Consider the following 56,227-nt stretch of genomic DNA (forward strand, 5'->3'; position numbering starts at 1 on the left):
ACGATGTCAAACACAACCCGGTCAGAGAAGAAGAATATCGCAACCATCGCATACCAGTCTACCGAAGCTCTCGGTTATGCCTACGCAACAATCAGGAGATGATCACATGAACCAGAAGAACACAACAAAGAGAACCAACGGGCCAAAGAAAGCCATATCGACCGACGCGATTGCAAACCGCTATTTCACGAGGTAGAATAGTGATGAGCGAGAAGATTACTAGCTCAAGTCGTACTAGGTCGGAACAAACCTCCGATAGGGAAAACAGACTAACTATCGAAGAAGTGCTCGCGTTAGAACCAACGTGAGCCCTTCTCTTTTCTTTTGTCTTATTGTTTATCCAGTATCGTGCATGACGCGCTTTTTTGCCAGAAACTCAGAGTCTTTTCGAGCAAATCCTTCAGCATAGAGGTAGTCAAGGATTTCCTGATGCATATCTTGAATCCAGAATACAACCCTGTCAGTTTGTACTTCACACATGGCGCTTTTTATCACATCTCTACCATAACCCTCTTTGTAGCTGAATGATACCGTTGTAGTATCATTCGAGGCTTGATTGGGTATGAGTTGCATGAAACCAACCACCATATTGCTTTCTGGCTCAGTCAGAGCATAACAGCGCCCTCCACGAATGGTATACTCCCATGTCTTTCGATTCCTATATCCCCAATAGGTATCTGGCTCCAGGTGGATGAAGAGTGGAATGTGCTCCAACCGTGCTATGCCCACCTCGAGATCGAATTCTACTGCAGTAGTATCAGCAGGTCCTTCCAGCTGGAGAATGAGCGATTGTATGCCATATCCAAGCCCCTCTACAAACGAGATAGCCTTCGTTCGATGTGTCTTAGGGGCAATCGCGAAGTGAGTAATAGCTGGGTTAAGGTCCAGAAAGGTTCTCTCCGATTCCTTGACAATCTGAGTCCCAATACCTTTGTTTCTCATCTCGGGGTCTACAGCAAGCTCCCATATCGCTCCCCAGCCAAGGCTTCGCAACATGAGATTGATTGCAACTCCTACAATCTCGTCATCTACAACCGCCACTTTCCACAACTTCTCAAGATCGCCGCTAATCTTGCAGCGGTCCCACGATCGAGAAAAACCTTCGAAGCTCATTTCAAAATCGGGAAAACCTGTTTCATATACACTATAGGCCGCAGCTTTCTCTCCGCTTCTCGGTGGACGAATTGTGACTTCGGACATCAATGGCACCTGTTTTCATCATCTGTCTTGCGTCTAAAGGCTGTGGGTGAAGGTGATTTCAGACAGTAATTATCAGAGATATTCCCGCAAAATAAGCCTGATTCTTTGGCAACAGGTTCAATGTTTGAGATTCGTCGGAGAATCATCTGTCAGGATTAGCAACAATAAAGAGATAGATGGTGCCGAGGAAGGGATTTGAACCCCTGTACTGCTACCAGAACGGATGTCTCATCCGTAGCACGCCAACAGATCTTGAGTCCGTCGCCGTTGGCCGGGCTTGGCTACCTCGGCATACGATTGTCGTTAGGTGGAGCTTTGTTTATAGCAGTTTTCCTTGTACGAAACCCTTCCCCAACTACTGAGATGGTCCAGAACTTCATTCTACTGAGACATCCAAGAGTAAGGGCCTGATTTCCTCGTAGAAATCTATCAGAGCTTTGCTTTTTGGATCCTCACTTTGGAGAATGAACAGGCGGATTTGTTTTCCAACTTTGATTTCCTTTACCAGACCCATATCAACAAGTGGTTGAATGACACGATGGATAGTAGAATGAGCCAAATCCGTTTCCTTTGCTATTCGGCTCAGGTTGAAGAATTCTTTGGGTCTATCTAGAAAATGCTGAACAACTCTCGTTTGTGCCCGAGATGCAAATAATTTCTCAAGTAGTTCTCGCAATTATCATCAGACTCCGTTTCATTTGTCTTTCTTGTATACCACAGAGCTACCGATTTTCTCTCCCCTCAGAATTCGTACTAGGTTCTCAACCTCTCTGCCATCAAAGAATATTGTCCTAATTTTCGAGCGGCGTACAATTCGTATTGCCACAGGATCAAATAATTGGTATTCTCCTGCACGTGTACCACCTTTGGAAAGTATCTCGTTGAGCTCATCTATTGAGAGCTCATCCAATAAAACCGCGTTTTCCTCTCTTGGGTCACGGTCATAGACACCCTCAACATTTGTCGCATTCAACAGAATATCTGCATCAGTTATCTCTGCGGCTAGCGCTGCTACGGCGTTTGTGGATTGGCCCGGAGTTAATCCTCCCATGAAGACGACACGCCCAGATTGCTTTGCCACTTCCAGTTGACCAAGGCTTTCAACCACCTCAGAATATGCTTGGTCCCCAAGAGCTATGGTAAACAGTTCTGCGTTCTTTCGGGTCAACTCAATCCCTAGGATATCACAATTTGCCTCACTCCCACCAAGAGCTCGGGCGGCGGCAATAAACTCACGAGCCGAAGCACCTCCGCCTACGACGACCACAAAATCATGTCCAGCTTCTATAGCTTTGCGTAGCTGTTTAGCGTACGCTTCTATCATCTCAACCTGGATGCGGTTGTCTTGATACAGGAGTGATCCTCCAATTTTGAGAACGACGCGCATAGTCCGGCCTCTGGTGATATTCCTCAGTATCCCGCTTGTTGATACAAACCTAAAGAAGCTTTCCTGAATAGACACGCTTTACGATAAATCGATACCTTCTGATTAACCATCGCGCCAATCTGACACGTCGTTAAGAGCACGTGTTTCTTCTCTAGACAACTCAATATCCAACGCGCCGAGATTGTCATGCAAGTGGTCAAGCGAACTTGTGCCTATGATTGGGGCTGTAATGCTGTCTTTGGTTAGTATCCATGCTAGGGCAATTTGGGGTATGGATACCCCTCTATTATCAGCTATTCTTCCAAGTTCTTCTACGATTCGGTAATTCTCTTCTGTTGCATACCGTTTTTCGATACTTTCTGCTCTCTTCGAATCAGGTGTCTTATGCTTACTGTATTTTCCCGTCAGAAAACCGCCACCAAGGGGGCTATATGGTGTTACTCCCAAGTCGTACTTCCTTACAACTGGGCGAAGATATTTTTCATACTCTTCCCTCCTTGCCAAACTATATGGTGGTTGAATCGCGTCATAGCTTGCCAAATTTCGCGAATCACTTATCCATAGAGATTCTACAATTTGAGCTGCTGTATGATTTGAAGCACCAATATGATGTATACTGCCCTCATCAATCAGCTTGTCAAAAGCCCGAAGTGTAACCTCTTGATCTACCTCCTCATCTGGCCAATGAGACCAGTACAAATCTATCCAGTCTGTTTGAAGACGATCCAAACTGGCTCGTGCCCCTTCAGTGATGTGTTTTCGTGAAAGTCCTTTGTCATTTGGCCTATCACTCATTTTTCCCCGCACCTTTGTAGCCAAGATGATTTCTTCTCTTACACCCCGTTCTTTCATCCACCTTCCGATTATTTCTTCTGATTTTCCAGGATATGATTCATCAGTCCATCGGGAGTAGATATCAGCTGTATCAATCGTGTTGATTCCAGCTTCAAGAGCTACATCCAGCAATTCGAAGCTCTCCTTCTCATTAAGAAGCCAACCAAGCTGCATGCTTCCAAGAATGAAACGGGAGACGCGTAGACCGGTATTTCCTAATGTGACGTAGTTCATGAATAAACAATAGTTAATGATATATGTTAAATCTTCTGAAACGCATGAAACACTACACTGGAAAACCTGAAGTTGTGAGAGGTATGAGATTCAAAAGATGCCGAATTATGGGGATATTTGTAGTAACTGCATTGTTCACGTTTTTGCCTGTATCTACAGTTGCAGCTGGAGATATCACTGGTAATACTTATTTTTTCTCTGCAACGTGGAGTGATCAAAGCTATATCGTTGACGATGGCCCTCTACACAAGTCATCGCTGACAGGGGATTTTCAACTGACCGTCCTAAACATAACCGCCAGTGACGCGTACGAATACCGGTACTTGGGAGCGAATTATCACTCACGCGCCTACGATCCATACTTCGAAAATCGGACAGATAGTGTTTACTTCCAAGATAACAAGGTCAGTTTCGATTTGTCTACTGAAGATGAAGATAGCGACAATAAATCCGAATCGTTTTCCTTTGAAATGACACCACATTTCGAACATCACCATCCAGGACACCTGTTTTTTGTGAACCCTGTTTGGTCGACTCATACCACAGAGTGGAACAGTGCAGTCCAAGAGGCAGAAAACAATCCCACAGTATCAGAAGTTAGTGATTCTATTGGTGATGGCACGTTTTCATTGCAGATTGTTGTAAATACTGAATCTTCCCATGAGCTGTATGGTGCCATGAACGGTACAGCCAAAATCGCCTTTGATGCTTCTTATGATGATAATGGCATCCTTTCCGAATGGCAGGTCTCACAAACCCAAGAGAGCCAGAATGAGAATCATACACTCAGAATGACATTTACACAACATTTTGCGCGATTTTCTGGAGGCGATGTCGTGCTGGATTCGGGTGTTACGACGCTCCTCGGTGTTGGTGGAGCTGCTGCCGTAGGTGGCTTGATTATTGGAGCTTTGGCAATGAAGAAGTACTACTCTTAATCAAAGTGGACAATTTGTGTTGTCCATAAGCCTTTTAGGAGTATTGAGTTGTCCGACTCAAAGGCGGACTTAGGTCCACACCTTGCTGACATCAAGGAGAGTCAACGATTTTGCCAAAAAAATTCAGCCCCAAAATCCAATCCAAGCGATGGAAACCGGAATCCGAAGAGGCAATACTGGATCTCTGGGAAGACGAAGATACCTACGAGTTCAATTCTGAGTCAGATAAAACAATCTACTCTGTTGATACTCCCCCACCATATCTTTCTGGGCCCATGCATATTGGGCAGATGCTGCATTACTGCCAGATAGATCAGATTGCCCGGTACAGAAGAATGCAGAGTCTAGAGGTCAATTTTCCTCTTGGCATAGACCGGAATGGCTTGCCTGTCGAATTGCGAGTAGAGAAAGAGTTCGGCATGGATATGCACAGCACTCCCCGCGCGGAGTTTGTTGCGAAATGCCGGGAGCAACTGGACAAGTACGAAGATGAAGTACTCGATGGTTTCAAGCGCCTCGGAATTGGATTCAATACCTATGAAGATGAGGGCTCATACCGAACGGATAGCCCTCGATATCGTGCGCTTACTCAAGCTACATTCATAGACCTGTGGAGGAATGGCTTGGTCTACAGTGACTATCGACCAAACAATTGGTGCTTCGAGTGTGGCACTACAATTGCTGATGCTGAAGTAGAATACACAGAGCGTCCTACAACTCTGAGCTACATTCGATTCGATGTGGAAGGGAAAGAACCGCTGACCATAGCTACTACTCGACCTGAGCTATTGTGTGCATGCGGAGCCGTTTTCATTCATCCCGACGATGACCGTTACGAAGGCTACGAGGGGGAAACTGTGGATATACCTCTATATGACAAAAAGGTACCAATCATTGCGAGTCCTACTGCAGATAAGGAATTCGGGACCGGTGCCCTCATGGTGTGTAGCTATGGTGACCAAGCTGACGTCATGGCTTTCAGAGATTACGCCTTGGAACCTGTTGCCGCCATATCCCCCGAAGGTGAAATGACCGAGGCTGCAGGTAAGTACGAGGGGATGACGATTGAGGAGGCCAAAGAGGCCATAATCCACGACTTGGACGAAGAGGGCTTCCTTCTGAAACAGGAGGAGACTATACAGCGAGCTCCACTCTGTTGGCGGAGCAAAACCCCCATAGAGTTCATTGCTATGGACGAATACTATGTGAAACAGACCCAATTCATTGATGACTTGAAGGAAATCGTGGAAGAGATTGATTTCTACCCCTCGCATCACAAACAAATTCTGATTAACTGGCTCAACAGAGTATCTGTAGATTGGCCGGTAAGTCGCAGGCGATACTACGGAACGGAGATTCCGATTTGGTATTGTAACAGTTGCGGGGAACCGGTTCTGCCCGATAACGAAGAGCTAGAATACTATCAACCGTGGAAAGAGGACCCACCCTTTGCAAAATGTCCGAAATGCGGTGCCAGTGAGGGTTTTCGGGGCGAAGAGCGCACATTTGATACGTGGATGGATTCGTCGATTTCATGCTTGCAGATTGTCGACTACATGCGCGATGAAGACTTGTTTGAGAAGGCATTTGGAAATGTGATGAGACCTCAAGGGAAAGATATTGTCCGAACTTGGCTGTACTACACTCTTCTCAGGACTTATCAGCTACTCGAAGAACCAGCTTTCAAAGAAGTATGGATTTCTGGCCATGTTGTGGACAAACATGGAGAGAAGATGAGCAAATCTCGAGGCAATTCTCCCCCTCCAAGACCATTCATTGAGGAGTATGGGGCCGACGCTATTCGTATGTTCGGTGTTCTGGAAGCGGGACTGGGTAGCGATATACGATTTTCGGAAAACCGATTGGCCGGAGTCTCCAAATTCATGACCAAGCTGTGGAACATAGCCAGATTCATCTCGATGTTTCCTATACCTGATGATCTCGAATTCAGTGATTTGACACCGGTGGACCAATGGATACTTGCAGAAACAAACCATCTCATTGAAGTAATCACTCCTGATTGTGAACAACTCGATTTTCACAAACCAGCTATAGAAATTCGTAGCTTTGCATGGAATTTCTTTGCAGATCATGTATTGGAATTGCTCAAGGGCCGTTGTTTCAACAATGGAGATCTATTTGGTGAAACGGAACAGAAATCTGCTTGGTTTGTACTACATCAGACCCTTCAGACTATTCTGAGGGCCTTGGCCCCCATAACCCCTTTCATCACGGATAGGATTTATCGTGAACTCTACAATGACGATGGTATTCATAGCCAAAGATATCCTACAAGCAATGACAAATGGAAGTCTCCCCTGACTGATTACACCGAGCTTCTACTGAGCGTCAACGGTGGATTCTGGAAGTTCAAGCGTGAGAACGACATGTCCCTCAGACAGGGTCTACCTGAAGCTGTCGTTCCAGAAGAACTGAAACCCTGGAAGAAAGACCTTATGGCGATGCATGGTATAGACGAGCTAAAGTTCGAGAAACCCGAAGATGACGAATTAGTAGAAGCGGAGTTGCCCGAATCAAATCGGACAATATACATCTCCCCTCCGTCTGAAGACTAGGGAACCCATTCCCTGTTTTGAGTTGCATGGAGAGTATCTCTCTATGCAACTTCTACTTTGTTGATATGTTCCGTTTCACACTTCATGCTATTGGAAACTAGACAATATTTTCCTGCTAGCTCCAATGCTCTTTCTGCTTTCTTCTTGAGGTCCGAACTTCCAACTTTGACAGTAGTCTCCAAAACAATCTTCGTGAACTCAAATCCCTTTTCGACTCGTTCCAGGGTGCCCTCCCCTTTACAGCTGAATGTTTTAAACTCGAATCGCATCTTATTCGAAAATGCCACGAATGTCGTCATGAAACAAGCGGTTGCAGAGGAGACGAACATGTCCTCTGGTGAGGTTATACCTTCGGGTCCATCGAACTCTGGCGGAGATGCAACCTGTATATCAGGTTTTCCTGCTATTTTCAATTCTCCTACAGTATCATGTTTCCAGTTCACGGTCACTTCGTATTTGTGAGTCTCATCACTCAAGGCAATCACAACGGGAAGGAGGGGCTTATGAAGAAAAAGATTCCTAACCACCCTATTCCACGACAATCTCGTGTTCATGTTCCCTTGGACATTTCATACTGTTTGCCACAAAGCAGTATTTGTCACCAAGTTCAAGAGCTCGCTCGATTTTCTTTCGTAGGTTCTCATCACTGATTACTACAGTTGATTTCATATCGATTTTCGTAATCTCGAAGCTTCGCCCAACTTTTTCTAGGCGTCCAGTGGCTTCTACATCAAATGATTCAAACTCGATATGCATTTTCTTCGTGAACACGGCGAAAGAGTTCATAAAACAAAGAGCTGCTGAAGCTACGAAAAGCTCTTCTGGATTGTGAAGATTCGGTTGACTTTTGAATGCGGATGGTCTTGATGCTTCTATCGGTTTTTTGTCTTCTACAAGCACGGCACTTCCACCATTGTAATCCCAGACCACAGTCGCATTGTAATATCGGTCTTCTTCGGCCATTATCAGCACCAGAAACTTCCATTGAACAGTTACATGAAAAAGGGTTTGTATCTGACTGCTATATGAGATAAACATTTCAACTGGTATAATCACACATCACCAATACTAATTACAGTCCTGTAGATACACAATCGAGGCGACGCGGCAATGAGTGATCAAGAAATAGAAATCGATCTTTGGAGCACTGATCTTCACGAAGTTGAAATAGGTTTGAATAAACAGGAGGAATATAGAGCCAAGTCGAGGCATTTCACAAAAGACAGCGATATTTTGGGTGAAGTATCCGGGGCTATGGATGGTTATATCACTATCCGGGTTGACCCATGGAACCAGGAGCCAACATCACAGAGGCTCGTTATGCGTTTATTTACTGAATCCATGAACTGGAAGGCATCCCTGGAAGAACTTGTTGGTCAAGGAATGGCACGGACGCTTGCAACTGGCCATGGTGTCCCTACTTTTACTGTGATTATAGATGGGAATGATCACCTTGTTCCCCTTGAACGAGCATACTCACCCTCGCTACTTAACAAAGAAATCTATTCCTTTATGATTCTCGATGATGGAGCATTCAAGGGATATCACATTATCGCCGATCGGTTTAGTATAGGCGCCGATTTCACTGTTAAGAGCCATCATGGGGAGAAAGTTGCTTCCATTGGGGGGTCTGTATTCGACCTAGGTGGCAAGTGGAAAATCAGAACATTTGAAGAGAAACCTGTTCCCCCATCTTTCGATGACGTTCTTGTTCTCTTCTGTGCGTCCATCAAAACCCTCAACGAAATAAAGGACAGACTTGAATCCAATGCCAGACGCTTAAACAAGAATGAGGCTGAAATGGATATCAATCTACAAGAAATGCGACTCTATGGCAATCCTCGGCGTCTGGAATACTAAGACACTATCTCCGTTGCCTGGCGGCGACAGATCCATTCACCCCCTCCCATCTCTGCACGAGCTACAATTCTACACCACTGGAGGCCATTCGCACCTTTTCCAATGGGTTCTTCAGTGACTCATACTACGAAATCGGCAATAAAGACACAGGATTTCATAGTGGTCACTTCCCCTATGTTGTAGGGTGCACTCACCGAAGTTGAGTTGCTTGGCTATAAAATGATGGTGGACCGGGTGGGATTTGAACCCACGCCCTCTTGATTGCGAACCAAGCGATCTGCCAGCTGATCTACCGGCCCACATTTTTAGTGAAGCTGAGAGCAGATCAATTCACGCAAATCTAGCCATGGGTACTTCGTACAATGGTCCCATTTTGAGTTGTCTTAAAATCTTGCCGAATCGACTATTGTATATTATCTATACTTCTATTCCAAATGCTTCTGAGAAACGCTCTATCTTTTTGAACTCCTGAAGAAACTCCCTTCCTTTCTCTGTGAGAGAATAAATCCGTCTGTTTTCATCGATGTCATTTTCTAGAATCAGATTCTTTTTCATTAGCTCTTCGAGATACTCAGTTAGGCGATCATGAGATAGATTTGCGCCATACAAGATTTTTGTTGGACCTACCCCATCGCTTCCCTCACGTTTAATCGTACGCATCATATCAACCAAGATTCTGATTTTGGATCGGTACGACTTTGTCATGTGTCTCTCCCCGCTCCGACAAGCATCAATAATAATGCAGCAAAACCTAGGAATTGAAATATTTGGCTAAGTAAATATCCCCGAATTGCATTGGCAGCGATGATTGATGTGATGTGACTTGTCAGGACAAGTGCGAAGGCTGCAAAAACATAGAATGCATATCTGTTTCTATTTGATAGATAGTTCATGAGTGATTGTAGTACCACGACTATCAGGATAAGTATTGCAACCATCTCAAGGCTGGGGTCAAGCAGGAATGGCAAGGCGAGTAGTGTCACAACCGACGGGGCCTTCTCAGAACGAGTATGCCGAGTAGAAATGGCAAAGATAAGGTATGCCATTATCCTCATCATGCCATATGCAATGGTTACCACACTAATGAGGGTATTAGACCTTGCTACTCCTTCATTTTGAAGCACAAAGAAATACAGTGTTCCAACGACTCGTCCCAGCATTCCCGCAGATAATATGAGAAAACCCGTTGATAAGTCCGCCAACCGTTTCTGTTCTGTAATTCTGTATGCTTTGTTGGCGTAGTGAGATACAGCTAGAGCGATGATTCCACTGATTGTCTCCAGGAGGAGATCCAATCTAACTAGCTGAACAATTGGTTGCTGCATTATGGAACAGTCCTTGGCGTGTCTGGAATGTTACTCTACTGATTAATTGGTTGCATACTTCCTTTTGTACTCTACTCTGATGTATTGATATGACCTGCAAAATACTACTAGATGATTCATACATATTAAAGATTCATTGACCCTTTAAAATCAAAAACAGAAGAACCACATGAACTACAATGAAGCGCCCCACAAAAACAGCCGTAGTGTTCGTGTCTGTTATTATAGCAGGTAGCCTACTTGCGGGTCACATGCTATCAGTTGATGCAACTGCTGAATTCATGTCCGCTGATACGTCACCTCGTAACATAGATGTTGGCGAGAGTTTCATTCTCTCATCACGAGGCGGAGCACGAGCTGATTCCAATGGTGACAAGATACATGCTTTAACCAAGCTAGAACTGCACTTTGAAGTCGCTGGAAAGGAAAATCGACGATTACAATTAAACGCATTCTCGGGACATTTAATCCTGAATGAAACTCGATTTGCCATTGAAGACGGTAGAGGAGTTGTCGGCAGACCCACCCAAGGAAGATTCAACGGGACAACGGTTGTGGGCTTTCGTTTCAATGTAACAGATTCTGAAGGTAACACCGGGACTGTTGTATTTCTTGGGAAAGTTGTGTCAGCAGCCCGAGGAAAGGTTCTTCGCATGATTGGAACGGTTCACGTAGACGGCTTGGCATACAAATGGCGGCACATTGGACGTGTCCGCAGAGCCTAAAAGGTGGAAGAAGCCGATGGCTAAGGGCGATTGTAGGATTTATCACTCAGCCGTCGAAGAGGAGGACTTGTGCTCTCCTCCAATTTTCCTTATTCTCGATTTTCTTCAACCATTTCTTCTAGCTTTGAAAGACGATCTTTCAAATCCCTATTTACCTTCTCGAGCTCCTCGATACTCTTCTGCATTGCATCGATTTCTTCCGGTTCTTTGTCTTTGCTCAACGCCCTGATAGCTTCCCTCGAGTATCTGATGACCCTCGCCATGACTGCCCGTTCCGCGATGTTGCGTAGAACCGGGATGAGTGAAGCATCACCGTAGTCTTTGACAGCAAGAAGTGTCATGACCTTTACACGATAGGATTCATCATCAAGGAGCTTCTCCAATTCTGACTTGATTTCAGGTCGTTTCTTCTTGTATCGCTTACCGAGCTTTGCAAGCACCTTTGGCACGGTTCTGCGTAGCTCGTCCGGCGTACCTACTTCCAGGTATGGCATGATGTTATCGATTGCCTCTTCCTTTTCTATTTCCCCAAGTCCCTGTATGTATCCCTGTTTGATGATGTGGTGCCAGCTTTCCGGTGCTTCTTCCAAACCTTCTACAAGTGTATCAAATGCGTCTTCATGCTTCGTCTTGCCAATAGAATTGGCTGCAGCAGAAACAACGAAGTAGCTCTTCTTGTCTTTTGATAGCTCCTTAAGGGCTTCAAAAGCACGGTCATTCTGATAGAATTCGCCGAGTGCTTTAGCAACTCCCGTTCGAGCTTTGCTATGTTCCACGTTCGTGGCCCGCAACAACTGGTCAAGAGCACTCTCGTTCTTGATGGAGCCCAATACTTCTGCGATTTCCACTTGGGTTCCCCAGAACTCCTCGTTGAGCAATGCTTTGCCAAGCGCTCGTATTGCCTTAGGAGATGCTTTCTCACCCAAAGCCTGAGCTGCCTTGATTTTCTGCACAACATTGGTACCATGCCTGAGCTGCTCTATCCACATTGGTTCTGGCTTCTCGATGGTCCAATCCATGAGGGTTGCATAATCTGGATCAATGATTATTTGCTTAGGCTTGACGTTGACTGGATAGTAAAAGGAGTGTACACGCTCATCGATCTCCATCTTGTATCTTGTGCGCTTTCCTTCGTTATCGACGAATTCCACTGTCAGGGGGAACTTGAACACCTCAGGCGTCATTTCATGTTCCTGTGTCTGTTCAATCCGCACCTTAGCATGTTTGAGATTCTCATCATATGAACATTTGATTTTGCATTCGGGATAGCCGGCTTTGTAGAGCCATTGTTCAAAGAACCAGCCGTAATCGTCACCAGTCATTTCGGTAAACAGAGCTTCAAGATCGTGTGTATATACCGACTCGTATGCATATCGATCCATCCATTCACCCAGAATACGCCACCAGTTCTCTTCACCAACTAGATGCTTGAGCATATAGTATCTCCAAGCCCCACCTGGGTATAGGTGGCGATCAAAAACATCCATGCCACGCTCCCACTTATTTTGAACTAATGGTCTGCGATACTTCTTCTTATCTTCCTTGAAATACGCTTTCTGCTTCCCATATTGCTCGTAGTAGTACTCATCATCACCCTTGTCATGGCGCTTCCATTCATTCTGCATTTGTGTGGCCCACCCCTCATTGAGCCAACCATGACTCCAGGTCCGACAGGTCACCAGGTCCCCACCCCAGCTATGTGCCAACTCATGGGAAACAAGGCCATCCGAATCGAAATCCTTGTGTGCTTTTTCATCATGAAGTGTTTCGTCAGTTTGAATTGTTGCGCTGACGTTTTCCATTCCCCCAGCCACAAACTCTGCTGCTGTTACCTGCGCATATTTGTCCCACGGAAATGGAACACCAAGCTTATTCTCGAAGAACGTGACCATGTCAGGAGTTTTCTCAAAAGAGCGATAAACAGTATCCTTGTCCCATTTCGGATGGGTGTAGTAACTGACTTCGAGACCGTTTACCTCTTCTTTGAATACTTGGGCTTTACTTATCCATACCATCATAAGATATGCCGGAATCGGTTTTTCTTGGTACCAGTGGAAACTTTCGGTTCCATCATCATTTTCTTTCCGTTCCTTGAGCACACCATTACTCATGGCGAAGTAGCCTTTGGGAACTGTCAGGATCGTTTCCGTTGCGAACTTGTGGGAGGGATTATCGTAGACTGGTACAATGAATCTGGCATAATCATCCTGAAGCTGTGTCCAAGCGCTTTTCTCGCTGTCGGGAAATTCGGGACGGGGGCTTGTAAAGAAGAGCCCCGCCCGCGGCTTGTCAATAGCATAGACAAAGGTAATTTCCTCTTTGTCACCTTCTTCAAGGGTTTCCTTCAGATACACAATCATACCCTCGTCATCAGGATTCAGCTCCCATTCCAGTTCCTCCTCGTTAGAATCGCGAATCATGGTTATTTCAAGCTCAGCTGCGTGAAGGTGAAGGGTATCTAGTTCCTCCACAATTGATTCTATGCTGAGTTTCGATATAGCATCAACATATTGTTTGTCCAAATCAACCCGCCAATCCATTGTCAGCTGGTTTATTTCATAATGACGGGGTGGTGCCCATTGCGGCCGCGCAGTTGGAAAGGTGAAATCTTCGCGGTCGTCCAATAGTGCTTGTTCGGCTTCCCTGATACTGCCCCGCATGAGCAGTTTCAGATATTCATGAAAATCAGTCATCTCAGAATCCTCGGTTCTCCGCTACTCGGAGTCCATGGATTAGTTGGAAGCAGACTATAATGTAAACATTTGCTATTGCGCCAGCATATGCATGGCACGTGGATTCTGGCTTCAGATTCACTCTTCAATACCTGAATCTGTTGGAATAGCGTGTATTTCCGCGCGCCCTACTTTGTAAGTATGCGAGATTTTATATTCGCTTCTCAAGTACCTCGACATCGAGTTACCCCGAAATTCGGGCCGTCAGAACGCATGGAGAGGCTCCGAAAAGCTTGTTCCTTGCAAAGGTTTAAAACGGTTTGAATCGGGGTACAAATGCTTCGTGTCCAAAGGTGTCATGCCTGATGCTGTCGGCGAATGCCGAGCGATGATGGTTCTGACTTCCAGACACGAATATATGATGCGGACTTGAGATAGACTGGCATGTTATGTGCTGGAATCCCCTCAGGTCTAAGATACGCTCAACAGTGTGCAGGCCAAGGGTAAGCTTTCTGCTAACCCCGCGCGCCTGTACTTCACAAGTTCATAGTGTGCACAACATTATGCATGGTATTTTACCTTGCCAACATGCGTAATTGGGATCAACTCTAGTTGATCCTGCTAGAGGACACTGCTAACGGCTTGGGGTTAAGACATGCAAGTGCAACGGACTCACTTCCGAGTCTGTCGCGAACGGCTCAGTAGCGTGTCGCTAACCTACCCTGTGGAGGCGGAAAACGCCGGGAAACTGGCGCTAATCCGCTACAGGGGCGATGTTCTGGAAATGATTTCGCCCTTAAACGGGTGCTTCGGTATGTGGAGCATTCCGCCGCAGGACGGGGCGGCACTGGATCATACTTGTAAGTGGGGTAACTGCCCACTTAGGTTATGACCCGAACGGGCGATGTAAGTCGTGGCCCGGAGAAGGGCACTGAGACAAGGGCCCTAGCCCCACGGGGCGCAGCAGTTACGAAACCTCACCAATGCGCGAAAGCGTGAGTGGGCCAAGCCGAGTGACGGGGGATAACTCCGTCTGTGGCGGATCCGTAGGGTGGACCGCTAGAAAGGAGAGGGCAAGGCTGGTGCCAGCCGCCGCGGTAAAACCAGCTCTTCGAGTGGTGTCCATGATTATTGAGCTTAAAGCGTCCGTAGCCTGTTCAGTAGGTCCCTGCTAAAATCCGGTCGCCTAACGGTCGGAAGGGTAGGGATACCGCTGTACTTGGGGGCGGGAGACGACGACGGTACTCCGCAGGTAAGGGTGAAATCTTATGATCTGCGGAGGACCACCAGTGGCGAAGGCGGTCGTCGAGAACGCGCCCGACGGTGAGGGACGAAACCCAGGGGAGCGAATCGGATTAGATACCCGAGTAGTCCTGGGCGTAAACCATGCCCGTTAAGTGTTGCTACGGCCACGAGCCGTGGCGGTGCTGCAGCAAAAGCGTTAAACGGGCCGCTTGGGAAGTACGGTCGCAAGACTGAAACTTAAAGGAATTGGCGGGGGAGCACCACAAGGGGTGGAGCTTGCGGTTTAATTGGACTCAACGCCGGAAAACTTACCCGCCCAGACAGCCGAATGAGAGCCAGACTGATGATCTTGCTCGACGAGCTGAGAGCTGGTGCATGGCCATCGTAAATTCGTGCCGTGAGGTATCAGCTTAAGTGCTGCAACGAATGAGACCCTTGCCACCTAATTGCCAGCCGGGGGCTTCGGCCCTGACGGGGCACATTAGGGGGACTGCTAGCGAAAAGCTGGAGGAAGGTGAGGGCCACGGTAGGTCCGTATGCCGCGATATGGGCGGGGCCACACGCGTGCTACAATGGCGAGGACAATGCGTTACAACACCGAAAGGTGAAGTCAATCGCGAAACCTCGTCGTAGTCGGAATCGCGGATTGCAATTCATCCGCGTGAACCTGGAATCCCTAGTATCCGCGTGTCACTAACGCGCGGAGAATACGTCCCTGCTTCTTGCACACACCGCCCGTCGCTCCATGCGAGCGGTTCTGGGGTGAGGCGCTGTCTGAAAAGGCGGTAACGAATCTTGGGATCGCAAGTAGGGAGAAGTCGTAAGCGGGTCACACTTCGTGACAAGCCGATTAACAAGGTATCCGTAGCGGAAGCTGCGGATGGATCACCTCCTACGTTCCCACTCTAAGAGTGGGAGTACATGAGGTACAGACGAGCGGGGTTAGAGGAACAGGGAGTTTGCCCTCCTGACACTGTTGAGCACCCTCTATATTTTGCATATGTTTTACAATGCTGAGTTAACATGCCGTCTGGCTAATCGGCGTTTTCGATTTTCTTTAGCAACTCTTTTGCTGCTTCGAGCTCCAGTCTCGTAGCGTTATTTCCCCATTTCTCCAGTTGCTTCTCGTAGATACTGATAGCTTCTTCCACATGGTTTCTTGCCTCAGAGGATTTCTAGTCTTTCAACAAAGCGTGGGCATATTCAACAAGGGTCTCGGCAAGGTCGCCTTGCTCGAGCGGGTCTGCCGATGTCAGTTCCCGATGATACTTCACCTTTCGCTTCAACAGGTCAGCTCCACCTTCCTCCCCTAGTTCTTTGAAGATGATTTTTGGAATCAGCTCCTCGATTTTCCTCATCACATAGTTGTGATTGACCAGCTTCTTCTTCCACACTTCCTTGTCACAGTTGAAATAGGACTTGACGGGTTTCTTCACCCTGTCTTTTGCCACCTCAACCGAAGAATCGACATCTTCTGGTCCAATCATCTCTGTGAACGTGAAGAGTCTGATTTTGTTTCTCCAATCTCCAGTAATGTTTGACTCAAAAGAGATTTCCAGCGCACCCTTCCATCGATGGACTTTCCCGCGCAGTATTTCGTTCTCAAGTTGCCTGAACGATCCCAGGGGAACTTGCTCTTGCCCAAGAATCTTCGCCATTCTCCAGTCTTCCCTGAAAACCATACCCTCTCGCGTGCTCGGGTCTGGCTGGAAACCAAGCTCGATGTTGTAAAGGTGGTTTTCAAAAATCAACCTCTTCGACTCCATCATGCTCAGGATATCACGAGTGTCTACAGATTCACTGAATATATTGCGTAATCGCTCATTTTTGACAGATTTAGGAACATGTACCATCCAGCACCTTCCATGTTGATTGACCCCCTCAAGAACCGGACAGTATTCCTCCGCGTGGGTTACAGTTAACTTCACGGGCTCTTCTTTGGCATTGAGCAGTTCCGCACAGGTGAGGGGAAGCGGCGCATCAATTTCGACATACGGTTCTTTGCGGAAGACATAGGGCTTGAGAAGTGGCAGCTGCTCAAACTTGATGTCTTGATACGGGTCCCAGGTCAGGTACTGGTTCGGATTGACCGAGCTTTGTAGGGGAATCCCATCTACTACCGGCCGACGCAAAAGTGATAGAACTTCCGAGGTCCGATGAAACCGTCGTGTATCAACTGTTTCACCTTCGTGCTCGAACTCAACAAGATAGTCCAACCCGTCTATGGAAAGGATACATTTTGCTGGGATGACATCTGTGAGGTCCTCTGCAATCTCTTCGAGTCTGCCTTTCACCCGTGCTTCCAATCCGGGGGGTACTGCTGACCCCCGCGGCTGCTTGATATTGGAATTACTCGCGTAGTCGATTCTCATGCCCCGTATCTGTGAGATGGCATCCCTCTTTCTAGGGATGATAGTCACTTCCCCTGACAGTTCCCATCCGCCGTCCGTGAACACCCATAAATACTCAATTCTATCAAGTGTCGCGACCATGATATTGTGGAGAGAATCGGTGCTCATCGCTTTCTCAAGACTGGCGGCCATCACATTGTGCGCATTCGCAGTCCAGCTGAATGCACCCCTGACATTCATCGGAATCCTGTCTTCCCAATAGCCGCTTACAAGCTTGGTCTTATCATATCGATCTTGGAGAAAGAGCCAGCACCCCTGCCCGTCACAGTCCAGCAGGAGACCGTGTCGAACTTGGGTCTGTGTAGGTACAGGAGTCGCGACAAGCTCCTTTGCACGCTTGTTCAGGTTAGACCAGACACTCCTCACACCGAACTTGGGAATCATTCGTTCGCGCGTTTCCTTATCCCTGAGCTCGAATCCGAGATGATGTAATTGCCAGGGACGGAGAACATCCCAGAGGGTCTCTATATCAGCGTCATCCAGTTCCGGGTGAACAACTCTGATTGCAACCAGGAATAAGAACAGATGATTACCATACAGCGTTGCTATGTGCGGCCTGCTTTCAAGAATATCATCCAATGTTTTGCTAGCTTTGGGGAGGAGTCCATCGCCCAATCGTTTCTCACGATGCCATTCAAGGAGCCTCCATACATCATTTGAAAGCTCGTCATTCTTCAGGATAGAGACGACCTTCTTCAAAGCTTCAAGTGGTTCATCTCTTGTTGCTTTCTTCAGGTAACTTGATAGGGTGACCATCAATCTTTCCCAAAGATAATCTCCGCCTTTGACTTTTCGAGAAAGAAAGGCCACAGTCCGCCGTAAGCGACGGAGCTCTTTCCGCTGAACTTCTTCTTCGTCGATTTTATGGATTACGAGTCTCGCTGCGTCCGGAGGTCTATAGATTTGGGTAACAGGTTCGACATGTAGCTTATCATTCCTGTATCTTCTTGCTCGGGTGATTTCTCTCTCTGGTATGATCTGAAGGTTCTCGGCGTAGCTTTTGCCATACCCTTTCGCTTTGATTCGTACCCTGTACCTAACCCTGGACATGATACCTCCCGGGTTGGAGGGTCCTGCCGTCCGAAATTCTACTGATAGTGGTGTGAATTGGTACTTGCTTTTCTCATCCTGTTGCAGTTCTTTTCGAAGGAACGGCACGAGTTCTAGTGAGTCATACAGGAGATCAAGGCGGAGGTCTCTGTTATTCCTATCATGTATGAGGCTGTCAGCAGTTAGCAGTCCTCTACCGAGGCCTGTACCCTTCGATGATTTCTCCCTTTCGCCCCATTGCTTACTTCTGAACCGGGCTGTCCAGCCTTCCAGAGGTGGCACTTGCGCGAAATAGGAAATTACTCTTTCCTCCGAATGCTCAATCATGATTCTGACATCGTCAAGCAAGGGGGCTTTCTGAGGGAATGCATACGGTCGCAATGGAAGATCCCATACTATGTCAGTCACATAATGGCGATGGGAGGAAGAATCATAGAACGGGTGAACCGCCCGACTCAGGTACTTGCCAGAAGTACGCTCAGGATTTGATCAGCATGAGGTCCCTGCTGGCGGCGCTTGGCTGCCCTATTGCGTGGACGCTTGAACCCCCAGTGACCTGCGTCCCCTCCCGTATAGACATAATCCAAGAACGCTGACAATCTTCTTACTTGGAGTAATGCATACTTGCTGAACTCTTTGGGGTCAACTCTGGAAATGAAGGCCTTAGCGCAGAGATTACGTCCGTGAGATCGTATCATATCAATGAAATCGAGCTCTGGGAGGGTGGGACCATGGGCTGTCTCGACTGAACCAAGCTTGTTGTTTCCTTCATATCCCCAGATTGGCACAGTACCTCTTTGGCCAATCTCCTCCGGTGTGGGCATGGGATACAGACAAACTGCATAATCTCGTAGAATGGCCCCGTGTATGTTGAGGAGCTTGTTAAGATATCCGACCGGCCCGTCTTTCTCGCTTCTTATCCGTTTGTTCTCTGTGTTTCCGTATCTGGCCGTACTCTGCCATATGAAGTCAAGCTCATCAAAACGGAGGTACTTTTCTTGTTTGGTAACTGGGAAGAAGTTTGGATTTCCTTTCTGCTTGCCTATTCTCCACTCGTTCGTTGCTCCCCTCAATTTGCTGAGTGCCCTTGTGTGGATGTCTTTGGTGTCCTTGTTGACACGCTCCCTGAGCAAATCCACCAGAGCTCTAAGGCCAACTAATTCAGCCTTTACGATTACCTTGGCAGGATCATCAGGATACACGTTAAACGCCGTCTCTCAGGCCCTCTCCGTTATGACGAAAAGCGCGGGTATTTCCCTTTTACTATTTCCATTCTAGCTTAAAAATTCGCCGTCTAAAAGCTCTTTCTAGAATAGTTATTAATTAGTGTTAATAAGTTTATTAGGCAACATACTCTACTCGTTAGTGGAGATTAACAATGAACTTCCGATATTGTCCATTGAGTGAAATTCACTCTACTTTCAACAGGTCGGAAGTTTATTAGGCATTGGTGAAGCAGATGGGTCGCTCTAGCGGTGTAACGATAACGGTCAAGGTTCCCATCAGATGGGGAGTCATGACTAAAAGGCAGAAGAATCGCCTATCTCGCATCACCAGTAGAGATACCCGTGTTATCAAGGCCTATCTTGGTATCATAGAGCGATACGAAGAGAAGCTCTTGGTTGGCAAACGGAAGACGCGGATTGATGCCGGTGAGATCGACAAACTAACCCTGCGGACAAAGAATAGGCCATCGGTTCCACATGACTTCAAGAAACGGTTCCCGAACATTTCTACCAATGAACTGCAGGAATGCCGGGAAACAGCTATTGGGATGTGGAAGGTCTATCTTGAGCGAGGGGAGAGCAAACCCCTGAAAGCTGAGGGGTACAGTCCGTGCAAGCTTCCCCGGCATATCTTCAAACAGCGCTTTGAGTTTGTATATACTCCTGAGAATGAAATCAAGCACTGGCTGGACTTGCGGGACTCGCTGGATTCTGTACGGGAGGGGAGACGCCGGCATGACAGGCTGGTGATTCCGCTCAGTCCCAACTCCTATCATCTTAATCGTATAGATGAGGGGGACTTGAAATCCGTGCAGATTGTGAAAGACGGCAATCGGAAGTGGTGGGTGCTGTTCAAGGTCAGGTTGCATCCCGAGCCAGTTGATATGTCAGAGAATCCGCCTGCAGTCATCGGTATCGATCTTGGCATCAAGAAAGCTGTCTGCTCGGCTGTGCTTACTCCAGATGGTCTCAAGCAGGTTAGGTACTGGACACAGCATGAGAAAGCCGAGGAAATCGAGAGATATGATGATATGGTCGCCAGTCTCCAGCGTAAGATGGAGAAGCTACGTGCCGATGGGGACTCTGTAGATGGTGTCCTTGGTCGACTGGATGAGATTCGAACCAAGCGTAATGACATCAGCAAGGACTACGACCGGAAGTTGGTTCGGGTGTTAACAGACCATATTCTAGAGCTTGCTACATCGTATGACATCCATGTGGCGATTGGCCGACTCAAGGGCATTCGAAACAGGGCTAGGCGCGGAAATGGGACTTCCCGTGCGTTCCGCAAGATGATCAATAGGTGGTCGTTTGCACGGTTAACCAAAGCCCTGAAGCACAAGCTCAGTATGGAAGGCTTTCCGCCGGTGCGTGTTCGTGCAGTATCAGAAGCGTGGACGAGCATCACCTGTCATAAGTGTGGCACTACCGGTCTTCGGCCCAAGCAGAGCTTCTTTCTCTGTGACACCTGTGGATATCGCGACAACGCAGACAAGAACGCAGCGATCAACATCGCCAAGCGTTTGATTACGCTCATTCCTTCACTTCGGGATGAGGCAGGACTAGGGATGTGGCTCTCGGATTCCGAGGGCGCCCCAAAGACCCGGAGGAGCACACGCTCTTATGGGAAGTCCTCACGCCCCCAGGGAACGCCAGTCCCGTCTGACGGGGCGTCCGTGGCTGACCGCTATGAACAGCTGACTCTCGAGTCGGTTGGGAGCGGTACCGACCCCGCCATGGCAAAAACTGTGGAACAACCGCCTGCCGCTACTGAGGCTCACAAGGCAGCTGGCACTCGTGGCAATAACGTGCAGCGGACTGAGGCTACGTTCTGGAAGAGGAACAATGTTCCTGGGACACCAGACAAAGCTCGTGAACAAATAGCGGGTGAGATACCGCTATTCCCCGGTGACGGCAGTCACGAGAAGGGCTGAACACGGAAGTTGATGATACAGTGGATTTCACTCACTCTAAATCGATGGGACGGGGAAGAACGTGAGAGTAATTCTTGCCTTCAAGGAATTGTATTCTCCGTTCTCCCACAGACAGGTCGGACCTTGTTACGATTCGGTGGAAAGAGCCATATTGGTTAAGTAACATGTTTCATGTATTCCCTGTGTCGATTTCTGATTTTCGACTAAGGCCGGCGTAGATTGACAAGTATTACAGAATTTTTGACATTCTTCCTTATTCATTCCAAGTTAAATAGCATATTGAAGAGGTTTATTTATGTTCGACTCAATGAATTAATTGAAGGTTTATGTCCACAGCATTGAAGAAGAATCGGTTACGGCTAATAGAGGAGATTGAAGACACTCGCAAATCTCGATTAATAGTTTGTATTTTGGGTGACCGAAGAAACGCTGAAACAAAAATTGCTAGTGATATTCTAACCCCTCTTAGTAAACATCTAACAAAAATGGGAAAACAGAATCGCATTGATTTGATGCTCTATAGTACAGGGGGAATCACCATGGCTGGTTTTGCTTTGGTCAATCTGATTAGGGAGTTCACCGATGAATTCAGAATTATTATCCCCTCTAAGGCTCTCAGCTGCGCGACACTAATCGCTTTGGGTGCAGATAGCATATTTATGACTAGATTGGGGCTTTTGAGTCCTATAGACCCATCAGTTGGAACACCTTTTGCTCCAATACTTCAAGTCCCTGGTGCCCCAAAGGGCAACACGCGACAAGTTCCAATTTCGGTAGAGGACGTAATGGGTTTTCTTGGCTTAGCCGAAAAATCTTTCGACCTAAAGAGTGAAAAATCTAGGTTGGAAGTTTTTAAAGAACTTACAAATAAGGTTCACCCCATTGCACTTGGGTCAGTATATCGATCCAGGCAGCAGATATCATTTTTTGGAGAATCCCTTTTATCAATGCATATGGATGATGAGGACCAAATTGACAAAACTGTTAAGGTCCTAACACAGGAGCGATTCTCACATAACTATTTGATGGGGCGCCGAGAAGCAATCGAAACGTTTGAACTCAATATCGAAGAGGAAGATTTGGCGACAGAACAACTGGTGATGAAACTTTTTAGTCTATATGTTCAAGCTCTGCTATTGAATCAGCCCTACCATCCAGAATCGGAACTTAATGAGGGGGACTCAGCTGTTGCTGAATTGAATAGAGCTATTATTGAAACCACTGGATTGACCCATGTATTTAGAACGAAAAAGGAAATAAATCGTGTCGAAATAAAACCTCCTGCTGTTCCTCAACCTACCATTGGGTATCAAGAACGAGTGCTAGAGGAAGGATGGTTCCAGAATGAAAAGATTTAGTAGAAAATCACTTGATAATAACACAAGAGGTGGCCAATAAATGTCATATGAAGAGATTGAAGAAAATCCAGAAGATGGTACATCAGGCCTTACCTCTGCCTCTCAGATGTTGGACTCCACTTCAGCAGAAATGAGTTCTGAAATTGAAACAACTGGAGTTGACTCCATTCACCGGGTGTCTATTAGAGTCCCAATAAAGACTACGACACCTCGTAGAATAGATTCGCAAATTCCTAATGATGAGTTTGAAGAAGCCCTTGAGAAGGCATTTGAAGAATATGATGAGCTGCTCAGAAGATTAGCTGGTTAGTCGTCCATTAGAGAGGGCAGTTCTGTTTGAAATTATTATCGATAAGTCAGGTAATGAGAATAAATGAACAATCTCTGGAACGGTACGGAGGTGAGTCTGGAATCTTATGTAGATCAGACTTGGTTGATTGTTTGGAAATCCCAGTCAAGCAATACTACGGATTTGATCCATATCCCTCCATTTGGAAAAAGGCTGCGGCCTTGTTGCATTGCATAATCGACAAACATCCATTTGTTGATGGTAATAAAAGAACGGGATGGCTGACTACTGCGCTTTTTCTTGCTTTCAATGGTCATTACTTAATGATAGACATTGATGATGCTGAAGAAATGTGTATTTCAATTGCAAAAGGAGGGGTTGAAATCGATGCTAGCGCCGCATGGCTAAGAAAGCATGCAGTTTCAGTCTCTTCAGAATAATTATGAATGAACACTCTTTGCCCATGAAATTCTCCCCTTGAACATCCAATAGATGAGCGTATTTGTCGCTTTGATAATCACCTCCTACGTTTCTACCTCGTAGAGGTAGAGCAGCTGAAGTATCGGGCCCGCGGGCAGGTTAGAGAACAGGGAGTTTACCCAACTGGCACTGTTGAGCACCCTCTATATTTTACAAAATATTGCAGATGATTACAACGTTAAGCTGAGATGCCGTCTTTCTACTGACTATTTTCAATTTTCTTGAGTAGCCATATCGTGCGTTCCCGTCGGCTTCAAGGCATGAGTTTAAATTGCTTCATGCACATATATACACAGAATGTGAACAAAATGGCATACAAAACAATTTCGCTCTCGGAGGAAGCATACGAGATTCTCAAGAATGCCAAGAAAGAGAACGAGAGCTTCAGTCAAGTTGTCATCAGACTAGCAAGTAGACGGTCGCTTGATGCTTTTGTCGGATGTATTTCCAAGGAATCAGTTGAAAGGCTATCAGATGCAATGGACACATTTCGGAAAGAGCGAGGCAAAATCTGGTTTGAGAGCATGGAAGAGATGGTGGGTTGAGATTGCCTTGATAGCTGACTCATCTTTTGTGATAGATCTCATGAGGGAACATGAAGAAGCTTTGAAAAAGCTGGCTGAGATTAGGGAGAACAATCGCCTACAGTATATTGCATCGCCTACCGTCATGGAGCTGGCAGTTGGCGTTGCATTAGCTGACCTTCCAACACAAGAGCAGGAAAAAATCGACGACATCCTCACAGGGTTTCAAGTTATTCCCCTTGATACTGATTGTGCATGGCGAGCAGGAATAGAGACAGGTATACTTCGAAAGAATGGGAAAATTACTGACCCCATAGATGGACAAATTGCGGGAATTGCTCTTCAGAATGAGGAGCCCATAGTAACACGCAATCTGAAACACTTTGAGTTGTTCGAAGGCCTCCAAGTTGAAACATATTAGATTCCTTTGAACTAAGAAGCGTCCAAGAGGCTATGATGTATCCGTAGCGGAAGCTGTGGATGGAAGCGAATGAGAGTTATTCTCATTCTCTATCACTCACCTCCTACGTTTCTACCCGTAGAGGTAGAGCAGCTGAAGTATCGGGCCCGCGGGCAGGTTAGAGAACAGGGAGTTTGCCCTCCTGGCACTGTTGAGCACCCTCTATATTTTACAAAATATTGCAGATGATTACAAGGCTGAGCTGAGATGCCGTCTTTCTATTCGGCGTTTTCGATTTGCTTTAGCAACTCTTTCGCCGTTTCGAGTTCAGCACGAATACTATCACTGTCCCATTTCTCTAGGTATCCTTCGTAGATACCGATTGCTTCTCCCACGCGCCTTTCCGCTGGAGCGGATTTACCATTTTCCCATAACGCCTCAGCATATTCCACCAGTGTTTCAGCCAGATGTATTTCTTCGACGGGATCTGACGCCGCCTGTTTTCGATGATACTGGATTTTGTGCTTCAACAGGTCAGCTCCACCTTCCTTTCCTAGTTCAGCAAAGATGATGTTCGGAACGAGTTCCTCGATTTTCCGCATCACGTATTTGTGGTTGGTAAGATTGTTCCCATAATCTAAATCCTATCAGAATAGAGAATTCATCCAATATCACGTGGTGTAACAATGATATCCTGCAATCCTGCTTCATCGATGAACATCTTGAACTCGTTATCGATGCTGAGAAATGCGCAGTTATTTCTGAGAGAAATTGCATACAGAAGATTGTCAATCATGTCTGTATGACCCTTCTGATAGAGTCCAAGTGCAAGCATATGGTCTTCAGCACTAGCATGGAGTACTTGGTACATCCCTGTCCTGGTAATACTCAACATACCCCGTCTGAATACCTCTTTCTTGTACTTGTCTCTCTTCATTTGCCTGATGGCGAACCAGGTAGTTTCTAGCATACTTGGGTCTGAGTAGAATATTGATTGTTGCTCGAAATCCAGTGAAGAAAGCGCCTTTATGACTTCATCTGTGACAGAAATACCAAACGTTGGAAGAAGGAACGATGTGTCAAGCAGAATCCTTGGTATACTTCGATTGCTCTTCACGGCTTATGCCCTCCATCTCCTCAAGTGTCATGGTCGCGAATTTCTCTCCTTTAACAGCCAGAGTTACTGGGTCGGGGAGGGGCTCGATGATGATTTGGTTTCCCTCGACCCTGATGAGGATTTTCATTCCCTCCTCCACCTCGGTCTCTTCGACGACTTCTCGTGGAAGGTAAATTGTGTATTTCTTTCCGATGCGACTTTCAGTTGTCAGGCCCATATTTATTCACCTGAACAAGGTATTTTTACCGGATTAAGATATAATATACTGAATATGGATTTAAACTCATGGTAACAAACGAGTATCAGCACAAGCATTCTTTGGTTTAGAAACCATGGTTTTCCAAAATCCGTAGAACATACAAACGAAGTGATTGTTTAAGTTGCATAGACTTAAGTTTTCGAGAAATCAAAAACGAGAAGCCTACAGAATGTAATGATAATTGCGAGCCGACTTGAGGTACAGACGAGCGGGGTTAGAGGAACAGGGATATGCCATGCGACCCTGTCGGGTACCCTGTTCATTTTTCATTGGGGTTCTTGAAATTCAATCCACTCTTCGTAGATATCAAGATTCTTGCACATCATCTCAATATAGCTGTAATCCAAGTCCTCCTCATTTCTAACAAGAATTCCTCGTGCATCACGAAGGTCCTGTTCTCCCCGGAAGAGTATTTTGTTGATGAGAGTGTCTTCTGCGGAACCCAAGTACACCTTCACCCCCGCAAACTCCACAGAAACTCTTCTCTCAAGAGTCATTTTGTCAAACTGGGAGCTTATCCCTTGAAGATCGAGTCTGAGCAACCCATCTCCAACAAAGACGGTGCAATGAGTACCCTCTCTCAAGGCATCAGTCAGGTCTTTTTTCGAAACATCAAAGCCTTCAGATTCCAGGAAAGAGGCGAACTGGTCGATTTCATAGTTCTCCAATTTCAGAATGAAATCAATATCCACTGTGGTTCTTGGCACGCCGTGGTACATCACCGCAATTCCACCAACTATGACATATGCCATGTCATTTTCATTTAGATAACCACATACGAGGCGTAGCACTTCAACAATATCATCCACTATCTCTTGCACCTGCCATCTTCAAAGCTAGGTTTGACATTCTGATTCCGAGGATCAAGGTCTCAAGGCCTGTGAAATGTCTGGCTCTCTTAGCTGTCTTAATTTGATCCCTCTCACGCCGTTCTCTGACACTGTCCCTTACTGATTTCATTCAATCTCATCTATTATTCTAAACGAGTCCTCATATATTCTCCTTTTCATAGTGTTCCAATACCTCCTTTACTTATAGACTCGAAAATGAAGAGAGACTTTGGCTTTCTATCAGACACATCATGTGCTTTCCTCCTTACAAACACCAAAGCGAGAGATACAAAACCGTGCTGGGTTAGCAGTGCAACGCAGGTTACTCAAGAAACTGAATCTCCCTTTCATGTGCGCTGTTGAGCACCCTCTATATTTTGCATATGTTTTACACTGCTGAGCTGAGATACCGTTTTTCTACTTGCGGTTTTCGATTTGTTTCAGCAGGTTGTTTGCCACTTCGAGCTCTCGTCGCAGATCATCATCGTCCCATTTCTGCAGTTGCTTCTCGTAGATACTGATGACTTCCTACTTAACGGGGATCTCAGTGTATTTGATGACTAGTGAAAAAACCAGCCCGGCAGTGAGAAAGAATCCAAAGCTGGAAATAAGCGGCATTATAGAGGGACTGATATTTGTCATGAGAAACGCTTCAAGCAACGCTTTCTGAGCGTCAGGTAAGGAGATGGACAAAAGGGGGAGCAAAAAATGGAATAGACCACCACTTTCAAAGCCCAAAAAAACATTCGGGATGTAAAGCAAAAATACCATAAACACGTGCACTATCATTTTTTCGATTCCTCGTCCAGGAAGGACATACAACAGGAAACCGATTCCGGTAACAAGAAATAAGCTAGTTAAATGGAGAACCACCATCGCAAATCCAATTGAAAGGATGTCAATCGCGATGGCAGAAAGGAGGTAGTATTGCATCAGGAGCCCCCCCTCAAAGAGCGATATCACCAAGGAAAGAACTACTATCTTGGTTCCAATAAGAAGCCGTTTTGAAATGGGTTGCTGCAATAGTGTGGTTTCAATCTTGTTCTGTTTTTCTGAGAGGAACAGCTGGTAAAAGAGACCCGTAAATATGAGCTGGACCATGAGGAAGGTTCCACCCTGCATGAATTCAATTTGGAGAATCATTCCCAAATACGGGGACGAACCCCCAAAGGGGAATTCGAAATACACAACCGCCCTGATAATCCATAGTATCGCTACCGCGACACCCGCGAACTTGAAACACTCTGTGCTCTTGGCCAGTATGAATGCCTTGCGCCCTGTTAGCTTGATACGCCCCATCGATTTCATCTCAAGAGTATTCTTCTGTGGATTTCTGTAACCATTACAATGAACAATATGCTTCCAATAATCCAAATATTGACTACTACTCTGAGTGCTGCTATGGGGACTTCCATCAAATTCCATACCGATCTTGCGCCTCTCGTGTTGAATATGGGCTGATAGAATATATATAGCACACGGAACTCTGAATGTCGAAGTCCAGCTCCTTCCATAGGTATCGTATCTAAGTAATTGGAAAGAGGGGATGGGAAGAACATCATATAAGCTGCCACCGCTCCAAGGATTGGGTTCCTGAGTAGTTTCCCCAACAAGTAGGCGAAAGAAAACAGGAAGACATCATGGATTAGATAGACGAATATCGGAATCCCCATCGTCTGAATAAGCAACAGAGAAAAATCAAGATTCACGGATGCGATGTTTATTGAATAGGTTAAAATTGCTAGTACTAATAGACCTAAACGACATACAATTATAGGACCAACGGCAGCGAGAAACCGTGTGATAGAGAGAACTCGACTACTGATTGGTTGAGTCATCAATGTCTTATCTTCCGCTTCTATGGTATCGGTCAGGGCATGGAATATAACAAAGGTCTGAGATGGAAGAATAAGATTCTGAATCGAAAACTGAATCGATCGCATGCTGTACGCTAGGCCGTACATAGCATCACTTGGCATGTCATAATTACCTATCCGGATTATGTGATTCTCCATGAAACCAGGTAGACTCCGGAAGATGTCCCAGAGGCCCCAAACTATAATGAATCCTAATGCTATCAGAAACAGCCCGCTGATACTGTGAGAAAGGGTTATTTTCATCAGAGCTAAAAACGATCTCAGTGACGACCGCAGCCTTGTTCCCAGCTTCCTCAGCTTGCTCATATCAGTCATCATCATCGTCTCCGAACATAATTCGTTCTAGTTCTCCTTTTACAGGTTCAAATCTCTGCATGGTTAGGCCATGGTATTGTACTCCCCTCGAAACCAGATCGAAGAGGCTTTTCTCTTCACCCTTGATATACAATCGGTGTCCATCTCTTGTTACTTCTTTAAGGGAGCCATTCTCTTGGAGATAATTGTAGAGCACCTCCGGTTTATCCACCTCTACCAGAAATCTGGTCGGTCGTTTGATTTCACCAATTTCTGCCATGGTCCCAGCTGTTATGATTTCTCCTTTCGAGATGATCCATGCGTTCGTACAGATTTGCTCCAAGTCAGCCAAGATATGACTTGAGATGAGAAAACTAGTGTTATGCTCCTTGTAATATTGATTCACCGTTTCCATGAACAGTCTTCGCCCATCAGGGTCAAGAGATTTTGTTGGCTCATCCAAAACCACAAAACGTGGCGATCCAACCAGCGATACAGCGAGACCCAGACGTCTACGCATTCCTGCTGAATACGTTGAGATTTTTCTGTTTTGAGCGCCCGACATCCCAACTTGATTCAAGAGACTCTCTGTTTCCTTCTCAGCCGAGCTTCCGTCAAACCCTCTTATTTCACATATATACTTCAGGTATTTCCGCCCGCTTAGCGGGGGATACTGTGGTTCTTCAAGTAGGAAGCCCATTTCTGCCTTCATTCTTGTCGATTCTGACCATGGATCATAACCGAGGACTTCAAGATTACCAAAAGATTGATGCAACAACCCCGCAATTATCTTGATTAGCGTGGTTTTCCCTGCACCATTCGGCCCCACTAGCCCAAGAATGCCGCCGTCAAAAGAACCAGAGATACTCACAAGCGCTCGTACCTGTTTCTGTCTAGGAACGAAACCATCAAGAGTTATGTTTCGATAGATCTTAGACAGGTCCTTGAGCTTGAGTAGAGAATCATAACGCCTACTTTCTTGTTTATTCATTATATGTCACCATCACTTTCTCTGTACCTTGGGAACAAAAAAGGAGAGAGTTCCTTTCCATTGAAAAAAACTAGTATCCCTTTTAACTAGTCTGGGGCGGTTTCTGACCATGTGATTTGGTCGACCGTGAGTTTGGCCGGGGCGTAATGATCGGTTCGAGCGTTTACATCTATCGCACCAGAGTCGTTCATTACAGTGACTCTTAAGACAACAGCTAATTTGTATGTGTAACCGCTATACAGATTACAGCTGAACCCCTCAGTCTCGCTGTCATCTGTATTGACATCCTCATAATCATCCCAATTAAAGGCAGGACCTGTGAACGTGTATGACCACGCGCTTTTGGATTCTTTTTCGTCCTCGTTTGCGTCCATGATAAGAAAGCGAACCTCTATTTTTACTTTGCCACCCCATCCACAATTTAATCGAAAGTCGATATCCCATTGAGCTGTGAAGTACCATGTAGATGTAATAGTCTCGGACATTTCTACATCTTGAGCAACCCAGGCCTCTCCGTAGAGTCCTGCACCATACCAAAGGGGCCAAACCTTTGGATTCACTTGTATCTCACATATTCCTGATATTGCGTCAGCATCCACAGTATGGTATTCACCGGATGTGGTTTCATATGTATCCGAATCGTCGTAGGATGGGGTAGCATTACCGGACCATAGCGCTGATACATCAGAAACATTTGATGCTATAATGGTAATTGCAACCATAACTAAACATAATCTAACTCTTTTTCCCATATTGTTACATTCCCAAGGACTATTGAAGTCCATATTTATAATTAATAATAATTGTTTATAAGGTTTTCATTTCTTTTTTGAGGGAAATCCACCCAAATCTCATTTGATAAGATATTAGTGACAATCTGTGAGAAATCAGTGTGACATAAAGCTGCTATTCTTTCTTTCATAGTTGTCAGCAGTTTTTCGCTGCTTCGAGGTCTCCTCGCGTATCTCTGTTGTCCCATTTCTGCAGGTAATTTTCGTAGATACCGATTGCTTCTTCCACATGTTTCCTCGCTGGAGACGTATTGCCATCTTCCCACAACATCTCAGCATATTCCACCAGTGTTCCAGCCAAATGTATTTCTTCGACGGGATCTGACGCCGCCCGTTTTCGATGATAGTGGATTTTGTGCTTCAACAGGTCAGCTCCACCTTCCTCCCCTAGTTCAGCAAAGATAACCTTCAGAATCAGTTCTTTGATTTTCCATATCACGTAGTCGTAGTCAGTGACTTTCTCTCAATCGCGGTACTAGGTACAGGAAAGATGGATGATGAGTTTATACGTACTCATAGGCATATGTATAATGATACTGATGGCCAAAAACATAGCGTTGGCAGATGATGTCTATAAGGATTTCAAACGCTTGAAGAGAGAAAACGAGAGCTTCAGCGATGTGATTCGCAGGCTCATGAAGAATCGTGGGGAGATAGCGGACCTTGCTGGTTCTGCAACACTCAGTCTAGACGAATGGTTGGAGATGAAGAAGCTGAAGGAAGAACAGGCGAAGGAAGATCAGAAACGAGCAGAATCGCTGCTATCTCAACAAGATGAATGAAGGCTCCGCTGTTACTATGTGATACTGCTTGATGAATCATCTGTTTCCAATCAACGTGTTGCTATCCTATTGGCAAATAAGTTGAAAACCATCACGCAGGCACTCAGAGTGTGAAGACTATGGTGCACAAGACCATCACGCTCTCAGAAGAAGTGTATGAGCTTCTAAAGAATGAAATGAAGGATAACGAGAGCTTTAGTCAGGTTATCATCAGATTGGCAAGCAGATGGTCCCTTGATGCTTTTGTTGGATGCATTTCGAAGGAATCGGTTGAAAAGCTAGCAACTGCAATGGACGCGTTTCGGAAAGAGCGGGAAGCGCCTTGGCCTGTCTTCGATACTGAGTAGATGAGGGGTTCCCTCGGAATCAACCTCTCGGCAAAATTATATGTCTACATATGTATGTGTAGAATACGATGAACGATGGTTTCTAAGACCATATCCGTCACTGAAGATGTGTATAACCTCCTCAAGAAAATGAAGTTGCCAGGTGAGAGTTTCGGAGATACTATAGCTCGACTCGCTAGAGGAAAGACTACAACATCGCTTCGAATGTGGGTGAAAACATCGGAAGGGTGGTCAGATTTGACTGATGCTGAAGCTCGCAAGCTCGAAGAGACTCTAAAACAGATTGGAGAACGCTTTGATCTGGAGCGAGTTGATCTGTCTTGATATTCTTGGATACGACTTACCTCGTTGATGTTCTTCGAAAAGATGGTGCAGCGATTGAATGGCTTGACAGCTCAGAAGAGGAACCTCTGTATACTTCGGAAATCAACACATTCGAACTCTACACTGGGCTTTATAGAATATCTACGGCTTCGCGAGACAAGATCCAGAGACGCACAGAAGAATTGGAGCAGATTCTGGCCCGAGTTGAAGTCCTCCCATTCGAGAGAGCTGCATCGCTTACATCCACTGAGATTCTTGCTGAGCTACTGAGTAAAGGCACTCCCATTAGCACCAGTGATGTAATGATTGCTGGAACTGCGTTGTCAAAGGGAATCAATCGTGTACTTACTCGAAATGTTCAGCATTTTGAGCGCATCTCACTGATTTCTGTCGAAACCTACTGAATCTTGCCATGAAAGATGCGTTAAGTATGAAAGTCACTTTATGTTCGAAGTGTTGAACACTTTCTGTATTTTCCACATGTTTTACAACACCAAGTCGATAGACCGTTTGACTCCTGACCATCTTATTACATCTTAAGGAGATATCTGAAACCGAGGCTATCTAAAAAGGAAAGCAAATCAAATAACATTTATTCCACTTCTCGTTTATTGAAAGTATTCCCGTATATAATAGGTTATATACTATTTGTATAGATACCACACAATGGTTTCATCAAAATACTCGTTGCGATATCTCAGGTGACACATGATGCGTACATTAGAACTTGGACTATTGGAAGATATATTGTTCTCTCTCTTTGTGATGTTTTTTGCAGCAACAGTATCTCTTGTTCTGAACAAGCTCACCAACTATGTTTCTGAGAAGACTACCGTTCCAAAGATTGCAATGTCACAATCAAATATTTCTGTTTGAGGAAGAACCACATGGCCGCATCCGATTTCATACTACCATTTCTCTTTCTTGCATTAATTCTGACAATAATCAAAATATCCCAGATTCTGTTTAAGAAATTAGATCTACCAGAGGTCTTGGGAGAACTTCTCTTTGGGATATTGCTCGGACCTACTGTGCTAGGAATCCTATATCTAAATGCGGCACCAACAACATCTTTCAGCTTATTTTTCCCAATTGAGCAAAGCCAGCTGGATACAACGTCACTCATTATCAATTTCATTAGCAACCTAGCGGTACTCCTGTTGTTATTCAAGGTGGGGATGGAGCTCGATTTTCATGATATGATTAAAGTGCGTACTCCTGCTTTTGTCACGGCAGGCGCTGGAATTCTGCTGATGATTGGTGGCGGCATAGTATTTTTCTTCACATTAGCCGGCATATCCACATTAGATTTGCAAACTCAAGGAATTGATACATGGCATTCAGCTATATTCCTTGGTGTTGCATTCACTGCAACCAGTATAGGTATCAGCACCCGGTTGTTTTGTGATTATAAGAAGCTGAAAACAAAAATGGCCCAGACAGTCGTGGCTTCTGCGATATTTGATGATATAATTGCAGTTGCATTGTTCTCATTCATACTCGCGTTTTTCGCTAGTACTGAATCTTTGAATCCATTTGGACTCCCCATCATCCTGATAAACATCCTTGTGTTCTTTGCTGTTAGCTACCTACTATACAAGTACATCCTACCCTATTTCTTCCTGAAGACCGAGAAATATGATGACAAATCATTACCTATTTTTGTGAGCCTGTCTCTAATGCTCTATATGGCATTTTTCGCGCAAATGCTAGGATTAGCGCCGATTATTGGTGCCTTTGTTGCAGGCGTAATAATTGGGAATGAAGATGAGTACCTTGACATTCATGATGATTTTGAACCCATCTCTTCTTGGATTATCCCTTTCTTCTTCATTAGTATAGGTTTGACCATCAACCTTGTACCTTTTCTGAATGTCTTCTCTTTTCTTATTTCACTCCTCCTCGTTGTCTTTGCCATTATACCAAAATATGTGGGTGGGATCCTTGGATCCTTCTTTGGCAAGTATGATAAAGGAGAAGCTAGAACTCTTGGACTTAGTATGGCTGTGAGGGGCGAGGTCACGCTCTTTTTTGCTTATACAGGCTTCTCCCTCGGATATTTCACAGAAACCCTTTATGGAATCGTAATCCTTTCCGTCATCCTCGGCACTTCTATTCTCATTCCTCTCCTCAAGTATGCCTGTACAAATTGGATCCCCGAGATTGAAGTGAAGTGTGAAACACCTGTTATCATATCTCATGAACCCTCCGAGATTTCATAGGTTATCATAATCCATGATTTCCATCGCACTGTGGCAAAAACCGTGAGAAATCTTGCTGTCACCGGAGTGATGTTGCGAGCCAAGGACAAGAGAAGGAAGCCTGAATCGTGAGAGGAATCCTATTCCAGAAAAGACGGATAAAACCCTGCTGACCCAAGGGCCTTCGGGTACCAAGAGGGCGGCGACGCTGGCAGGGGACGAGTGGAATGCAGAAATTCCCTTGATTGCGTTCACTCACTTACCTGTAAGAAAGAGGTTATGGGCGGGTTTTGACCGAAGCTGGAGCTCGAAAGCTCAAAGACCCACTCGTACGAGTTGAAGTAGACTCGGGATAACCAAACCATTCTTGAGCCTAGTCTATCGTAGTATAGCTCGTTGCCCATGTACTCTGAGAATCCGGGAGAAGTTTATCTTTTTCCTCGTATAACATATACTGGTAAGACAGATTAGTCGTCCTTTAACCCGGAGTGGAAGCACGTGAGCAGTATCAAGTCCTTTTTGAAGGATATAGGCCAGCAGTAGGGAACAGGAGCAGTCGTTTCTGCGGATGGCTTCTCGCTCTATCCTCTGCTAGGTGCGGATGGAACTGGCGTGATTGGTCTGGAAGAGGCCGAAACGCTCGAAGTTGGCTGGATTGAGGAATTGGAACAGGAAGATGTCCAGCGAATGCAGGCTATCAACATAGGAACACAGCCTTTTCTGATTCCCTATTTGACCCAGATTCAAGGTGGCCGGCAGGATAGGATAATATTCGAACCCATAATTGTTCCCGCTGGTCATGATCAGCATAATCCGTTGACCATCCCAGCTCGCTGCATCGAACAATCAAGGTGGCGTTATTCGAGTTCGAGGGGGAAAACGACAACGAGAAGGCATCACTCGACACAAACTCGAATGAGCAGCCAGATGGCTCGCTCTATATCTGCCCATGCCGATCAACACACCGTGTGGGAGAATGTCCGTATAGCACGAGACGTCATGCCTGTTGCACGTTACGACGCACCAACGCAGAGCTACCGCGAAATGAACGAGGCTGTGTTTGATAAACAGAAGGATCTCGGTGAACTGAAGAACAAGTTGTTGTCGGCTATGGATTATCCCAACCAAGTGGGTCTCGTTGCTGTCTATCTGGGCAAAATCTTGGGTGTTGAGCTCTTTGGTTCCCATGGGCTCTGGGAGGCGTTCCGGGAAGAGGCAATAAACGGCTTCCTTATGGACCGCTTTTTTCTCGGGACAGATAAGGATTCAAAGATATACCCACCGGAAGCCATGCTTTCAGTCATTGAGCACGAGTTAGGATCAGTTGAAGTCAAGGAGAGTGAAGCTTCAGGTGTTGGAAAGCTGTACAGATTCGGTGATGTATCCTGGCGAGGAGTCACCGTCTTCTATGATGGAACCCCAGTTCACTTCTATGTTGTGAAAAAACATATGGACCCCGTGGCTGGACAAGGCAGGGGGGATCAGCAAATGGATTTCGATCCTATGGGAAGAACACAAAGACGTTCCCGCGACAATGAAAGAGAGGAGATTTCTCCGACACCATCAAACCTGTAGCCAAGAAGCTTCTGATTGGCGGAACCGCATTGACAGCCCCTCGTAGTTGTTGCAACTCATCAAATACCAGTCGAAATCTCCTACTGCTTTACTACTTGTATAATTAATAACAATATACTGGATATATTTAAATAAATTACAATTATCTATCATAATTGCAGCATATTTTATTGAGATGTTCGAAATGCCGAAAACGGTAGAAGCTCCTGAAGAACTACACCCAATGATTGAAGCCCTTGAATCTCAGTACGAGACGATTCTCAACAACCAAATGGAATTCCGCCCGGAAGAAGGTAGAGTGCACCTAGCAGGAAAGAATATCATGCTCATCGCCCTTGAGACCATTGCAGTCACTTTGAAAGAGGAACTTGTCGAAGTCCTTGGCGAGAATGGGATGACGCTGCTGATGTATCGGGTGGGCAAAGCCTTTGGACGTACTGCGGCGCAACAGATCCTACCCATCATAGAAACAGGCAAACTTGCTGAGAAGCTTGTAGCAGGACCGATATATGCAGCATACTCCGGCTTTGTACGGGTGCGACTATTGCCTGGCTGCAATATCGTGGACAATGACGATTACTTTCTATTTTACGAGCATCCAAACAATTTCGAGTCGGATTTGTGGACCCAAGCTGGTAAGACTGCAAATGAGCCCATATGCAGCTTCAATGCCGGATACTCAGCTGGGTGGTGTTCTGAAGCAGTAGGTCTGGACCTTGATGCAACAGAAATATTGTGTGAGGCCGCCGGTGATTCATCTTGCCGCTTCATTATGTATCCTGCATCACGAACTATGGAATACATGGATAAAGCTGACGAGTACAAGTAATCCGGAGTAAAATCTCTCTGGAGGGGGTCTTTCTTTTTTCTGCGTTTCTGGTTGATGTATTGGCTATGTGATTATCTATCCTCTTTTGAATCATTTACGATTCGCCAGTCTTCCTATTTTTTCATAGCAAGTGTTCTATTATTTCATGTGTTTGTTTCGCAATGCAAAAGCGCATAGCATATATGCATTGCCACAATTTGTTTTTATTATTCTAAAATTACTGCATATTACCTCAGAATATGGTGAAAAATTACCTGCTTTGGGAGGTGAAAAAGCTGACTGATTGCAAATATGCAGGAGATGAAAACGCTTCGGGCCAAATTTGGTGTGAAAAAAAGAATATCTATGTAAGCGGCGAAGAAAGCGATCACTGTTCGGACTATGAAACATAATCGGTGATCGAATAACCAAAAATCACTCTGATGTTCACAAAAAAAACGCAAGGAAGAGTGTATGAAGGCTGGTTCTAATCCGGGCAGTCTTCATCCTCAATATTGACTCCCTTTCGAGAATATCTATGAAGAACAAGACACCATCAATACCTATTATTTATTAATCTTACTTTATTGTATTTACATTCAATTTTTTCAGATATACCAAGAACATATATATGGAAAATACTGGTGGTATGAGCTAGGTTGTACATCCAGTAGTTATGCTTGATGTACCGCGAACGGCTAGGAGATAAGAAATATGGATTACAAAGGTTTACTGGATAAATCAAATACTGTTATGGTGGTCATGGCTGAAGCTATGGTCAACATGGGCCTAGATATCGATCTGATTTGGACACAGATGGCTAACGCATACCAAGGCGATGCGAAGGAAATGCTGAGCCACATGGGTGTGAACATCGAGGGAGACGATGTGACATCTGTTGCAGAATCATTTGCAGAACAGATCAAGGCCACAGGTGCAGTACAGCGATGCAATATTGTCAGTGCGAGTGACGATGAGGTTGTCGTGGATATTGGTGAGTGCATTTATGCACCAGCTACCGCGAAACTCAGAGAACATCATCCAGATGATATTCCCCCCTGCCCCTTCATGGCGATTTTGTATGCGGGAGTGAATGAGCATACTGGAAAACACTGCCACGTTACAGGTGTGGAACACAAGCCTGAACACAATTCAAACATCTTCACACTAGAAGTAGAGTGATAATCATGTCTTCATCTGACTGCATACATGCAGGAGAAGAAAACGCAGCGGGCCAAATCTGGTGCGAGAAGAAGAATATCTACGTATCTGGAGAACAAGCAGAAACTTGCGAGTATTATGAGAACTAGGAGAACGTGAACAGAATGAGTGCTAAGATTAAGAAACTAGAAAGTACCTTGAAGAAGTTGGAGAACGATAGCGAAGTCGACGGCTGCGCTCTTGTCAGTGACAAGGGTCAGTTGATGGCTGCAGCCCTGCATAAGGGTGTTGATGAAAAAGGCATTTCTGCCATGGCAGCCGCGCTGGTTTCGATTGGAGGCAGAGTCGGTAAGGCTCTTGATTCAGGAACTCCAAACAACATCGTAATTGAGGGTGAGGAGAAAACCGTTATTGTCAGGAATTTCCCTGATGCAGCCCTGATTGCGACAGCGCCAAAGGACTCTAAGATTGGTCTGATTGACTTCGAAATGGACAAGGCATGTGAGTCGATCGAGACGATTCTCTAGGCTTCGGCGGGATAACGACAAGAACATACAACAATAAAAGACAATACCCAGGAGTCTAGAAATCTTGGCGACTAAAGACCTCAAAGCCTATGACTACAAAGTGTATGTCACAGGCCCGTTTCAAGCAGGAAAAACCACAATGATCCACACCCTGGACCCCAACGCGATGTCGGTGGAACGGGAGTTGAAGGAGGGATATCGTGGTGAAGAGAGTACAACAACCACGGGCTTCGATTTGGGACGAGTCGTGTGGGTTAGGAAGGAACTAGCTCACATGGGGCTTATTGTCCCGAAGAAGGAATACCAGGAGGAGCGCGCAGAATATGCTAATTGGACAGCAAAGGAAATCGAGCTCCGAGGTGTGCCCGGTCAACTGCATTTCAAGTTTGTGCGAGATACGATGCGTGCAAACACAGATGGTGTGCTATTGATTATAGATTCATCTGATCCTGCTATGATAGGAGATGCCTCTGCAATCCTGGCTGAAACACAGACTTCCTTTGGAAACACTCCGATGGTCACAATCGCCAACAAACAAGACCGCGCCGATGCAGTTGCACCGAACGAAGTCGCGTCTTGGCTTGGTTTGGAAAAGGCAGTAGGTTGTTCTGCCTTAAACCGAGAATCCTCCAAGACCGCACTAATCCTCCTTCTGAAAAAGGTCGAAGAGAATGTTAATGCAGCAGCGGCCGAAAGTGGAGCCGGCGCTGTCTCTCAATCATCACGAGGCACATGAGGTATGAATAATGGATTTTAATCAGAATTACCATACAGATGAAAGCCAATCCGATACGGAAGAGCAGCCTGAGGAGTCTTTCACAAGCAATTCGGAATACAGTGAGGGCGCAGTACCTGAAGACAACACACGAGACCAGGTTCCAGACAACACACAACCCACACCTGAGTCCACAGAAGTCACAGCCCCTCCTGCACACAAGTCTGCTGACTCACCAGAGTCAGGTTCAAATGGGACACGTGAGCCCCCGTCTGGCATGGAAACAGGGGAAGAAGCCAATACGCAGTCTATGACTGGAGCTGCTCATCCCCACGGTACAGAACCTGAAACAACCCAACCACAAGGGGTTGATGATGTTCCTCCGGCAGAGGTTGACGAGGAAGAAGAGGAAGAGATTCCCCCGGTAAGACAAATCAGAGACTTGCTTACAGATTTCGAAATACGAGTACCCGTGTGGGGCATTACTGTATTCACCGTTGATGGTTACATCCTTGCTCATCGTCTTTTCTACGATGATATGCCTCAGAATATTGAAATGGCTGTCAGCAGTATGTCTGCAGGACTTATTACCATATCTGAAGACTTCATCCGATTGGTTGATAGCAGCGCTGATTTCAGCCAGGTATTGGTCGATGCTGAACATGAAACTGGTGATGTGAGCTTCTCTATTCTTCTGAAGCATATAGAAGAGAACGTGATGCTTACTTGCATCTTCCCAAGTGATACGAAGCTTGGACTTGTTTCTTTCGAGATTCAAACAGTTAGCAACAAGATCAAGGAAATCGTAGAAATGTGGGATGTGAAGCTTCACAGAGATACAATGACGTAGGAGAGATGATTATTAGATGAAAAAAGGCAAGCATGAGAAACTAGAGGAAATAGTTACAGATGTAGTAGAAGACGGTCATGGAATCCTTAGTTGCGTAGTCACCAATGAGAGAGGGCTCATTGTGACAGGTCAAACCACAGATGGCTCATCCAATGATACCCTAGCAGCTATGGTTTCCCTTCTGTCTGACAGCGCGACAAGAGTTAGTGAAAACCTTGGATACGGCCATCCCAGAACAGCAAGCGTCAAAAATTATGGAATCAATATAGCTCTCCATGAATTCAAAGTAAGAGATCGATGGTTTCGAATCGGGGCAGTCCATGAAGCCAGAGGCCTGCTCGATCGAGGCTTTTTCGATAAGCTGTTTAATCGGGGTTCGGTTGAAGATAATCTAACTGATGCGGCCGCAAAAATTCGCTCAGTTCTGGAAACCTAATGAGTGATGAAAGGAATCACATTGAACAAGAACGAATCAAGTAGGGATTTCGTGTGATTCGGGAGAGAATCAAGTATGTGCTGCAAGGACAGAAGAGACCAGCCAAAAGACAGGGATATACCCATTCTACAGTCGCGTCTGGAAGGCACATACTGCGCCTCTCATAATAGCATAGCATCTCAATCGGAATATGATAATAAGACATTTTTACTTCATGTTATTGAATCGTTAGCGCACCCATTTTATGTTGTAGACCCACAAGATTACACTATCAAACTTGCTAATACTGCTGCCCAATTAGGTCAGCTTGATGCAAATCCGACATGTTACAGAATGATACATAATCGGAACACACCTTGTTCCAGTGAGCATCCATGCCCCCTTGATTTAGTGGAACAAACTAAAGATTTTGTAGTTGTTGAGCATACACACATTCATTCTGACGGAGAGACACGAATAGTTGAAATCCATGCGCATCCGATTCTTGATTCTGACGGAAATGTTTCACTGGTAATCGAACATTCACTTGATGTAACGGAACAGCGACAAACCGAAGAAAAACTCCAAATGGAGTCACGAAGGGCACAACTCTACTTGGATAAACTCGGTCATGATATGGCCAACATGTTACAGGTCATTTTGGGGGATGTTCAAATTCTTCAACATTGCATATCGTCAGATTCTGAAATGATGGCGGAATCTCTCAATCGCATTCAGGAAGCGCTAGGACGTTGTTTTGAATTAGTATCCCAAGCTCAATTTACGCAGGACTTGATTTCAGCTCCACTCGTGAATCGATCTCTCGAAAGAGCATTGCTTGATTGTATTGAGACAGTAGCTGAGCGGCATGATGATTTCCTTGTCCAAATGTCAATGGATATGGAAGACAGCAAGATAACCGCTGACAAGTTCTTAGACACCCTTCTTGATAATGTACTCGACAATGCTATACGGCATAATCCCTCTGACAATAAGCGTGTGTGGATACGAGCTATCCAAAAGAAGCGGGGATACAAGATTACTATCGAAGACAACGGACCAGGAATTGATGACGATTTCAAGTCGGTTGTGTTCAATCCTTTTCAATGGGACGGTCATTTTGGATTGTATTCTTCTGCGGATATTGTAGAAAAATACAACGGACGCATTAGGGTATCTGACCGTGTTCCGGGAAATCCCGGCAGCGGAACGAAATTCACAATCTGGCTACCAACTTCGGAGGTAATATGTAGATGATAAGAAACTCCAAAGACACTACTCGAGTTGTACGAAAGCTTATGGATATTGCAGCTCAATCAATAGGACTTCCTGATACAGCTGGAATTATCCTGACTACTTTATACACCCATAGAGCCACATCCGAAAAAGGATTGTCTATCGGGGAAATGAGTGACGATACTGGCTTATCAAGAAGTACCGTGTCTCAGATTTGCTCTCAGCTTGGTACTGCAGGCATTTTGACACGACGGGCAGATACAGATCATACTGGGCGGGGAAGAAGGAAAATGCTCTACTATCCTCGAGTGAGTCTACATCATTTTCTTTCCCTTAGTATTAGAAGATACGTACAAGATATCAACAGAATAAGAATGAAGATTGAGGCTGTATTGAGTAGTGAGGACCAGATTGAAAGTATCGAAAACAGCATACTGAAACTTGCCAAAGTTGAGATTGAGATGTTCCTGTCCGATTTCTCCCAGTTCTCAGATGGGGGAGTAAATTTCAACCGCCCGGTACAGGACCACACTTCTCCCGATACCCAAGAAGGAACTGCAATGGATATGTCGTGAAATGAGTTTCGCGGACAACTGCAAGGACGCAGACGCTCTCATTATCCAAAAACAAGAATTCAGTGAATTCATGCAAAAGTTGTCTCATGATGTAGGCAACCAATTGCAGAATATTCGTGGGTATGCAGAGCTACTTGTCCTTGAGTGTGAATCCAATTACCTTGAAAGGATTATGCATATTGCACATGTTACTCAGAAGATGCTGCGCCGCTCTGTTGAGTTTACTGACGTTGGGCCAATCGTGCATGAACCCACATTAGTCAACTTAAATGATACAGTACGAGAAGCAGCCGAGTATGTTGTTCCGAAAGAAATCCGTTTTGAATGTAGCAATTTACCCTCTTGTTACGCAGAACGGGCAAAGGTTTTCCTTATCTTCACTAATCTGTTGAGAAATGCTTTGGATTCCAACTCTCAAGGAATCGAGGTGCGAGTCCAGGAGAAACAATCAACTTACTCACTACTATTCATGAATGACGGCCGCCCACCTGATGATGCACTGCGTGAACAAATCACCACGGGAAAAATCAGTATGAAACATACTGAGGGGCTGGAGATCCTGATTGTCAAAAAGTTAGTCAAGGCACATGGTTGGTCGTTCTCCCTTGAACCTGCCTCCAACACATGCTATAGAATTGGGATTCCGAAAGAGGACTGTATGCGCGTTTAGTATATGATACTAACTTGCCGAATCTCGCTATTCTGATTGATTTGCACCAGCACCTTGTTCTAGGGTGATTATATACGCTGGTTCATCGAGATATGTTGAAGGCGCCAGGGTCAATCGAACCTCTGTGTATTGCCCGTTTTTCTTTCTAAGCTTGCACTTCAAACTCGTCGGGTTTTCAATCTCTTCCATTGTATTGACTATCAATTCTAGGTGCTTGTCATCAACCATTTTGTGTAACGGAACGTTTGTGAACTCGTGAACTTTATAGCCAAGCGCTTTTGCCAGCAGTGGATTACAGTATATCACCTGTTCATGTTGAACTACGAACGTCCCAGCAGCTACTTTCTCAGCGGTCATCTGATACAATTCCAACAGCCTTCGAATATCCCGCTCCAATTGCTTTCTGTCTGTGATATCCAAACAGTATTCGATTATTTTGTCTACATTCCCTTCTTCATCAAAAATGGGATGAGCATGCACCTCAAGATGTCTTGTAGGACCTGATATTTGGTGATGGATATGTTCCACTGTAACTGGTTCCTTCTCTTCCTTTACTTTCTGTAATGGACAAGGATGTACATCAGCTGCACATGGAGAGCTTCTCCCATGGGTTAAGGCATAGCATTTTTTGTTTTGTGTCAAATCGCCGAATCGAGAAGCACTATTCGCAAGCTTGACTGAGTAATCGTTGGCGTCAATAACATAGAATGGGTGTTGGACCGACTCCATAACGCGATGCAGAAAATTTCGTTGTCTTTCAACTTCTTGTTCTGCCAATGTTCTCTTCGTGATGTCTTCAAGAATCATGGTAGCACCAGTCGTGCCATCGTAGAATGTTGTAGGCACCAACTTGACTCGAAAATGTCTTATTCCATCCTCTCGCTCTATGGAGGTTTTGAAGTCGCATTCCTTTCCTCTTGCCGCATCAGACATTAAGGACAGTATCCAATCTTCAGATAATCCTGGCAGACTCAGATTGTCCAATTTTTTCCCAAGTACGGCGTCAGGCTCTATTTCCAATGATGTTGCACATGAGTTATTGGTTCTAATGACTTTGAGGTCTGAATCAAAAGTGAGAATACCGTCTTCGGCAATGTTCAACATTGCATCCAACGGAACGCGCTGCGATAGGGTATACAGTTTGGCTGGCCCCACCTTCCGCATTTCGACCTGCCCCGCCATCTGCATTACATCGAGATATCTAGCTGTAGTATTTCTATTTACATCGATATCGCTCGCGATGTCTGTTATTGTAAGACCTTTTGGATTCTTTCTAAGATCTCCCAGTATCCTTTTTCGTATGGCTCCATGGTCATCCAATATAGAACATCCCTCTACGTAAACCGAAATCTTATCCCAGTATATAATAGGATTCAGTTCATCGTCTGTCATTTGCAGTCTGGTTGTTATCAACCCGCATGATATTACGGGTTTAGGACTTTAGTTCGTCCATCGCCTTGGCTGATAGAATACGTCGGCTGTACTCTCTAAGTTGTTTAGAGTTTCGCTTTATCTCCTCGGAGAGAGCATCCATAGCTTCTACTGCGTTCTTCTTATCAGGTTCGATAGTAAGCTTCAATGCTGCGATCTCATTCTGAAGTCCTTCAAGCTCGATACCTAGCCTGCGGATACCGAACATTATCAACCCTGACAAACCTTCACTTAGCGCATAGAGAGTAGGTCTTCTACCTCTCCCCTCTTGGCTTGTATCCACTCTTCCCTCGATAAATGCAAGCGACTTGAGTTGAGAAATGGCAGCACTAATGCTACCCCTCGAATATCCAGTAATGGTGGCAAGAGTCTCTGATTTGAGAGCCTCTCCTGACCAGTAGTATTCAGCTAACAAGACCGCAAGCACATCTGTTGCGGCTTCTGACAAACCAATCCATTGGAGATGTTTCTTACAAATACGGAAAAATTTCGTGTATACGAGAGAATCACGACGGGACATAGTTGTTTACTCCATGCTCAGCTGTGGGGTTAGCTGCAGCACCATTTTTAATTTATTCAGAATAGATTTAAAGTTTTGTATTTTATCCCGGTTTTTGCGAACGAATATTATATTATCCCATTATCAATTTGCGAGTAGTGATGCAGTACTGTGACAGGGATAAATCAAAATGTAAGTCAAGGGGAAGTAGAAATGGGAGCAACAACATATTTGCAGCGCAATACGATGCCCAAGTGGAGGACCGTGCATGGATATCCAGATACTGGTAGTCGATGATGATGAAGATCTGATTTTCCTGGCACAGCAGTTTCTTGGCATGCAAGATGAAGATTTTCATCTAGTCCCGGCTACCACAGGGCAGGAGGCTCTCCGTCTGTTGGAGAGCAATGAAATCGATGCTGTCATCTGTGACTATTACCTTGGTCCTGGTCAATTGAATGGATTAGAAATATTGGAATGGCTCAGAGATCAGGATTCTGATATCCCATTTATCATATTTACTGGCCGTAGTCGGGAAGATATTGCCATTCAAGCGCTCAATCTTGGAGCAGATTACTATTTCGAAAAAACAGATGATTTGGGTGGATTGTTCTCCGAGATTGCACATCATGTGAAAAGCGTAGTGCGTCATAGACGCATGAAAGAAGTACTACATGAAAGCGAGGAGCGATATCGAAGCCTAGTACAATCTATAGACGACATTCTTCTTGTGCTCGATGAAAACAACTTCATTGTTCAGTATCATCCATCTGAGAATGACGTTTTTGTGACGAATCCTGCAAGTATACGTGGCACCCACATCATGAATATTCTCCCCTCTACTATGGCAGAATCATGCACTCGACTAGCTGAAGCAGTACGAGATACGGGAGAGCGACGGAGTACGGACTACGGGATTGTTATCAATGGTGAACAGATGTGGTTCACAGCCAATCTTGATCTTCATGAGAATGGGAAATATGTGGTTGTAACGCTCATAGATACTACAAAACGAAAAGAAGTGGAAGAGAATCTGAGGCAGGCTGAGGCTGAATGGCGGCATACCTTTGATGCGATTCCCGACATGGTTTCAGTCATCGATACCAATTTTCGAATAATGAAAGCAAATGAGTCGACCTATGAGAGCCTTGGTCTATCTCGAGAAGAAATCATAGGTCAGAAGTGCTACGAAGTATTCCATGATTCTAGTGCACCAATTCCTGATTGCCCTCATACTGAAACAGCTGAAACCGGTGAAGATGCAGTCGCAGAGACATCCGATTTCCGAAATGGCTGCCCTTTTCTCGTGACCACATCCCCTCTTTTTGATCACGATGGGAATCAGATTGGCGTAGTCCATATCGCCAAAGACATCTCGGAACGGGTGCAGACCCGTGAGGCACTTCAGGCGAGTGAAGCCAAGTTCCGCGCCATATTTGAACGTGCGGGCATTGGTATGTCTATGGTTACATTGGATGGGCATTTCTTGGAAGCCAACAAGGCACTGCAGGATATTCTGGGCTATAGCCGAGAGGAACTTCTTTCAATGCAGACAGCAGATGTAACCCATCCTGATGATATTGCCAAGGATGAAGCTGCCCTTTCATCTATGCTAAAAGGGGACTTGGACCGCTATCAGATTGAAAAAAGGTACATACGAAAAGATGGGACAATTCTGTGGGGACTACTTACAGTATCTCTTCTTCGGGGGGAGAATGGTTCTCCTATCGGTACGGTTGGTATGCTCGAAAACATCACTCAGCGAAAACAAGCCGAGAAGCTCCTTCGTGAAGAGAAAGAACGGGCACAAATGTACTTGGATCAAGCTGGAACCGTTATTCTTGTTACCGATTTGAACTTGGACATAACTCTTCTGAACAAAAAGGGGTCCGAAGTTCTGGGGTATAATGAAGAAGATGTTCTTGGAAAAAACTGGATTGAAATGTTCATACCTGATGGGGAGAAGGAATCCATTCGAGGGTACATGTCCGGGATTCTTGCTGGCACTTTGGAACCCACGAAGGCAGAAGAAGGCCCCGTTTTAACCTCCAACGGCGAAATCCGCTGGATTGAATGGTCTGATGCTGTGCTGAAGGATGAAAATGGTAAGCCCACTGGAATTCTCAGCGCGGGGCCTGATATAACTGAGCGAAAAAAGGCAAAAGAAGAAGCCCGGGAAAGCTACGAGAAGTTTCGTCAGCTGTTCGAACAAGCTCCAATTGGCACTGCTCAGGTGGACCTCGAAGGCAATATATTCGAGGTCAATCCTGCTCTTAGTGACATGCTGGGTTATTCTCGAAAAGAGCTTGTTTCGATGCAGGTCCAAGACGTAACTCATCCAGATGACTGGGGCACGGAGGCTGAGCTTAACCAAGAAATGCTAAGTGGTGAGAGGAACTCCTATAGTGCTCGCAAGAGGTTTATTGATCGCAATGGAAATGTGATATGGGGGGATCTACATGTGTCAATGAACAGGAATGAAGATGGGGCCCCTCAGTCGGTCGTTGGAATGGTTTCCGATGTGACTGATGAGGTCTTGGCAAAACGCGAGTTGACCGAATCCGAAGAACAGTTCCGGATGATGGCTGAGAACATCAGTGATGGCCTTATGATTCTCCAGGAGGACTCCCTTGTTTATGCCAATGATCGGGTGACAGAGATTCTTGGCTTCACGCAGGAGGAACTTAGCAACATGAGCTATAGCGAGCTTGTTGCTGATGAGGAAAAAGACAGGCTTCTGAAGTCAATTCAGAAATGTGAGGCTGAGAAAAGGGGAACTCAGACTATGAGCCTCTGGATTAAGAGGAAAAACGGATCTCGACGGTACGTGAATGGGCGCTATACGTGTTTTGAGAAAGATGATGGTCATCTGATGAAATACATCCTTTTGACTGATAGAACAGATGAGAAACTTGCCCAGGAAAAACTAAAGAGGAAAGAGAAGAGATTTCGAGAGTTCTATGAGAAAGCTCCATTTGGATGTCAGATGCTGGATGAGCAAGGATGCTTACTTGATGTGAATCAGAAATGGCTTGAGACAACGGGATATTCTCGACAAGAGGTTTTGGGCGTGTATTTTGGGGAGTTTCTGACCGAAGAGGGGAAGCAGAGATTTTCACGTGTCTTCGCTGAGTTCAAGGAGCGAGGATTCGTTGAGGATATTAAATATAGTCTGGTCAAAAGAGATGGTTCGGTGTTGAAAGCAGTCTTCAACGGGCAAGTCATCTACGATGAGGCTGGCAATTTTGTCAGAACGCAGTGCATTTTCAGGGATATAACAAATGTGAGCAAGACAAATGCTATTCGAGAAAGACAACAAGAGGAGCTCGAGGACATTGCTCACATGATGGTGCATAATCTAGCTAGCAAAATGCGGAATATCAGCAACTTGGTTGATTTACTGAAGACGGAACATAGTGACAGCACTATTAGGAAACTTGATAGCATAGCCTACCATTCAGCTGAACTCCTTTGTGAGGCTGCTGAGCTTGCTGAAGAGCCTGCAGTTGCCACTCGCAAGGAATGGGTAGATTTGCGCGAATTAGCTCGAACAGCTGCTGCAACGACAATTCCAAACGAAATCGAGACAGATATTGACGATCTACCAAGGGTTCTAGCCAATCGGAAAAAATCTGCTACAATTTTTGAGAACATTTTCAGAAATGCCGTGGAACATGGCCAGCCAAACAGGATTGAAGTCAGGAAAGAGAAATCGAATCAAGGCACCTCTATTATTATTTCAAATGATGGTGTCCCAATTCCTCAACGCATCAGAGATAAGATATTCAGAAGAGGTTTTACCACTAAAGATGAAGGGGCTGGAATGGGCCTTGCGGTTGTGGAGAAGGTTGTTAAGGCGCATGGTTGGAGAATCTATTTGGAGCCCTCTGATACCACGAGCTTCAGAATTGCACTGGGCCATCTAGGGCCTCTTGCCTGACGAGGTGAGATAGCATTACCCACAATCCGATTTGTGCTGGTTTTGAGATGCAGGCACTAATGAACTCGAGCGAGGTATACTGTAGGAATGGTTGTCCTAACATCCTATACACTCGATAATACCCGCCTTAATACTAAATATTTCATATATATACGAAAGAATTAAAAACATATTTGCTAAGGTGGTATTGTCTCACTGCTTCTAAGAAGCAAGGGGGCACAATACTCAGGCAGGTACCCAGAGTCAATCTGGTGGTATTCGAGGTCGAATATGAGATGGTTGTAACAACTAGTGAGCTAATTGAGCTTCTACAGACGCTGGAAGGCGATTCCACTGATGTGAATTGCCCAGTTTGTGAGCTACTGAATCAGCTAGACAGTGACAACCTGTGCATCAACCATCACGACTAGCCCTCCCAAGCGCGTCGGCAGACCTCTTATGATTAACAATGTACCTGTTCGTGAAACGGAGCGAGTGTCTTGTGCTTCGCACAAGAGGCGGGATTCAGCTGCGTACAGAACGTGGCCATTATGGTATGCAACTGAGCAATCCTCCATTGGGCGTCGGAACCCTAACACCAGGCCCCTCGTCATGAACGCAGAATCCCGCCAACACTCCTCAATCACGCGTGACTTGGACATAGGATTATTGAAAATTATCTCTCCAAGTCTACTGTGTGATACATCATTTCTGGGTGTTGAAAGGTTACAATTCACTATATGAACGGTATTTAGTTTGATTCTCCTAAAGGGTGGTCATTGAGGTGTTGTTCCGAGCATTGGCCAATGCTGTCTGAACAAGCTTTTCATCCACCTCTTCAGATAATGTGCCAGATAGCTCATTGATAACATACAACAATGCATCATACATGTCATCTAGATCGCTTGGACCCATGTATTCATCAGCAAGACAATGAACTCTACACCCCTCCTCTATTCGGATACGTGAAAGCCACGGATGAATACGCGTACCCCGTTCAATCACAGTCACTAACAACTCTTTAGCAGTATCTTCAGATATTCTACTTGCACATATTTCTCTGAGGAAGTTATTCAGAATGCGTTCATTAGTAAGGACCAACTTATGCTCTGTCGTAATCATCTGAACTAAACCTTGGCTGATAAGCGCGCCCAGTTCATGTAGAACTGGCTCTGCATCAACGTCTCCAAGCGATTCGATAAGTGATCCAATAGTAGTTCTACCATCCATTGCTCCTATTACTTGAATCGTCTTGACTGAGAGATTCAGTGGGTTCCCCTGAGACAATAAAATACTCAGAGAATTTTCAGAAGGTATCAGTACGTCACGCCTTTCAGGAACGAAATGGATATTGATTGCGCCTTTCCAATATGCTTGAAGTGCACATTCTTTCGCTTCATCTATTGATACTTCTAGTTCGTTAGCTACCCTACTCAGCTTCATTGGCTCGTCCAACACTGAACGTAGTTTCTCAATCTCTACTCGTCTATCCGCATTTTCAAGAGTCTTCTCATTTAGTTCTCTCCGAGCTAATCGGGAACTGGGATTCAATCTATCGCCAACAAAAATCCGCATTACAAAATCATCGAAGGGAACAAAGACCCCCTCCTCAAAGCGGGGTGAATCTCGAAAGGCAGCATAGGTCGCCTCAAACTCAGCAACAATGATTCTTAATTTGCTGCGCAATTCACTTGTTTCTCTTGATACTGCAAGGACACCGATTGCCCAATCCCCTGTTTCTACAATAAGTGTCGTGTCTGACCCATAATCTGCTTTCCACTGGGATTCTTCGGAGCCAACAAACTCAGAAAGGAAACTTGCCATTGCACCAATAAAACCGGACAATAGCTGAGGGTCAACCAAATCTGGTGCGAATTCGTGACTATATTCTGCAACTCCTGAAGACCTGTGAAGTATAAACAGGGTCTTTTCATTCGAATATTGAGGCTCTTTTTCGTACAGTTCCATCTGTTCTTGGTCATTGCAGCTGTCTCGCTCCATGTCCCCTCCTTTGTCAGCTGCCTTCATTTCTACCAACCCCATTCATTTCTTGCGCCTATTTCATATGATCTCGAATAACACCCATGCATCGTGATATCTCTCTGCACGAAGTTGCATTCTTTAGTACCATAAGATACGGTGACGTGATTTGATTCCATGGTTGTAGTTCCCGAGTTGGAAACCCCTCTGCTTGCTGGATACCAGAAGTCAGTCGTATCTAGAGTTCCCGTTGAACTAGTCAATAGTATCACATTCACTGATGCCACCAATCCAAGAAGTCAAAATCGTCTCCCCGCAGACGGTCATCATAATTGTACAACATTCATAACATTCTGAATTAATATAAGTAAATTGCCGATTCATAGTGCGATGCAGTTCGTAGAATCCTGTTCACTATCGTGCTGCTTCATCCCACAATACAACTCTTTTATCATGTAGAAAGCAGTATTCACTTGGGTCGATATGGACAAACCATTCAAAGATACGCTTAAGGAAAAACTAGCACCCAGACTTCCGAAAGAAGAGCTAGACGCTTTGCCGTCTGGCTATCAACGTGTCGGTGATATCCTCATATTGAGCCTCCAATCTGAAGCTGAGCATCATCGATTGCTGATTGGAGAAGCTACTCTCGAAGTTGTCCCCAATGTACGGACGGTTTGTCATAAAATAGGAGGAATATCCGGTGCTATGCGCCTGCCCAAAATCGAAGTTATTGCAGGTGAACCAAGCACCATTACGGTACATAAAGAAAACGGTTGTCTATTCAGACTCGATATATCTGAAGTGATGTTTGCGAAAGGAAATGTTACTGAACGCGCACGCATTGCCAAGAGAGTCGGCGAATCAGAAACAGTCGTCGATATGTTTGCTGGCATAGGATATTTCTCAATACCAATTGCTGTTTTAGGAAAACCGGCTCAGGTCTATGCTGTTGAGATTAACCCGGTGAGTTTCGATTTCCTGAAAGAGAATATCGAACTAAATAATGTTCAAGACATCGTTACACCCCTTTTTGGTGACTGTAGAGACTATGCAACTCAGCTGAATGGTTCTGCAGACCGCATTGTTATGGGATACCTGCCTGATACCTATGAATTCCTGCCGGCTGCTTTCCACATTCTCAAGAAACATGGGGGTATTATCCACTATCATGATGTTTTCTATGAATCGGAGCTCTTCGAGGCCCCTATAGGCCTTCTCAAGGAGTATTCAGAGGGGGCTGGATATCATATTGAACGAATCCTGTCAAAACGCGAAGTAAAGAGCTATGCACCAAGACAGCTTCATGTAGTGCTTGATGTTGAATTTGGACGGGGAAACAGTCGATAAGCATCCCACTCTTGGGATTCGAGTCATAGGAAATAGATCTAAGCGGATGCTCTAAGAACTGCTTCTGCGTAAGTGGAAACAAATGCATTCTCTGTATTAAGACGATACTCGTATTTCCCGCGGCCCCATGTACCTCTTTTCGTCATAAGCACCAGTCCAACTGTTATTAGACGATCCATAACTCCTGCGCGCTTGTAAATCACTTTTCGCGATACTCCGCTTTCCAAATGGATTTGATGTCTGTTCATCCAACCTTTAGATATCTCCTTCAAATGGGTGTGCTTAGGTTTCCCATCCACCAAGAAAGCCTTTGCGAGAGCCTCAAGAATATCTATTTCTCTCTCTCTAAGAAAATTCCTGAAGAATCTCTCGAGCTGCTTCTTCTTCCACGATTCAATTTCCGTAAGGATGTTTTTCAGATCTTGTTCCGAGACTGACACTTCAACAACTGAAATGTCTCCAATCCCCCAGTTATCTTCATTGGCACCTATAGCTGATTCTTTACTTGTTGGCAGATTCGTAGTTGACAGACTGGTGCTGGTATAATAGAACTGGGTAACAAATGCACCTAAGCCGAGGCCGACCAACAATACCACTATAATTTGAACAAACAATTCCTCATCTCCATTCACTGCACCAAGTACCCAAAATAGATTGAGTGATGGTTTTTCTCCACTGAATATATCCTTTTTCTCCACTTATTTGGAGTCCTGGGGCTATCAATGATTGAAGCAGTGCTCATATTCAACAATTATGGTGACCTAGTTGCAAAAGAAATCTTGGGCGTAGCAGAACTAGGCGATTCCATGAAGCGATTCCTGAGCGCACTTTCCGAAATAATCGGTGGGAAAAAGCATTCGTTTCGTGACCATCTCAACCTTGGCAATCGACTTGTCAGCTATATTGCTGATGAAGAACACTCACTCATTACAGTATCTCCCATACTCGCTGACGTTGCTACTTTGGAAGAAGTGCTTACGAAGATTTGGGAGCGCTGTGTCCGTGAAATTGATGGAGTCCCAATCAATAAGGTGATGGCGAAAGCAGTAAACATCGTTTTGAGCCAAGAGATCAAAATTGCTATCTTTGGGCAGCCACGGGTTGGAAAAACTACAATCTCTCGCATGATACTCAAGAAACGCATCCCACTTAGATACGTTTCTACCATCGGTGTCAAGGTGAGACCCGTACCTGGTGGTTTGATTGGGAGTGGGACCGGCATCGTTTTGTGGGATATTGGTGGGCAGCCCAGATTTCGCAGTATGTGGCCTACCTATCTTAGAGGTTCTCAGCTTGTTCTTGTCACAACGGATAGTACCCTTGAAAGCGTATTATGGGCTAGAAAGATGATTCCGCATGTCCGTTCTTGGACTGGTGATGCAGCTCTTTTGGGCGTTGCGAATAAACAGGATCGCCCTGTTGCGCTTACATGTGAGCGAGTTAGTAGTATCTTGGGAATAGATACGATTCCGTTAACAGCACTTGAAATGTTAGACCCTTCCGAACGGTCGCACCTAATCGACGCCATATTGGACAAGCTTGGTTCACCTCGAAATGAACCGTCTTCTAGCCCCTTGGTCTCCTCAACGTGAACTTATACAATGATTTTGAAAAAGAAAGTTAGAGCCCCTGAAGGGCTCTTCCTAGTAATCTATATTTTTTTGGGTTGGCATTCCATCAGTAACTGGTGAAATGCACCATGAAGTACGCCTGGTCATGATCACAGGCGGGACATTTTGCTGGTGGGGTGTCACCCTCGTGTCGATAACCACAGTTAGAACAACGCCACTCAATACTCTCTTCTCGCTTGAGAAGTGTACCATCCTTGAGTTGCTCGGCTAGTGCAATATACCGCTCGTGATGCCACGTTTCGGCTTTCGCGATCATTCTCCATGCAGCTGCAATCCTACTGAAACCCTCTTCCTCTGCAATATCTGCATATCCGGGATACATCTCGGAGAACTCATACTTTTCACCTTCCGCAGCAGATCGCAGATTTTCTTCTGTGTTTGCAAGCGGCCCTGAGGGGAATTCCCAGTCAACTTTCAACATTGGAGTTGCTCCTCCTTCCTTCAGGAATTTGAAGAAGCGTTCTGCATGTTCCTTCTCGTGATTAGCAGTCTCATGAAAAACGTCTGCAATGTGGGGAAAGCCTTCTTTCTTTGCTTGACTCGCGTAGAATGTGTATCTCATTCTGGCTTGGCTTTCTCCAGCAAAGGACGTTAACAGGTTTTTCTCGGTTTCTGTGCCTTTCAAATCCATCATTATTACTCCTTTTCTTGCAGTTCTGAACGACTTCCTGCTCCAAATTCACAGGTCAGTAAGTGTCGCTCCTCTTGTTAGAATTCTAATAAGGCCTAAGTTAGAAGACACTAAGAAAGGGTGCTACAAGGCAAAACTCTCCAACAACGAAAGCGATAATGGCTGCAAGCCCTGTTACTGCCATTCTCATTGCAAAAATACCGCCCAAGCTTTTCTGGCGGAACAAGATCTCGCAGCCAAGAATTCCTACTCGGAGATGCAACAGCTAGGAATACAGCTTGGATGATGGTGCTTCCAATCAGAAGGGCGAGCCCCCTCCGATAGTGATACAAAAGGTATCAGTGCCATTACAAGAATCCCTCCCCTATTACTAAGCTGGGTAAAGAAGTTCAATCGTTTCCTATTCCTGTATTTCTCAACGAGATATGAAGCTGGAACTTGCAACAGCTGAGCCAGAGAGGGACTTGCTGCAAGTAGACCGATTACAGTATTGGATGCCCAAAAGCAGAACAAAGTCGACAAGGAAGAAGCTCTCCGTGAGAGTAGTTTTTACTTGGGCTGCAACTCCTTGCAAGGTCATTTTTCCCAGTGCATCTTCAATCATTTTTGGGTTCAAATCCCCTGCATTTTCTGATGACATGATACGAATGCCCCACATAGCGGCTGAGAGACAATCAGGAGAATATCAGACTAATAAATCTTCAAAGTCTTATGGGAATGTTACCTTCGGGAAGGGAATGCATGCGCTTTGATTTTGATATTCACATCTATGGATACCTGTCAGAGTAAGGGCAGGACACTATCTTTTATGATTTCTATTGCTCTTTTCCCATTGTTCAAAATATCTCCTATCCATGGCAGGCAGATTGATACTTGATCAATTCCAGCATCATCATATGCTTTTATTCTTTCAACCATTGTCTCTGGTGTACCCGAAAGACTTGATTGCAAGTCCCTCCGAAAATGATCATGATGTTTCACAGGGATCTGTCGAAGCAGAGAATCTACTTTCTTCTCATATTCTTCTTCGCTTTTCGCAGGCACAAATGTAGTCATATCCGTGGACCATGAGAGGTCTCCTGGATCTCTCCCAACTTTTGCGAGTGCATTATTCATCCTTTCCTTTTTCTGCTTGATTTTCTCGGGGCTGGCTCCTTCAAAATCAATACCATCTGCGTATTTCGCAATTGTATTCTCCATCATAGGTGCCTTGAGTGTCATCGTTCCGATACGAATAGGAACCCTAGGTTCCTGCACCGGCTTTGGAAGACATATTGCGTTATCTATCGAATAATATGTTCCTTCGAAAGGGGGTCGTGTTTCTGTCCACATCAACTCGAGTATTTCAAGAGCTTCTCTGAGCTGATGAATTCTTGTTCTGGCTTTGGGAAATTCATAGCCATATGCTTTGTATTCCGATTCTTTCCAACCCGCTCCAATTCCGAAATCAATACGTCCGTTCGAAGAATTATCTAGATTGGATACAATCTTCGCAAGATATGCAGGATTTCTGTATGAGTGATTGGTGACCATTGTGCCTAGTCTGATGTTACGGGTTTGAGGCGTTAGGAGGGCAAGAATTGTCCAAGCCTCGTAACATCTTCTTCCTGTTCTTTGGGGATTACCAAAGAAATGGTCTGATACAGAGAATTGATGGAATCCTTCTTTTTCTGCTTTCGTGGTCAGTGCAACTATTTCGTCATACGAGTATCCGACATGAGGTTCTATGTGAATACCAATTTTCATAACAGTGCGAGTCCTGAGTATCTGGAA

General features: G+C 45.3%; 58 protein-coding genes, 2 tRNA genes and 1 rRNA gene. 30 read left to right on the forward strand and 31 right to left on the reverse strand.

Annotated features, from left to right (window positions below; genetic code table 11):
* Positions 1-336 precede the first annotated feature (336 nt).
* From GF309_13920 to GF309_13940, 5 genes are all read right to left on the reverse strand, one after another.
* Positions 337-1,200, reverse strand: a complete 864-nt coding sequence (locus tag GF309_13920; protein MBD3159876.1) for a GNAT family N-acetyltransferase — start codon at positions 1,198-1,200, stop codon at positions 337-339.
* A gap of 177 nt (positions 1,201-1,377) precedes the next feature.
* Positions 1,378-1,491: transfer RNA gene (locus GF309_13925), tRNA-Leu, on the reverse strand.
* An 85-nt stretch (positions 1,492-1,576) separates the two neighbouring features.
* A complete protein-coding gene (locus tag GF309_13930) occupies positions 1,577-1,876 on the reverse strand; it encodes a helix-turn-helix domain-containing protein (protein ID MBD3159877.1) in 300 nt (99 codons plus the stop codon).
* An 18-nt stretch (positions 1,877-1,894) separates the two neighbouring features.
* On the reverse strand, positions 1,895-2,587 hold the full coding sequence (gene pyrH, locus GF309_13935) for a UMP kinase (GenBank protein ID MBD3159878.1): 693 nt from the start codon (positions 2,585-2,587) through the stop codon (positions 1,895-1,897).
* Between the two features lie 102 nt (positions 2,588-2,689).
* Positions 2,690-3,655, reverse strand: coding sequence for an aldo/keto reductase (locus GF309_13940; GenBank protein ID MBD3159879.1), 966 nt, complete (start codon positions 3,653-3,655; stop codon positions 2,690-2,692).
* Positions 3,656-3,738: 83 nt separating this feature from the next.
* Here GF309_13940 and GF309_13945 point away from each other — a divergent pair, with 83 nt between their 5' ends.
* Both GF309_13945 and GF309_13950 read left to right on the forward strand, forming a co-directional pair.
* Entirely contained in the window at positions 3,739-4,593 is an 855-nt protein-coding gene (locus GF309_13945; protein MBD3159880.1) for a hypothetical protein, read from the forward strand.
* A 110-nt stretch (positions 4,594-4,703) separates the two neighbouring features.
* Positions 4,704-7,169 carry a valine--tRNA ligase gene (locus GF309_13950; protein ID MBD3159881.1) on the forward strand — a complete coding sequence of 822 codons (2,466 nt, stop codon included), beginning with the start codon at positions 4,704-4,706 and terminating at the stop codon, positions 7,167-7,169.
* Positions 7,170-7,210: 41 nt separating this feature from the next.
* Here GF309_13950 and GF309_13955 read toward each other — a convergent pair whose 3' ends face one another.
* Together GF309_13955 and GF309_13960 are read right to left on the reverse strand one after the other, a co-directional pair.
* Entirely contained in the window at positions 7,211-7,723 is a 513-nt protein-coding gene (locus tag GF309_13955; GenBank protein ID MBD3159882.1) for an OsmC family peroxiredoxin, read from the reverse strand.
* Complete coding sequence (locus tag GF309_13960; protein ID MBD3159883.1) at positions 7,698-8,225, reverse strand: hypothetical protein; 528 nt, start codon at positions 8,223-8,225, stop codon at positions 7,698-7,700. The genes GF309_13955 and GF309_13960 overlap by 26 nt, the downstream gene beginning before the upstream one ends.
* A 54-nt stretch (positions 8,226-8,279) precedes the next feature.
* Between GF309_13960 and GF309_13965 the strand changes: the two genes are divergently transcribed.
* Positions 8,280-9,029, forward strand: coding sequence for a hypothetical protein (locus GF309_13965; GenBank protein ID MBD3159884.1), 750 nt, complete (start codon positions 8,280-8,282; stop codon positions 9,027-9,029).
* A gap of 223 nt (positions 9,030-9,252) precedes the next feature.
* On the opposite strand, the gene GF309_13970 is transcribed toward GF309_13965, so the two are convergent.
* The 3 genes from GF309_13970 to GF309_13980 all read right to left on the reverse strand — a co-directional run bounded on the left by GF309_13970 (position 9,253) and on the right by GF309_13980 (position 10,354).
* Positions 9,253-9,328 (reverse strand) — tRNA-Ala (locus tag GF309_13970).
* Positions 9,329-9,446: 118 nt separating this feature from the next.
* Positions 9,447-9,734 (reverse strand): hypothetical protein, encoded by a 288-nt coding sequence (locus tag GF309_13975; GenBank protein MBD3159885.1) that lies wholly within the window; start codon positions 9,732-9,734, stop codon positions 9,447-9,449.
* Positions 9,731-10,354 (reverse strand): hypothetical protein, encoded by a 624-nt coding sequence (locus tag GF309_13980; protein MBD3159886.1) that lies wholly within the window; start codon positions 10,352-10,354, stop codon positions 9,731-9,733. The genes GF309_13975 and GF309_13980 overlap by 4 nt, the downstream gene beginning before the upstream one ends.
* A 179-nt stretch (positions 10,355-10,533) precedes the next feature.
* Here GF309_13980 and GF309_13985 point away from each other — a divergent pair, with 179 nt between their 5' ends.
* On the forward strand, positions 10,534-11,079 hold the full coding sequence (locus GF309_13985) for a hypothetical protein (protein MBD3159887.1): 546 nt from the start codon (positions 10,534-10,536) through the stop codon (positions 11,077-11,079).
* Positions 11,080-11,168: 89 nt separating this feature from the next.
* Here GF309_13985 and GF309_13990 read toward each other — a convergent pair whose 3' ends face one another.
* Entirely contained in the window at positions 11,169-13,772 is a 2,604-nt protein-coding gene (locus GF309_13990; GenBank protein ID MBD3159888.1) for a hypothetical protein, read from the reverse strand.
* A 582-nt stretch (positions 13,773-14,354) separates the two neighbouring features.
* Here GF309_13990 and GF309_13995 point away from each other — a divergent pair.
* Positions 14,355-15,820 (forward strand): 16S ribosomal RNA (locus GF309_13995).
* Between the two features lie 351 nt (positions 15,821-16,171).
* On the opposite strand, the gene GF309_14000 is transcribed toward GF309_13995, so the two are convergent.
* A complete protein-coding gene (locus GF309_14000) occupies positions 16,172-18,784 on the reverse strand; it encodes a hypothetical protein (protein ID MBD3159889.1) in 2,613 nt (870 codons plus the stop codon).
* A 128-nt stretch (positions 18,785-18,912) separates the two neighbouring features.
* Complete coding sequence (locus tag GF309_14005; GenBank protein MBD3159890.1) at positions 18,913-19,659, reverse strand: hypothetical protein; 747 nt, start codon at positions 19,657-19,659, stop codon at positions 18,913-18,915.
* Positions 19,660-19,916: 257 nt separating this feature from the next.
* Between GF309_14005 and GF309_14010 the strand changes: the two genes are divergently transcribed.
* The 6 genes from GF309_14010 (at position 19,917) to GF309_14035 (ending at position 24,689) form a co-directional block, all read left to right on the forward strand.
* Positions 19,917-21,617 (forward strand): transposase, encoded by a 1,701-nt coding sequence (locus GF309_14010; protein MBD3159891.1) that lies wholly within the window; start codon positions 19,917-19,919, stop codon positions 21,615-21,617.
* 326 nt (positions 21,618-21,943) lie between these two features.
* Positions 21,944-22,975: a hypothetical protein gene (locus GF309_14015; GenBank protein ID MBD3159892.1), complete on the forward strand. Its 1,032-nt coding sequence runs from the start codon at positions 21,944-21,946 to the stop codon at positions 22,973-22,975.
* A gap of 40 nt (positions 22,976-23,015) precedes the next feature.
* On the forward strand, positions 23,016-23,285 hold the full coding sequence (locus tag GF309_14020) for a hypothetical protein (protein ID MBD3159893.1): 270 nt from the start codon (positions 23,016-23,018) through the stop codon (positions 23,283-23,285).
* A gap of 53 nt (positions 23,286-23,338) precedes the next feature.
* Positions 23,339-23,704 (forward strand): type II toxin-antitoxin system death-on-curing family toxin, encoded by a 366-nt coding sequence (locus GF309_14025; protein ID MBD3159894.1) that lies wholly within the window; start codon positions 23,339-23,341, stop codon positions 23,702-23,704.
* A gap of 348 nt (positions 23,705-24,052) precedes the next feature.
* A complete protein-coding gene (locus GF309_14030; protein MBD3159895.1) occupies positions 24,053-24,289 on the forward strand; it encodes a hypothetical protein in 237 nt (78 codons plus the stop codon).
* Complete coding sequence (locus tag GF309_14035) at positions 24,171-24,689, forward strand: PIN domain-containing protein (protein ID MBD3159896.1); 519 nt, start codon at positions 24,171-24,173, stop codon at positions 24,687-24,689. The genes GF309_14030 and GF309_14035 overlap by 119 nt, the downstream gene beginning before the upstream one ends.
* A 257-nt stretch (positions 24,690-24,946) precedes the next feature.
* On the opposite strand, the gene GF309_14040 is transcribed toward GF309_14035, so the two are convergent.
* The 10 genes from GF309_14040 to GF309_14085 form a co-directional block, all read right to left on the reverse strand.
* On the reverse strand, positions 24,947-25,270 hold the full coding sequence (locus tag GF309_14040; protein MBD3159897.1) for a hypothetical protein: 324 nt from the start codon (positions 25,268-25,270) through the stop codon (positions 24,947-24,949).
* Positions 25,271-25,329: 59 nt separating this feature from the next.
* A complete protein-coding gene (locus GF309_14045; GenBank protein MBD3159898.1) occupies positions 25,330-25,785 on the reverse strand; it encodes a hypothetical protein in 456 nt (151 codons plus the stop codon).
* The gene (locus GF309_14050) at positions 25,748-26,002 is read right to left on the reverse strand and encodes an AbrB/MazE/SpoVT family DNA-binding domain-containing protein (GenBank protein MBD3159899.1); all 255 of its coding nucleotides are present in this window, start codon (positions 26,000-26,002) and stop codon (positions 25,748-25,750) included. The genes GF309_14045 and GF309_14050 overlap by 38 nt, the downstream gene beginning before the upstream one ends.
* Positions 26,003-26,310: 308 nt before the next feature.
* Positions 26,311-26,853 (reverse strand): hypothetical protein, encoded by a 543-nt coding sequence (locus GF309_14055; GenBank protein MBD3159900.1) that lies wholly within the window; start codon positions 26,851-26,853, stop codon positions 26,311-26,313.
* Positions 26,846-27,004, reverse strand: a complete 159-nt coding sequence (locus GF309_14060; protein MBD3159901.1) for a hypothetical protein — start codon at positions 27,002-27,004, stop codon at positions 26,846-26,848. The genes GF309_14055 and GF309_14060 overlap by 8 nt, the downstream gene beginning before the upstream one ends.
* A 398-nt stretch (positions 27,005-27,402) precedes the next feature.
* Positions 27,403-28,173, reverse strand: coding sequence for a hypothetical protein (locus GF309_14065; protein ID MBD3159902.1), 771 nt, complete (start codon positions 28,171-28,173; stop codon positions 27,403-27,405).
* A 5-nt stretch (positions 28,174-28,178) separates the two neighbouring features.
* Positions 28,179-29,066 (reverse strand): hypothetical protein, encoded by an 888-nt coding sequence (locus tag GF309_14070; protein MBD3159903.1) that lies wholly within the window; start codon positions 29,064-29,066, stop codon positions 28,179-28,181.
* Entirely contained in the window at positions 29,059-30,036 is a 978-nt protein-coding gene (locus tag GF309_14075) for an ATP-binding cassette domain-containing protein (GenBank protein ID MBD3159904.1), read from the reverse strand. Before GF309_14075 ends, GF309_14070 begins: the two co-directional genes overlap by 8 nt.
* An 86-nt stretch (positions 30,037-30,122) precedes the next feature.
* A complete protein-coding gene (locus GF309_14080; GenBank protein MBD3159905.1) occupies positions 30,123-30,788 on the reverse strand; it encodes a hypothetical protein in 666 nt (221 codons plus the stop codon).
* Between the two features lie 175 nt (positions 30,789-30,963).
* Positions 30,964-31,266, reverse strand: a complete 303-nt coding sequence (locus GF309_14085) for a hypothetical protein (GenBank protein MBD3159906.1) — start codon at positions 31,264-31,266, stop codon at positions 30,964-30,966.
* 55 nt (positions 31,267-31,321) lie between these two features.
* Here GF309_14085 and GF309_14090 point away from each other — a divergent pair, with 55 nt between their 5' ends.
* The 15 genes from GF309_14090 (at position 31,322) to GF309_14160 (ending at position 43,013) form a co-directional block, all read left to right on the forward strand.
* Positions 31,322-31,609, forward strand: a complete 288-nt coding sequence (locus GF309_14090; protein MBD3159907.1) for a hypothetical protein — start codon at positions 31,322-31,324, stop codon at positions 31,607-31,609.
* 119 nt (positions 31,610-31,728) lie between these two features.
* Positions 31,729-31,956, forward strand: a complete 228-nt coding sequence (locus GF309_14095) for a hypothetical protein (GenBank protein ID MBD3159908.1) — start codon at positions 31,729-31,731, stop codon at positions 31,954-31,956.
* A 75-nt stretch (positions 31,957-32,031) separates the two neighbouring features.
* A complete protein-coding gene (locus GF309_14100) occupies positions 32,032-32,280 on the forward strand; it encodes an antitoxin (protein MBD3159909.1) in 249 nt (82 codons plus the stop codon).
* A complete protein-coding gene (locus GF309_14105) occupies positions 32,277-32,684 on the forward strand; it encodes a PIN domain-containing protein (GenBank protein ID MBD3159910.1) in 408 nt (135 codons plus the stop codon). The genes GF309_14100 and GF309_14105 overlap by 4 nt, the downstream gene beginning before the upstream one ends.
* Positions 32,685-33,167: 483 nt before the next feature.
* Positions 33,168-34,502: a hypothetical protein gene (locus tag GF309_14110; protein ID MBD3159911.1), complete on the forward strand. Its 1,335-nt coding sequence runs from the start codon at positions 33,168-33,170 to the stop codon at positions 34,500-34,502.
* Between the two features lie 591 nt (positions 34,503-35,093).
* Complete coding sequence (locus GF309_14115; GenBank protein MBD3159912.1) at positions 35,094-36,056, forward strand: hypothetical protein; 963 nt, start codon at positions 35,094-35,096, stop codon at positions 36,054-36,056.
* A gap of 175 nt (positions 36,057-36,231) precedes the next feature.
* The gene (locus tag GF309_14120) at positions 36,232-36,885 is read left to right on the forward strand and encodes a hypothetical protein (GenBank protein MBD3159913.1); all 654 of its coding nucleotides are present in this window, start codon (positions 36,232-36,234) and stop codon (positions 36,883-36,885) included.
* Positions 36,886-37,578: 693 nt separating this feature from the next.
* On the forward strand, positions 37,579-38,046 hold the full coding sequence (locus tag GF309_14125; GenBank protein ID MBD3159914.1) for a hypothetical protein: 468 nt from the start codon (positions 37,579-37,581) through the stop codon (positions 38,044-38,046).
* Between the two features lie 143 nt (positions 38,047-38,189).
* The gene (locus GF309_14130) at positions 38,190-38,552 is read left to right on the forward strand and encodes a hypothetical protein (protein ID MBD3159915.1); all 363 of its coding nucleotides are present in this window, start codon (positions 38,190-38,192) and stop codon (positions 38,550-38,552) included.
* A gap of 64 nt (positions 38,553-38,616) precedes the next feature.
* Positions 38,617-39,288 (forward strand): hypothetical protein, encoded by a 672-nt coding sequence (locus GF309_14135; protein MBD3159916.1) that lies wholly within the window; start codon positions 38,617-38,619, stop codon positions 39,286-39,288.
* 10 nt (positions 39,289-39,298) lie between these two features.
* On the forward strand, positions 39,299-40,117 hold the full coding sequence (locus tag GF309_14140; protein ID MBD3159917.1) for a hypothetical protein: 819 nt from the start codon (positions 39,299-39,301) through the stop codon (positions 40,115-40,117).
* Positions 40,118-40,133: 16 nt separating this feature from the next.
* Complete coding sequence (locus tag GF309_14145; GenBank protein MBD3159918.1) at positions 40,134-40,553, forward strand: hypothetical protein; 420 nt, start codon at positions 40,134-40,136, stop codon at positions 40,551-40,553.
* 75 nt (positions 40,554-40,628) lie between these two features.
* Positions 40,629-41,789, forward strand: coding sequence for a PAS domain-containing protein (locus tag GF309_14150; protein MBD3159919.1), 1,161 nt, complete (start codon positions 40,629-40,631; stop codon positions 41,787-41,789).
* Positions 41,786-42,343, forward strand: a complete 558-nt coding sequence (locus GF309_14155) for a helix-turn-helix domain-containing protein (protein MBD3159920.1) — start codon at positions 41,786-41,788, stop codon at positions 42,341-42,343. The genes GF309_14150 and GF309_14155 overlap by 4 nt, the downstream gene beginning before the upstream one ends.
* A 1-nt stretch (position 42,344) precedes the next feature.
* Positions 42,345-43,013, forward strand: a complete 669-nt coding sequence (locus GF309_14160) for a hypothetical protein (GenBank protein MBD3159921.1) — start codon at positions 42,345-42,347, stop codon at positions 43,011-43,013.
* A gap of 27 nt (positions 43,014-43,040) precedes the next feature.
* On the opposite strand, the gene GF309_14165 is transcribed toward GF309_14160, so the two are convergent.
* Complete coding sequence (locus GF309_14165; protein MBD3159922.1) at positions 43,041-44,405, reverse strand: PAS domain-containing protein; 1,365 nt, start codon at positions 44,403-44,405, stop codon at positions 43,041-43,043.
* A 40-nt stretch (positions 44,406-44,445) separates the two neighbouring features.
* Complete coding sequence (locus GF309_14170; protein ID MBD3159923.1) at positions 44,446-44,964, reverse strand: hypothetical protein; 519 nt, start codon at positions 44,962-44,964, stop codon at positions 44,446-44,448.
* A gap of 247 nt (positions 44,965-45,211) precedes the next feature.
* On the opposite strand from GF309_14170, the gene GF309_14175 reads away from it, so the two are divergent.
* Positions 45,212-48,883 carry a PAS domain S-box protein gene (locus tag GF309_14175; protein MBD3159924.1) on the forward strand — a complete coding sequence of 1,224 codons (3,672 nt, stop codon included), beginning with the start codon at positions 45,212-45,214 and terminating at the stop codon, positions 48,881-48,883.
* Between the two features lie 251 nt (positions 48,884-49,134).
* Positions 49,135-49,293 carry a hypothetical protein gene (locus tag GF309_14180; protein MBD3159925.1) on the forward strand — a complete coding sequence of 53 codons (159 nt, stop codon included), beginning with the start codon at positions 49,135-49,137 and terminating at the stop codon, positions 49,291-49,293.
* Positions 49,294-49,627: 334 nt separating this feature from the next.
* On the opposite strand, the gene GF309_14185 is transcribed toward GF309_14180, so the two are convergent.
* Entirely contained in the window at positions 49,628-50,890 is a 1,263-nt protein-coding gene (locus GF309_14185; protein ID MBD3159926.1) for a hypothetical protein, read from the reverse strand.
* A gap of 2 nt (positions 50,891-50,892) precedes the next feature.
* The gene (locus tag GF309_14190; protein ID MBD3159927.1) at positions 50,893-51,105 is read right to left on the reverse strand and encodes a hypothetical protein; all 213 of its coding nucleotides are present in this window, start codon (positions 51,103-51,105) and stop codon (positions 50,893-50,895) included.
* 220 nt (positions 51,106-51,325) lie between these two features.
* On the opposite strand from GF309_14190, the gene GF309_14195 reads away from it, so the two are divergent.
* Entirely contained in the window at positions 51,326-52,192 is an 867-nt protein-coding gene (locus tag GF309_14195) for a methyltransferase (GenBank protein ID MBD3159928.1), read from the forward strand.
* Positions 52,193-52,230: 38 nt separating this feature from the next.
* On the opposite strand, the gene GF309_14200 is transcribed toward GF309_14195, so the two are convergent.
* Positions 52,231-52,890: a hypothetical protein gene (locus tag GF309_14200; protein ID MBD3159929.1), complete on the reverse strand. Its 660-nt coding sequence runs from the start codon at positions 52,888-52,890 to the stop codon at positions 52,231-52,233.
* A 24-nt stretch (positions 52,891-52,914) separates the two neighbouring features.
* On the opposite strand from GF309_14200, the gene GF309_14205 reads away from it, so the two are divergent.
* Positions 52,915-53,784: a hypothetical protein gene (locus GF309_14205; protein ID MBD3159930.1), complete on the forward strand. Its 870-nt coding sequence runs from the start codon at positions 52,915-52,917 to the stop codon at positions 53,782-53,784.
* An 85-nt stretch (positions 53,785-53,869) separates the two neighbouring features.
* Here the strand turns inward: GF309_14205 and GF309_14210 are convergent, their stop codons facing one another.
* The 3 genes from GF309_14210 to GF309_14220 form a co-directional block, all read right to left on the reverse strand.
* The gene (locus GF309_14210) at positions 53,870-54,457 is read right to left on the reverse strand and encodes a rubrerythrin family protein (protein MBD3159931.1); all 588 of its coding nucleotides are present in this window, start codon (positions 54,455-54,457) and stop codon (positions 53,870-53,872) included.
* Positions 54,458-54,869: 412 nt separating this feature from the next.
* Positions 54,870-55,094: a hypothetical protein gene (locus tag GF309_14215; GenBank protein ID MBD3159932.1), complete on the reverse strand. Its 225-nt coding sequence runs from the start codon at positions 55,092-55,094 to the stop codon at positions 54,870-54,872.
* 140 nt (positions 55,095-55,234) lie between these two features.
* Positions 55,235-56,200 carry an LLM class flavin-dependent oxidoreductase gene (locus GF309_14220; protein ID MBD3159933.1) on the reverse strand — a complete coding sequence of 322 codons (966 nt, stop codon included), beginning with the start codon at positions 56,198-56,200 and terminating at the stop codon, positions 55,235-55,237.
* Positions 56,201-56,227 lie beyond the last annotated feature (27 nt).

This window comes from Candidatus Lokiarchaeota archaeon (assembly GCA_014730275.1).
Taxonomy (GTDB): domain Archaea; phylum Asgardarchaeota; class Thorarchaeia; order Thorarchaeales; family Thorarchaeaceae; genus WJIL01.

Bases quoted from the DNA above. Each gene is read 5' to 3' on its own strand.
- GF309_13920 (MBD3159876.1), bottom strand. From the start codon at position 1,200: ATGTCCGAAGTCACAATTCGTCCACCGAGAAGCGGAGAGAAAGCTGCG.
- pyrH (MBD3159878.1), bottom strand. From the start codon at position 2,587: ATGCGCGTCGTTCTCAAAATTGGAGGATCACTCCTGTATCAAGACAAC.
- GF309_13940 (MBD3159879.1), bottom strand. From the start codon at position 3,655: ATGAACTACGTCACATTAGGAAATACCGGTCTACGCGTCTCCCGTTTC.
- GF309_13945 (MBD3159880.1), top strand. From the start codon at position 3,739: ATGAGATTCAAAAGATGCCGAATTATGGGGATATTTGTAGTAACTGCA.
- GF309_13955 (MBD3159882.1), bottom strand. From the start codon at position 7,723: ATGAACACGAGATTGTCGTGGAATAGGGTGGTTAGGAATCTTTTTCTT.
- GF309_13965 (MBD3159884.1), top strand. From the start codon at position 8,280: ATGAGTGATCAAGAAATAGAAATCGATCTTTGGAGCACTGATCTTCAC.
- GF309_13975 (MBD3159885.1), bottom strand. From the start codon at position 9,734: ATGACAAAGTCGTACCGATCCAAAATCAGAATCTTGGTTGATATGATG.
- GF309_13980 (MBD3159886.1), bottom strand. From the start codon at position 10,354: ATGCAGCAACCAATTGTTCAGCTAGTTAGATTGGATCTCCTCCTGGAG.
- GF309_13985 (MBD3159887.1), top strand. From the start codon at position 10,534: ATGAAGCGCCCCACAAAAACAGCCGTAGTGTTCGTGTCTGTTATTATA.
- GF309_13990 (MBD3159888.1), bottom strand. From the start codon at position 13,772: ATGACTGATTTTCATGAATATCTGAAACTGCTCATGCGGGGCAGTATC.
- GF309_14000 (MBD3159889.1), bottom strand. From the start codon at position 18,784: ATGATTGAGCATTCGGAGGAAAGAGTAATTTCCTATTTCGCGCAAGTG.
- GF309_14010 (MBD3159891.1), top strand. From the start codon at position 19,917: ATGGGTCGCTCTAGCGGTGTAACGATAACGGTCAAGGTTCCCATCAGA.
- GF309_14015 (MBD3159892.1), top strand. From the start codon at position 21,944: ATGTCCACAGCATTGAAGAAGAATCGGTTACGGCTAATAGAGGAGATT.
- GF309_14020 (MBD3159893.1), top strand. From the start codon at position 23,016: ATGTCATATGAAGAGATTGAAGAAAATCCAGAAGATGGTACATCAGGC.
- GF309_14025 (MBD3159894.1), top strand. From the start codon at position 23,339: ATGAGAATAAATGAACAATCTCTGGAACGGTACGGAGGTGAGTCTGGA.
- GF309_14030 (MBD3159895.1), top strand. From the start codon at position 24,053: ATGGCATACAAAACAATTTCGCTCTCGGAGGAAGCATACGAGATTCTC.
- GF309_14035 (MBD3159896.1), top strand. From the start codon at position 24,171: ATGCTTTTGTCGGATGTATTTCCAAGGAATCAGTTGAAAGGCTATCAG.
- GF309_14040 (MBD3159897.1), bottom strand. From the start codon at position 25,270: ATGCGGAAAATCGAGGAACTCGTTCCGAACATCATCTTTGCTGAACTA.
- GF309_14050 (MBD3159899.1), bottom strand. From the start codon at position 26,002: ATGGGCCTGACAACTGAAAGTCGCATCGGAAAGAAATACACAATTTAC.
- GF309_14060 (MBD3159901.1), bottom strand. From the start codon at position 27,004: ATGAAATCAGTAAGGGACAGTGTCAGAGAACGGCGTGAGAGGGATCAA.
- GF309_14065 (MBD3159902.1), bottom strand. From the start codon at position 28,173: ATGGGGCGTATCAAGCTAACAGGGCGCAAGGCATTCATACTGGCCAAG.
- GF309_14070 (MBD3159903.1), bottom strand. From the start codon at position 29,066: ATGACTGATATGAGCAAGCTGAGGAAGCTGGGAACAAGGCTGCGGTCG.
- GF309_14075 (MBD3159904.1), bottom strand. From the start codon at position 30,036: ATGAATAAACAAGAAAGTAGGCGTTATGATTCTCTACTCAAGCTCAAG.
- GF309_14080 (MBD3159905.1), bottom strand. From the start codon at position 30,788: ATGGGAAAAAGAGTTAGATTATGTTTAGTTATGGTTGCAATTACCATT.
- GF309_14090 (MBD3159907.1), top strand. From the start codon at position 31,322: ATGATGAGTTTATACGTACTCATAGGCATATGTATAATGATACTGATG.
- GF309_14095 (MBD3159908.1), top strand. From the start codon at position 31,729: ATGGTGCACAAGACCATCACGCTCTCAGAAGAAGTGTATGAGCTTCTA.
- GF309_14100 (MBD3159909.1), top strand. From the start codon at position 32,032: ATGGTTTCTAAGACCATATCCGTCACTGAAGATGTGTATAACCTCCTC.
- GF309_14110 (MBD3159911.1), top strand. From the start codon at position 33,168: ATGGCCGCATCCGATTTCATACTACCATTTCTCTTTCTTGCATTAATT.
- GF309_14120 (MBD3159913.1), top strand. From the start codon at position 36,232: ATGTTCGAAATGCCGAAAACGGTAGAAGCTCCTGAAGAACTACACCCA.
- GF309_14125 (MBD3159914.1), top strand. From the start codon at position 37,579: ATGGATTACAAAGGTTTACTGGATAAATCAAATACTGTTATGGTGGTC.
- GF309_14130 (MBD3159915.1), top strand. From the start codon at position 38,190: ATGAGTGCTAAGATTAAGAAACTAGAAAGTACCTTGAAGAAGTTGGAG.
- GF309_14140 (MBD3159917.1), top strand. From the start codon at position 39,299: ATGGATTTTAATCAGAATTACCATACAGATGAAAGCCAATCCGATACG.
- GF309_14145 (MBD3159918.1), top strand. From the start codon at position 40,134: ATGAAAAAAGGCAAGCATGAGAAACTAGAGGAAATAGTTACAGATGTA.
- GF309_14150 (MBD3159919.1), top strand. From the start codon at position 40,629: ATGTGCTGCAAGGACAGAAGAGACCAGCCAAAAGACAGGGATATACCC.
- GF309_14155 (MBD3159920.1), top strand. From the start codon at position 41,786: ATGATAAGAAACTCCAAAGACACTACTCGAGTTGTACGAAAGCTTATG.
- GF309_14160 (MBD3159921.1), top strand. From the start codon at position 42,345: ATGAGTTTCGCGGACAACTGCAAGGACGCAGACGCTCTCATTATCCAA.
- GF309_14165 (MBD3159922.1), bottom strand. From the start codon at position 44,405: ATGACAGACGATGAACTGAATCCTATTATATACTGGGATAAGATTTCG.
- GF309_14170 (MBD3159923.1), bottom strand. From the start codon at position 44,964: ATGTCCCGTCGTGATTCTCTCGTATACACGAAATTTTTCCGTATTTGT.
- GF309_14175 (MBD3159924.1), top strand. From the start codon at position 45,212: ATGGATATCCAGATACTGGTAGTCGATGATGATGAAGATCTGATTTTC.
- GF309_14185 (MBD3159926.1), bottom strand. From the start codon at position 50,890: ATGAAGGCAGCTGACAAAGGAGGGGACATGGAGCGAGACAGCTGCAAT.
- GF309_14195 (MBD3159928.1), top strand. From the start codon at position 51,326: ATGGACAAACCATTCAAAGATACGCTTAAGGAAAAACTAGCACCCAGA.
- GF309_14205 (MBD3159930.1), top strand. From the start codon at position 52,915: ATGATTGAAGCAGTGCTCATATTCAACAATTATGGTGACCTAGTTGCA.
- GF309_14210 (MBD3159931.1), bottom strand. From the start codon at position 54,457: ATGATGGATTTGAAAGGCACAGAAACCGAGAAAAACCTGTTAACGTCC.
- GF309_14215 (MBD3159932.1), bottom strand. From the start codon at position 55,094: ATGTCATCAGAAAATGCAGGGGATTTGAACCCAAAAATGATTGAAGAT.
- GF309_14220 (MBD3159933.1), bottom strand. From the start codon at position 56,200: ATGAAAATTGGTATTCACATAGAACCTCATGTCGGATACTCGTATGAC.